Origin of the sequence: Verrucomicrobium sp. BvORR106 (assembly GCF_000739655.1) — a bacterium.
In the GTDB taxonomy this organism is placed as follows: Bacteria; Verrucomicrobiota; Verrucomicrobiia; order Verrucomicrobiales; family Verrucomicrobiaceae; genus Verrucomicrobium.
The window spans coordinates 1-43,678 of the sequence record NZ_BATR01000054.1 but is presented as its reverse complement, the minus strand read 5'-3'; the positions used below and the strand labels follow the sequence as shown (position 1 = coordinate 43,678).

General features: G+C 61.8%; 33 protein-coding genes. 9 read left to right on the top strand and 24 right to left on the bottom strand.

Features of this window, described 5'->3' with window-relative positions; all coding sequences use genetic code 11:
- Nucleotides 1-13: 13 nt before the first annotated feature.
- The 4 genes from BV106_RS08825 to BV106_RS08810 all read right to left on the bottom strand — a co-directional run bounded on the left by BV106_RS08825 (nt 14) and on the right by BV106_RS08810 (nt 3,757).
- Complete coding sequence (locus BV106_RS08825; RefSeq protein WP_038163534.1) at nt 14-448, bottom strand: DoxX family protein; 435 nt, start codon at nt 446-448, stop codon at nt 14-16.
- Between the two features lie 114 nt (nt 449-562).
- Nucleotides 563-1,105, bottom strand: a complete 543-nt coding sequence (locus BV106_RS08820; RefSeq protein WP_038163531.1) for an NAD(P)H-dependent oxidoreductase — start codon at nt 1,103-1,105, stop codon at nt 563-565.
- Between the two features lie 591 nt (nt 1,106-1,696).
- Nucleotides 1,697-2,824, bottom strand: a complete 1,128-nt coding sequence (locus BV106_RS08815) for a hypothetical protein (protein ID WP_038163530.1) — start codon at nt 2,822-2,824, stop codon at nt 1,697-1,699.
- A 9-nt stretch (nt 2,825-2,833) separates the two neighbouring features.
- A complete protein-coding gene (locus BV106_RS08810) occupies nt 2,834-3,757 on the bottom strand; it encodes a DUF2167 domain-containing protein (protein ID WP_051945455.1) in 924 nt (307 codons plus the stop codon).
- Between the two features lie 24 nt (nt 3,758-3,781).
- On the opposite strand from BV106_RS08810, the gene BV106_RS38210 reads away from it, so the two are divergent.
- Both BV106_RS38210 and BV106_RS08805 read left to right on the top strand, forming a co-directional pair.
- Nucleotides 3,782-3,952, top strand: coding sequence for a hypothetical protein (locus BV106_RS38210; RefSeq protein WP_265595465.1), 171 nt, complete (start codon nt 3,782-3,784; stop codon nt 3,950-3,952).
- A 1-nt stretch (nt 3,953) separates the two neighbouring features.
- Nucleotides 3,954-5,864, top strand: coding sequence for a hypothetical protein (locus tag BV106_RS08805; RefSeq protein WP_038163528.1), 1,911 nt, complete (start codon nt 3,954-3,956; stop codon nt 5,862-5,864).
- A gap of 668 nt (nt 5,865-6,532) precedes the next feature.
- Here BV106_RS08805 and BV106_RS08800 read toward each other — a convergent pair.
- From BV106_RS08800 to BV106_RS08780, 5 genes are all read right to left on the bottom strand, one after another.
- Nucleotides 6,533-6,967, bottom strand: a complete 435-nt coding sequence (locus tag BV106_RS08800; RefSeq protein WP_265595464.1) for a hypothetical protein — start codon at nt 6,965-6,967, stop codon at nt 6,533-6,535.
- A 55-nt stretch (nt 6,968-7,022) separates the two neighbouring features.
- On the bottom strand, nt 7,023-7,787 hold the full coding sequence (locus BV106_RS08795; RefSeq protein ID WP_265595463.1) for a hypothetical protein: 765 nt from the start codon (nt 7,785-7,787) through the stop codon (nt 7,023-7,025).
- A gap of 94 nt (nt 7,788-7,881) precedes the next feature.
- Entirely contained in the window at nt 7,882-9,552 is a 1,671-nt protein-coding gene (locus BV106_RS08790) for a family 10 glycosylhydrolase (RefSeq protein WP_265595462.1), read from the bottom strand.
- Nucleotides 9,553-9,608: 56 nt separating this feature from the next.
- Nucleotides 9,609-9,947, bottom strand: coding sequence for a hypothetical protein (locus BV106_RS08785; protein WP_038163519.1), 339 nt, complete (start codon nt 9,945-9,947; stop codon nt 9,609-9,611).
- A gap of 107 nt (nt 9,948-10,054) precedes the next feature.
- Complete coding sequence (locus BV106_RS08780; RefSeq protein ID WP_038163516.1) at nt 10,055-10,792, bottom strand: hypothetical protein; 738 nt, start codon at nt 10,790-10,792, stop codon at nt 10,055-10,057.
- Between the two features lie 193 nt (nt 10,793-10,985).
- Between BV106_RS08780 and BV106_RS08775 the strand changes: the two genes are divergently transcribed.
- Nucleotides 10,986-11,441, top strand: coding sequence for a hypothetical protein (locus BV106_RS08775; protein WP_038163515.1), 456 nt, complete (start codon nt 10,986-10,988; stop codon nt 11,439-11,441).
- 414 nt (nt 11,442-11,855) lie between these two features.
- Here BV106_RS08775 and BV106_RS08770 read toward each other — a convergent pair whose 3' ends face one another.
- A complete protein-coding gene (locus tag BV106_RS08770; RefSeq protein WP_038163513.1) occupies nt 11,856-13,457 on the bottom strand; it encodes a hypothetical protein in 1,602 nt (533 codons plus the stop codon).
- Between the two features lie 111 nt (nt 13,458-13,568).
- On the opposite strand from BV106_RS08770, the gene BV106_RS08765 reads away from it, so the two are divergent.
- Both BV106_RS08765 and BV106_RS35295 read left to right on the top strand, forming a co-directional pair.
- Entirely contained in the window at nt 13,569-14,753 is a 1,185-nt protein-coding gene (locus tag BV106_RS08765; RefSeq protein ID WP_038163510.1) for a lactonase family protein, read from the top strand.
- 33 nt (nt 14,754-14,786) lie between these two features.
- Nucleotides 14,787-15,539, top strand: coding sequence for a basic secretory protein-like protein (locus BV106_RS35295; RefSeq protein WP_051945453.1), 753 nt, complete (start codon nt 14,787-14,789; stop codon nt 15,537-15,539).
- Here the strand turns inward: BV106_RS35295 and clpX are convergent.
- Nucleotides 15,536-16,807 carry an ATP-dependent Clp protease ATP-binding subunit ClpX gene (gene clpX / locus BV106_RS08755; RefSeq protein WP_038163508.1) on the bottom strand — a complete coding sequence of 424 codons (1,272 nt, stop codon included), beginning with the start codon at nt 16,805-16,807 and terminating at the stop codon, nt 15,536-15,538. The genes BV106_RS35295 and clpX overlap by 4 nt on opposite strands.
- Before the next feature lie 239 nt (nt 16,808-17,046).
- Between clpX and BV106_RS08750 the strand changes: the two genes are divergently transcribed.
- Both BV106_RS08750 and BV106_RS08745 read left to right on the top strand, forming a co-directional pair.
- Nucleotides 17,047-18,237: a hypothetical protein gene (locus tag BV106_RS08750; protein WP_038163505.1), complete on the top strand. Its 1,191-nt coding sequence runs from the start codon at nt 17,047-17,049 to the stop codon at nt 18,235-18,237.
- A 70-nt stretch (nt 18,238-18,307) separates the two neighbouring features.
- Complete coding sequence (locus tag BV106_RS08745) at nt 18,308-19,705, top strand: Gfo/Idh/MocA family oxidoreductase (RefSeq protein ID WP_051945451.1); 1,398 nt, start codon at nt 18,308-18,310, stop codon at nt 19,703-19,705.
- A 521-nt stretch (nt 19,706-20,226) separates the two neighbouring features.
- Here BV106_RS08745 and BV106_RS08740 read toward each other — a convergent pair.
- The 5 genes from BV106_RS08740 to BV106_RS08720 form a co-directional block, all read right to left on the bottom strand.
- The gene (locus BV106_RS08740; protein ID WP_038163503.1) at nt 20,227-20,856 is read right to left on the bottom strand and encodes an alpha/beta hydrolase; all 630 of its coding nucleotides are present in this window, start codon (nt 20,854-20,856) and stop codon (nt 20,227-20,229) included.
- Nucleotides 20,857-20,898: 42 nt separating this feature from the next.
- Nucleotides 20,899-21,519, bottom strand: coding sequence for an NAD(P)H:quinone oxidoreductase (gene wrbA, locus BV106_RS08735; protein WP_038163501.1), 621 nt, complete (start codon nt 21,517-21,519; stop codon nt 20,899-20,901).
- A gap of 79 nt (nt 21,520-21,598) precedes the next feature.
- The gene (locus BV106_RS08730) at nt 21,599-22,549 is read right to left on the bottom strand and encodes a VOC family protein (RefSeq protein ID WP_038163499.1); all 951 of its coding nucleotides are present in this window, start codon (nt 22,547-22,549) and stop codon (nt 21,599-21,601) included.
- Nucleotides 22,550-22,572: 23 nt separating this feature from the next.
- Complete coding sequence (locus BV106_RS08725) at nt 22,573-22,923, bottom strand: hypothetical protein (RefSeq protein ID WP_038163496.1); 351 nt, start codon at nt 22,921-22,923, stop codon at nt 22,573-22,575.
- A 44-nt stretch (nt 22,924-22,967) separates the two neighbouring features.
- Nucleotides 22,968-24,539 carry a hypothetical protein gene (locus tag BV106_RS08720; RefSeq protein ID WP_038163493.1) on the bottom strand — a complete coding sequence of 524 codons (1,572 nt, stop codon included), beginning with the start codon at nt 24,537-24,539 and terminating at the stop codon, nt 22,968-22,970.
- A gap of 105 nt (nt 24,540-24,644) precedes the next feature.
- On the opposite strand from BV106_RS08720, the gene BV106_RS08715 reads away from it, so the two are divergent.
- Entirely contained in the window at nt 24,645-25,274 is a 630-nt protein-coding gene (locus BV106_RS08715) for a 4'-phosphopantetheinyl transferase superfamily protein (RefSeq protein WP_051945448.1), read from the top strand.
- Nucleotides 25,275-25,280: 6 nt separating this feature from the next.
- On the opposite strand, the gene BV106_RS35290 is transcribed toward BV106_RS08715, so the two are convergent.
- The 5 genes from BV106_RS35290 to BV106_RS08690 all read right to left on the bottom strand — a co-directional run bounded on the left by BV106_RS35290 (nt 25,281) and on the right by BV106_RS08690 (nt 41,620).
- The gene (locus tag BV106_RS35290) at nt 25,281-31,091 is read right to left on the bottom strand and encodes an aminotransferase class III-fold pyridoxal phosphate-dependent enzyme (protein ID WP_051945446.1); all 5,811 of its coding nucleotides are present in this window, start codon (nt 31,089-31,091) and stop codon (nt 25,281-25,283) included.
- 10 nt (nt 31,092-31,101) lie between these two features.
- Nucleotides 31,102-36,186, bottom strand: coding sequence for a non-ribosomal peptide synthetase (locus BV106_RS08705; RefSeq protein ID WP_038163491.1), 5,085 nt, complete (start codon nt 36,184-36,186; stop codon nt 31,102-31,104).
- Between the two features lie 193 nt (nt 36,187-36,379).
- Nucleotides 36,380-39,574, bottom strand: coding sequence for an efflux RND transporter permease subunit (locus tag BV106_RS08700; RefSeq protein ID WP_038163489.1), 3,195 nt, complete (start codon nt 39,572-39,574; stop codon nt 36,380-36,382).
- A gap of 137 nt (nt 39,575-39,711) precedes the next feature.
- Nucleotides 39,712-40,944 (bottom strand): efflux RND transporter periplasmic adaptor subunit, encoded by a 1,233-nt coding sequence (locus BV106_RS08695; RefSeq protein WP_038163485.1) that lies wholly within the window; start codon nt 40,942-40,944, stop codon nt 39,712-39,714.
- Nucleotides 40,945-41,005: 61 nt separating this feature from the next.
- Nucleotides 41,006-41,620, bottom strand: coding sequence for a TetR/AcrR family transcriptional regulator (locus BV106_RS08690; protein WP_038163483.1), 615 nt, complete (start codon nt 41,618-41,620; stop codon nt 41,006-41,008).
- 102 nt (nt 41,621-41,722) lie between these two features.
- Between BV106_RS08690 and BV106_RS08685 the strand changes: the two genes are divergently transcribed.
- Nucleotides 41,723-42,169, top strand: a complete 447-nt coding sequence (locus BV106_RS08685) for a thioesterase domain-containing protein (RefSeq protein ID WP_038163480.1) — start codon at nt 41,723-41,725, stop codon at nt 42,167-42,169.
- Between the two features lie 36 nt (nt 42,170-42,205).
- On the opposite strand, the gene BV106_RS08680 is transcribed toward BV106_RS08685, so the two are convergent.
- The 3 genes from BV106_RS08680 to BV106_RS08670 all read right to left on the bottom strand — a co-directional run.
- Nucleotides 42,206-42,616, bottom strand: a complete 411-nt coding sequence (locus tag BV106_RS08680) for a hypothetical protein (protein WP_038163478.1) — start codon at nt 42,614-42,616, stop codon at nt 42,206-42,208.
- Between the two features lie 72 nt (nt 42,617-42,688).
- The gene (locus BV106_RS08675) at nt 42,689-43,348 is read right to left on the bottom strand and encodes a response regulator transcription factor (RefSeq protein WP_038163477.1); all 660 of its coding nucleotides are present in this window, start codon (nt 43,346-43,348) and stop codon (nt 42,689-42,691) included.
- On the bottom strand, nt 43,345-43,678 hold a 334-nt coding region (locus BV106_RS08670; protein ID WP_038163473.1), incomplete at its 5' end, for an ATP-binding protein. The genes BV106_RS08670 and BV106_RS08675, both read right to left, overlap by 4 nt.

Sequence of the window (43,678 nt, the reverse complement as noted above, 5' to 3'; positions counted from 1 at the left end):
TGAATGAACCGGATCAGCGTGCGCCCAGCTTGGAGTCGGCGGAGAACTTGCCAGCCCCGGTGAAGAACAGGGTCACGTAGGCAGCGAGGTAGATGAAGGCCAGCTCCCCGCTCTTTTGCATAGGATCAGTGGGATGATCCACGAGACGCATCTGGTGGGCAAGGAAAAAGGCCACCGACATGGTGACGGCGAGGTTCAAGGCCGCGAACCGGGTAAACAAACCCAGAATCAGCAGGCCCGAACAGATCAGCTCAGCAAAGATGGCCAGCCCGAGGCTGAGGTTCGTAGGCAAGCCGAACAAGGGCAGGAACTTGGGGGCAAATTGATCGAACTTGAGCCATTTGACCCAGCCGTGCTGGATGGCCATGGTCAGTCCGAGCCAAACTCGGAGGATGAGAAGCCCGAGATCGGTGCTGCGGGGGATGAAGTTGAGCTGAAGGAATTTCATAGGTGGGAGTGCTTACGTGTGCGGACAATGGGTTGGCGGCCTGTTCGCAGCCCTTTGTCCAAAAAAGTTGGCCCGGCCTTGCGATCCACCGGGCCCAGCAGAACGGAGAGACGGTCAGGCCCTGAGTTTTCCGACGAAGCCGAGGAATCCCTTCGCCTGAGACTTGAGGCGGGCAACCACATCGGGATCGATCACTGTGCCGTCATCGCCGAGCAGTGAGTTCACGCCGGGCATGAAGACCCGCTCCGGAAATACGAAGGCATTGCGATAGCCAAAGATGGCCTGGAGCTGCTCCACGGGCCGCAATGCCCCCCACATACCGGCACCGAGTCCGGTGAAGGCCACCGGACGATGCTCAAAGCTCTCGGGGAACTTCAGCATGTCGATAAAATACTTCAGCACGCCCGGAACGCTGCCGTTGTACTCCGGGGTCACCACATGGAGGCCGTCACTGGCCAGCACCGCATCGCTGAAGCGGGCGAACGAGGCCGGCTTGCTGGCGTACGAGGAGGGATGGAAGATCTCCGGAGGAAGCTCGGCCAGATCGAGAATCTCCACCGGCTGACCCAGATCAGCGTAGAGGCGGGCAATTTGACTGACGACTTTTCGGGTGTTGCTGCCGGGGCGGTTCGTGCCGCTCACAAGAGTGATTTTCATAAGGCGAAAACGGAAAGGGTGACGGGGCGGTTTTCGCACAGAAGGTTGCAGTTGTCGCCGGGTTTCCCGTGCGAGGGTGGGAAACGGGAGGGAGACCAAGGAGATGCCGAGGGGGGGCAAGCTTCCCGGATCAAGCTCGGGGAGCGTACGCATCCCTGCGTGCTGTTCGCGGCATCTTGCCGCGAACAGCAGTCAGCGCATGACATCAGGTTCAACCGACGTGGAGGTGTTGATGGCGGCGGGGAGATAGAAGATGCGGTCGGCCTTCCCACCTGATCATCCTCTATGGAGGTACCCAGGGTCCCTGTCCACTTCGTGGCCTATGCCCCTGGGCTGGGCTCTGTGGGCCTTTCAGGCCCAAATCCTCTGAGGGGACTTACTGGGGGCTGAGCCAGAGTCGGTTCCTTGGCGTCCACGGGCTCAGTTGAAGTTCTTCCTCGAAGAGGATGGGGCTACAAGCCCAACGTTGACGAGCTTCCAGCGAGTCTACGTTGGGTAGGGGAGTTGGAAGTTTCTACCCCGAAGGAGTTGAAGCGGTCTGATGAACTGCGGTCCAAGATATCTTCGGCGTGGAATCCACCACTCGCCTGCTTATACCGCCGCAACCGCCTTAGGCTCAGCATCGCGTTTCACGAGAGACATGCCGCCGCAGTCACTGCAGGTATCCGCTTTATCGGCGTAAGTGGAGAGGCAGCGAGGGCAATACTTGCTGGCTCCTTCTGGAAGGGCGGGCGGAGATTCCAACTGGGATACCTCCAGGTTCACCTTGGCGAAGAACGACCGCAACGCCTGCACCTCAGGACCGTCCCATGGACGATCAGAAATGCTGCCCACGGGCCACCGGGCGAGGCGCCAGGTTTGGGCGGCCAGTTCCTCAGCCTGCTCCCGCCGGCCAAACGTGAAAGCCGCCAGCAGCGGATGGATCTCGGGACTCTTCATCGCGCAGACCCAGTCTGCCGCCCGGATGGAGGAAGGGGGGTAAAATGCCGCACCCAGAATGTGGCTCCATCGGCCGTATTTCAGGCGGGGCGCGCGACGGGAGGTAAACCAAAGAGTCATCGCCTGACTGAGCATCACAAGATACAAGGATCCTGCGGCAACCAGCGTGGGCAGAGTGTCACCAAACCGCCAGTAAGTGTACGGCAGGATACCCAAGGCCCAGACGACCAACAGGGTGCCATTCCAACGAAGGCTCCGGGTGGCGGCAGCGACTTCACTCCCCGCATCACGCAAGGGCTGCTCCTCCAGCATGGCCGCCGCTTTGGCCAGGAACTGTATCTCGCGCTCCTCTTGGGGAAGAGTTTTCCAGTTCTGGATCAGCTTGGCCCACTCTGCGGCCTGCCAGCCGTGCACGCACCTCACCAAGCGACCGGGTGAGACCCGCAGCGTGGCCTCTTCAGCAGAAGCCTCCACCTCCGACCAAGGAATATGGCTGGCGGTGCCGTTCACCTCATCCCACAGGCACAGACCCTGGGCGTGAGGCACCGCCGGCCAGCTGGCTGTGACCAAGTGTGCCCCTACGGGTGGCAACGGCGGGAGCAGGGCGAAGGCCCCACCCCGCGTGCGGAAAAGCTCCAGCGGGACGATTTTACTCCACGCCCCGGGCTCAGTGGCCCGGCCAAACAGCTTCCAGACGATTGCCCGACCGGGAACCCAGCGCAGGCACTCATACAAATAAAGCAGGGCGAAGATGAGGAGGAGGAATTGTCCGTCCGTCATGCCGTGAACTTACTGGTACTGGGAGTTCTCCCGGCCGCCGAAGAGCTTCTTGATGCCGATGAAGAGCGCCACCACACCGCCGATGATGAACTTGTAAAACTTGGCAAACACCACGCCGAGCTTGGCGAAGAGGCCGGCCTTGCCTGCGGCGAAAGCAGCCCCACCCGCTACGAGGCCCACGAGGCCATAGGTGGCCACCTTGTCCCCCTGGCGGAATTCCGCATAAGTCTCACCTTGGTTGAACTTGAACCCGGTCAACACTTTCTGGTATTCCGGCTGCACCGCTTCCAGCTCTTCAGGATTGCAGAGCAGGGTGGCTTGCATGACGCCCTTGCGGCCCAGCAGCTTGGTGTTGTGGTTGACCTGCTCGCCCGGGGTGCCTTCGAAATTGAAGCGGATGGCCCACTCCAGGTTGTTGGTGTCAGGATTGTACCGGGGAGGAAGGGTGAAGCCAAGGGTGTGCTGGGCGGAGAGTCCCGCTTCTTTACGAGCCTCGTTCACCGCAGGCTCGTTGTCCTTGAACATCTTCATCATCTTGTCCGCATTGAGCTCATCCTTGTCGTCGTCCTTCACGTAACCGACGTCATCGAACTCAAACACTACGGACCAGCCGTGCTCCTGGTTCATGATCAGCCCCTCTTCATTCCCACCGATGAGGTTTCCCCACTGCTTGAGGAGCTTCTTCGTGCCTGAGGGCCCAAAGAAAACGAAGCCTTCAGGGATCTGCACTTCCGCGCGGGACCCGATCTTGCCGGTCCCTTCGAACTGGGCTCCCAGCGCCTTCATCATGGCAGCCTCCTGCTTGGCCAGCTCTTCGGCAGAGGGTTCTGTCTCTGCTGCTGCTGGGGCGGGAGCAGGAGTTTGGGCCGGGAGAGAAGCGGGGGCGAGGACAAGACCGAAGCCGACCGCGAGCGCAGCAAACGAGAATTTCATGGTGGAGATATAAGGGACGTCCTGATGCAACAGGAGGTCACCGGGGCCGTCAAGGAGGTTCGCGTGTCGCTTTCGCCGCCCCTCGGTGAAGTGATGCACCTGCTGAAGGAATTAAGAAACATTCATACGACGGCAACTCAACTGGCGCAAGATTCCATGGCTGTTTCCCAAAAATTGTCCCTCGGCAATACCTGACATGATCGAGAACCTGAGAGCACTCCGCCGCCACACGACCGTCGCGGTGCTGACGGCCTTGATCCTTGGAGACGTGGCCCTGCTGCTCTGGGGACCGCGACCGGCGGAGCATAAGGCTGCCATCGCCACCGCGCTGGCAGCGGGGGACAAGCCTGACTGGTGGCACGATGCGGCCATGGGGATTCACTACGGAGCGTGGGTCGGACTGGTGGGATGGATCCTGCTGGTAGCCGCCCACAAAGTGTGGGCACGATCCTGGGAAAAAGCCTCTTCAGCTCAACAAGCGGCCCACCCGGCGTCCAGTCCCCGATGGTTCTGGCCGCTGGTGCTGATGGCGATGTTAGTGGGTCTGGGGCTGCGGTTGCCCATGGCAAGCCGGAGCCTCTGGTGGGATGAAGCCTGGGCCGTGCAACAGGCTTCTCATGGCAAGTGGAAGGAGGATCCCAAGAAGCCTGACGGGCTGCGCTTTCTGCCGCATGACTGGAAGCGCTGCGCCTTCTACTACCAGAAGCCGACCAATCATGTTCCTCTGTCTCTGGCCCAGAAAGCCAGCCTGACCGTCTGGCAGAAGGTCACAAAAGCGAAGCGTGAGGATTTTAACGATCTGGCGGTACGGGTGCCGGCGCTCCTTGCAGCAGCAGCGGCCATCCTGCTGACAGCATGTCTGCTCCGCACCTGGGGACATCCGGGTGCCGGCATCGCGGCCGCGCTGGTGCTGGCGGTTCATCCGTGGGCGATCCGCTATGGCGTGGACACGCGGGCCTATTCCCTGATCCTGCCACTCTGTCCGGCGGCCATGCTGGCGGCGACGGCGGTGATTCGCAGTCGTGGGAGAAGCACCGGTGGACTGGTGGCGCTGGGTGGCGTGGAGTTTCTCTGGCTCTGGGCGTTCCCCAATGCCCTTGTTGATGTGGCAGCGCTGAATCTGGTGGTGCTCATCTTCCTCCTCAGAGTTCAGGAAACCACTCGCGACCGGTGGACCGCCTGGTGGAGGCTGCTGGCCACAAATTTGTTTGCAGCACTGCTGCTGACGCAGGTCTTCCTGCCCAACGTCCTGCAGGCGCGGCGCTGGGCGGGTGCCGAGAAGGACCACCATGTGCTCAACGGCCAGCTCCTGGATCAAACCGCCTCCAACCTGCTCTCCGGCCTGGATCACTATGTGCCCACCCAATTGGTGGACGCCAATGGCATCCCCGCTCTGAGCGCCCACGAGCTGACCGCCAGCATCCTGGCGCTGGTGATCGCCGTCAGTGTGCTCTACGGAGCCGTCAGCACCTTGGTTCGAGACCGTCACCCTCGGTGGATGCTGCCGGTGACTTTCCTGGTCTCCTCCGCAGCATTCGCTGCACTCACCCAGCTGGCCGACAGCTACTTCTACCCCCGCTTCATCATCGCGGTCCTCCCCTGCCTGATCCTGATCACGGTGCAGACGATGTCCGAGCTGAGCCTCTGGCTGGGGAACAGAGCAGGCAAACTTTGGGGCAGCGTACCTGCTCTGGCCGTGGTGGCCCTCTATGGATGGGTGGTGTATCCCGGCTGGCAGCTTCTCCTCACCCACCCCATCGAGCCGCTGCATGATGTGGCGACGTTCATCCAAAAGGATGCCCGGGGTCTCAAACCCACACCCGTGATCGTCTGCTATGGCCTGGGGAAAGAGGCGATACCTCTCTACGAACCCCACTGCCTGGCAGCTGGCTCAGGTGCAGAACTTGCAGCCATCGTGGCCAAAGCAGATAAGGAGCAGCGCCCGCTCTATGCCATCTACGGCTATGCCAGTTTCAATCGCACCGTGTTGCCAGAAGGCTTCAAACAACTGGACGACAAGTCACTCTTCACAGAGGTCGCAGCCTTCCCCGGCATCGAGCCTGACTTCTATTTCCGGGTGCTAAAGCGCGTGGATGCTCCCCGGTAAAGGGTGCTGAAGCTCTATCGGGGTCTGATTCAGACCGAAGTTGATCCCAGTATGGGATCTGTAGCACAGCCCAAGGTTGGACGAGCCCTAAGCGAGTCTACCTTGGGTTGCCTCCGCAGGAGATGATCAGGTGGGAAGGCCGACAGCGTCTTCTTCCTCCCTACCGTCATCAACACCTCCATGTCAGCCCCTCAGGTTCCTTGGCAGGGCTGACTGAATCGACCATTGGGTGGATAACGTAGCGTACATCCGGCCGCTCAGCGCCCCGCTCCAGCGTATGCGTTGGCTCCTTGGTCCTGGTCTCTTCCATTGTGCCACAGATCCGGAAACTTGTGCCTGCCAAGGAACGTGGATAGTGAAGCACAGACTGACAGTCCTCAAATGGTCTGCGCCTGGGAAACGCACGCATCCTGCGTGCTGTTTGCGGCATCTTGCCGCGAACGTTAGTCAGCGCAGGCCATCAGGACCAAACGACGTGGAGGTGTAGTTCATAATGGACCGATAGTGGATGCTGTCGGCCTTCCCACCTGATCATCCTCCCTGGAGGTACCCAGGGTCTCCGTCCACTTCGTGGCCTTTGCCCCTGGGCTGGGCTCTCTGCGCCTTTCAGGCCCAAATTTTCTGAGGGGCCTTACTGAGCGCTGAGCTGGGCCCGGCCTCAGCAGCCTCTACTTCGCCTCCTTCACCGCATCGAGCAGGTGTTTGGACACCACCTCATCCGAATTTACCAAAACGGAGTGCGTCGTCGTGGGAGGCACGAGTGAGGCATCCTGGCCGCTGAAATCCAGCCCCAGCAGGCGGCCATCACTCCAGACCACGACACCCAGCCGGCGGTCTCCGACTTGCACGAACCGATTCGAGGAAACATACCCCAGCCTCTTGGTCTTGGCACCGGCGAGGAACTTCCGCAGATGCGACACGCCCCTACTGTCGAGCTTGCCCACTTTCTGCACCTTGGGATGGGAAAGCGTCGCGTCGGGTGTTTTCTCGTACACCGTCACCACATTGGTCGTGTCCAGGGAAAGCTGAGGCTTGGGGACGGCGCAGCTCACCGCTGCCAGAGCGACCACTCCACTGAGGAGGCCATGCAAGGAGGGTCTCATGAGTCCCATGTGCTAAGAGTTGATGAATATCGTGAAGGACCACTTCGCCCCTGTCCTACCGCGCCTCGACTTTGCGGGGAGCCAGTCTTACCGGGAGGGCCGCAGAGGCAAGATTGGCACCGGTGTCGGCACTTCCTGGGGCTTGCGGGGAAGGCGTGGTATTGAGACGGAGGTGAATGAAGAAGAAGGGGCGGAACTGCTCCTTCTGCCCCCGACCAACGGTCTCCCCCACCCAGATGGAGAGCTCTGAACCTTTGGGCAGGACGCCTGATTCGAAAACTTGCGTGCAGAGATCTGCCACCAACGGCTTTTCAGGACGCAGGAAAGCCCCACTCCCCAAGGCCAGTGCATTGCGAAGTTCCGCCTCAGTGAGGGGTGGTTCAGAGGTCGCGGTCAGCTCCGCACGGTAGCGCTGGTTGAAGCGGCTTGCGGCCTCTGCCAGAGTGACGGGCTCCGTCAAGACCCACGGCTCGAGGTTGCCCATTGGCGCGGTCTGGTGCTCATCCCCCCGGAGCCATGCCCCGGCCTCCCGCACGCCGTTGGCCTTGGCTTTCTCGAACCACTTGACGGCCTCCTTCCGCGAACCTGCCGAAAGTTGATAGTAGTACCCCAGTCGCATGGCCGCACCGCCGTTCCCGGAATCTGCCAGGCGGGTGAGGCTCTGCACCTCGGCAGAAGAGAGGTTGTACTCCTCTGCTGGAGTGGGTTTCGAGAGATCGGTCTTCCCGCACGAAGCTGCGAGCAACAGCCACGCGGCTGTCGAACTGAGAGCCAGCATCCGGATCCTGCCCGTCAATCGTGAGGAAGCGTTCTGTGACATGACAGGACAAAGGTAGCCCATCTGCCCCACAGGTCACTTTAATGCTTTGGCAGCAACGAATTTTTCGATCACCCCCAAAGGCCACCACAAGATCTCACGGAATGGCCAGATCCAACCCGAGAAGTTCCAGCACCACTTCATGAGGGCAGGCGATGACCACCTCATTGAGCCCCGGGCGCAAGGCGGAGACCGGCACCCGCCAGGTGAGCCATTCGCCAGACTGACCGTGCATCTGGGTATAGACGCTCGGATAAGGCTCTCCGACATCAGGCGTGATGGGCAGGGACTGTCCATTGATGTGGGCCTGCCAGCCCTCTGTGGCCGCGTAGGCAGTGCGCGCCTGCAGCCGCAACTTCCCTTCCCGCTGCCAGCCGCCGGGCGGCGGGGCGAGATCGAGGACATAACGGAGGGTTTCGCCGCCCTTGACTTTGCGTGGAAACGGGTAAGCACGACGTGGGTCATTTCGGTACATCGAGCCGACGAGATAGTGCTGCGGCAGGGTGGCCACGGACTGTGGACGTTTCAGCACCTGAAGCAGCTCGAACGGAGGTTCGGTGTAGGGCCCGTCCCCCGCCGCCTGACCGGGATCGCGATAGTCGCGGTAGTACTGGAAATTGAAGAGCGAAAGCCCGTCTGCCCCGCGGGAGTACGCGAGATGCGCGGTGGTGGTGGCAATCTCCGTAGTGGTGCGTCGGTGAGAGCGGTTCCGGGTGTCGCCATTGAAGGAGACGACATGGGTGAGTTCGAGGTAAATAGCAGCGTGGGGCACCAGACGCCGGATCTCCGTCAGGGAGGTGGTCTGCTCCACGTGATAAGAGGCGGAGAGGTTGAACATGTCCACCCCGGCGGCGGCAAAGGCCTGCACATCAATCCCCAGCGCATCATGGGCTGCGAGTTGCCCCGGGATGCGGACGCTCAGCCAGCGGGGGCGTCCCGGGCGGGCGTGATCATCCAGAGTCCGCCGGACGCGCGCCATGAATTCCGCCATGATCTGACGACGTTGCTCGCGGGTGGTCTCGCCAGCGCGGAAGTAGGCTGCGGCGCGGTAGAAGTCGAGCTCGATGCCGTCGATGTCGTAGTTCCGGCAGAGTTCCTCAATGAAACGAAACTTGAACTCCCGCACCTCCGGGATGGCCCAGTTCTGCACATGCCGGGCCCAGCTGATCTGGGTCTCGCGAGACTGCTCTCCCAGACGATACTCCGGATGATCCGTGTAAAACTGCGGCACGCTCGCAATGTGGCTGTTGCCCGGAGCATCCGCCGATTCCTTGTGGTGCACATCGTTGAGACGGAAGCTCACCAGACAGGCAGCTCCACGGGCATGGCAGCGGTCCACCGTGAGTTTCAGGAAATCGCCACCCCTGAGAACATAGTTGGTGAAGCTGGTGGAGGCATTGGGGAGGTTGAAGCGTTTCTTGAACCACTCACAGTGCTCCGCCAGTGGCAGCACCTGGCTGGGCCACCAGGGCACCCAGCCCAATCCCGGAGCGATGAGAAAGGCATCGGCACCCGCGTCCAACGCTTCATCCACCGCCTTTTCAAACATGATATCCGCCAGTGGCTCCTTGTTGGGACGCCAGGAACTGGTGCAGGTGAGGATGTGGGTGGTATCGCTATTGTAGAGCAGCTTGAACGGGGACTTGGCCCTCGACAGCGCTGGGGATGCCTCTGCCAAAGACGTGTTCGAGGCCAACCATCCGACCACGCTGCCTGACGCTCCGGCAGCCAGCAGTTGGCGACGCGACCATGAAGTTCTCTTTCCCATCTGCACTACACGCGAAGCCGCACCCGGATGTTGCGAGGGCACAGGTCTGGCGGGTCTCAGATCAGCCGCCGGGCGTTGCGCAGGCCATCCGCCGTCACCACGCTGGTGCGGGAGGCCACGAGGAAATCCAGATGATTTTGCCACTGGGTGGGGCGCAGGGCCGCTACGCCGCAGCCGGGAAGAGTGAACGCGCAGTCCGCAATCTCCCAGCCAAACTCGGAATGGCGGTTGCGGTAAGCCAGACGGTGGATCCAGGCTCCATGCTCATCCTTGCGCCAGACCGAGGGATCATTTCCCGGCACGGTGCGGGCGAACTGCCACACCCGCTCCACGACCTCGCGGTCGTAACCCCGTTCGGGCTCCATGATGGAATGATCTTCGTCGAGGAGAAACACGGCTGGCAATCTTCAAGGTTCGATCTCACTTCAAACTCGGCCACCACTGCCACGGGCAATGGTCCCAACGTGTGTTGAGACCACTCCCGGTGGTAAAGTACTCAAGCTCAGGCGAGATTCCAGAACTTCTCCCAGTCAGCGGGCGTTTCTGGAGTCTCAATGCCGTGCTCAATACGGCCTTCGTTTTCCGGCAGGAAGACGGTGCTGGTACCATAGACCATGATGAGGTCCTGGGAGCTGGCACTGCGGATGGCGTGGGCCACGCCGGCCGGGATGACCACGCCCACGTTGCTCTCACCGCGGAGGTCATCACCTTCGATGATGAAGCGCATCTTTTTGCGCGGCATGCCAGCACGCTCGTCGATGAGGAACATCTCGCAGATGCCCTGGATGAAGAACATCACATCCCACTGCTCCTTGTCGTACGGGCGGAGAGCGTAGTTGGTGGGCTCTTCCACGAAGAGGCGCTGGAACCAGGCCTCAGGTGTGGTGTCCGCCGGGATGGCTGGAGGATGGATGTGAAACCCCTTGCTGGTGCCGGAGTACATCTTGGCGGTGGCCCACTGCTTGGGCCAGAGACCGATCTTGCCCAGGAGAGCCTCCCCTTCACGGGCAAACTCGGAGAAATAACCGCGGTACCGCTGGTGGAACACACGACGATGAAACACCTCCACCCCGGGGATGCCCACTTCAGCAGGGATGCCGCCTACCAGCTCCCGGGCATCCACGCGGCCGGTCTGTTGCAAGCGCTCACCCAAAGAGCCGCCGGAATAGTCACGCGTTTGCAGGGCGGCACGGGCTACATCGCTGAGACCGCGCCAAAGATCAGGGGAGGATTCTGCCATAGAAGAGGAAATGATGGATCGAACAAAGAACAACTCAACACGAGAGGGCTTAGCCCCTCCCGGAACCGTCATCATTGGAGGAAGGTGGGCGTTTGGCAACCCCCTATTCGAAGGCCTGCTGGCAGATCCAGATTCATTTTGCTTGTCCCACAGCACCGGAAGTCCACTGTGGCGCGCGCTAACATCTCTCCATATGAAAACACTTGCCGTACTACTGCTGGCCCTGCTCGTAGGTGCCGCCACTCCCACCCGCGCCCAAGACCCGAATGCCGAGAATCCGGTGATGCACTCGTTTGGGGCCATCGGAGCCCAGGCGGTTTTCTGCAACTACATGGCCATCGCGGAACTCGCGGACCTTCATGGCAAGCAGGTGTACGACAAGACGAAGGTGGTGCAGCTGGCCAACATGTATGTCGGCCTCACCTCCGCTGCAAAAGACAGCCTCACCGATCTGGTGGACAGCGGCAAGCTGAACTCCAGTGACGACGCGGCAGTGAAGGAGATGGTCATCATCAATGATCTTCTCATCAGCACTGCCAAGGGCATCATCACCTACGTGGAGACACCCTCTGCGGAGACCCAGGCGGCCTATGAGAAAAACCGCCAGAAGTCCTGGAAGGCGATCTCCAAGTTCCTGGGCATCGAGTAAGAGCGGCCAGGGATTCTGGCGCCAAGGGCGTCAAACAAAATAGTCCCGCATGAGGGATCAGGCTAAAGGGGCGGCGGGCAACTTGCTACACCGCTGAGCAAGGCCGGACGCCCACAAGGAGCGGCGGTTTGTGCTTGCACAACCGCCGAGGGAAAACGGAGTGCTCGATCGCCAAACAGCCAACCACCATATGGGGTCTTGGCGCTGCGTTCTTACTGGGAAGCATACTTCCTCCGGCAACCACCGGCGGTTGTGCAAGCACAAACCGCCGCTCCTTGGATCCTTTGGCGTCACGACCTGGCATCGGCAGATGGGCTCATCAGACTCTTAAACCTGACGCGCCCACGCGACTGCGGGACAATTTGCATCACGCCGTTGGCGTGAAATTTCTGCCAGAGAAACAAGTGATTACCTTCACGGTTTGGCAGTGCGGTTGTAAGCCACGAACTCCACGCCGCCCTGTTCATTGCGGATGAAGGTGAGCGTCTCACGCACAACGCCGTTTTCATACTCGCCGTCGCCCTGCAGGGTGAACGTCATGATGCCGCCCTTGATGCCGAAGTCGGTGGCTTTCTTGTCAGGGATGAACTTCTTGAGCTTGCCGAAGACCTGGTTCGACTTTTCCAGTTTCTTGATGAACTCCGGACGAGAGGTGGTTTCGAAGGTGCGGTCACTCATGAGGGCCACGCCCTCTGCGAGCCGGCCAGCTTCCATGTGGTCCACAAACTTCTCTGCCACGGCGACGCACTTGTCGAGGTCGCCCTTGATGGCCTTGGCCAGCTCCGCGTCGTTCATCGCGGGTTTCTCGTCTTTCTTGGCAGCAGGGGCCCCGGCAGCAGCTCCGGCACTGGCAGCCAGGAGGGCTTCCGCCTCACCGCCGAGTTTTTTGATCTCTGCGATCCAGGAGTCGTAGTTCTTGTCCTGTTCGGCCTTGAACTTCTTCTGGGTTTCGAACGGAGGTTTGTTGCGAAGCACGAACTGGGCGCTGGCCACGCCGGCGGAGGTCTTGCGATAGTTCCAGAGGTTGAACTCCACATCGCCGTTAGTCACGAGGATGAACAGAATGGTGGCCGTGTCCGGCTTCATCTCGATCTCGTTCACGAAGCTGCTGGGGTGCTGCTTCTGCACCTGCTCCAGAGTGGCTCGCGCCAGAGTGGTGGCATCTGCGCCCTTCACATTCTGCATGCGCAGGGCCACCAGTTTGCGATAGCCGGCCCAGTCTTCGCCTGCTTGCAGGTACTCACGCAACTCGCTGGTGGCCTGACCCGGTGCGCTCTTGTTTTCCATGAGCTGGAAGGTCTGCCCGCCAAACACCACGGAACGCCCATCTGAGGCGGGTGCCTTTGCCACGGGTTCCGCGCCGTCTGCAGGCAGACTCCACGTCTCCTTGCCAGGGGAGGTCATCTGGGTGGTTCCCCATACGCCGACGATGTCGTCGCCCTTGGGGGCATACGCGGCCACGCCGAAGTACTTCTTCACGTCTCCCGATGCCGCCACCAGCACATCCCCGAGCCTCACGCCCACGCCTTCATAGCGACCTGCCTGAAGATCCCACACCACCTTGTAGAGCCCCCCTTTGCCTTGGGTAAAAGTGACGCTACCCGCCGTGCCATCTGCGAAATTGCACGTGCCCTTGAAGTCACTGCCGACCAGCGCGTAGTTCCCGGCTTCACCCGGCTTGGCCGAGGTGATCCACGTGGCCTGGATGCTCTTCCCCTTCAGCTCATACACCGCCATCGCATAGAGGGCCTCACCACCATACGCTGCGCCGATGGCCTTGTCCGTACGGATGACGATGCCGTCGGTGACCTCCTTGTTGGTCCCAGTGACCCAGCGAATCGTTCCCGAGCTCTTGCCCTGCTTGGTCAGCTCCACCGTGCCTGCGTATCCCGTTTCTCCACCGGGATTCTGGCCAGCCACCTGGAACTTCAGGACATCCTGCGAAAAGGCAGGGGATGCAACGCCAGCCAGACAAAGGGCCAGCCCGATCAACACTCGACGCAACTTCGGGAGCATGGAGGCATATATCCTCCGTCACGCGGTGACTGGTCAACTTAAGTTTCTCCATTTCCCATGAGATTTATTTGGGCTGGTAAATCACGGCGTTCCGTGTCGTTTTAGACATCCATGAAACTACCTCGCACCCTCCGACTCACCGCCCTGGCCGCGTTGCTTCCTCTCGCCAGCCTGAGCGCCGCCCACGATTATCTGGTTTACATCGGCACCTATACCGGGGCAAAAAACGCCAAGGTGGAGAGCAAGGGCATCTACGTCTTCGGGTTCGACTCCCAGTCGGGCAAACTGGAGCCGATGGGACTCGCGGGCGAAGTCAAGAGCCCAAGCTTCCTGGCCATCTCCCCTTCCAAGAAATATCTCTACTCCGTATCAGAGGCTCCCGTGGGCACCGCCGCGCCCGGCAAACCAGCCACGGGAGGGATCAGCAGTTTTTCCATCGACCCCAGCACGGGCAAGCTGACTCTGCTCAACCAGGAATCCAGCCAGGGTAGCGGCCCCTGCCACGTGAGCGTGGATCACACGGGCAAGGTGGTGCTGGTAGCCAACTACGGCAGCGGTCATGTGGCCTCACTGCCTGTGAAGTCTGATGGCTCCCTGGACAAGGCGGCCACGGTGTATCTCCATGAGCCCGCCTCCAAGGCGAACCCCAAGCGCCAGGAAGGGCCGCACGCTCACTCGATCAACGTCGATGCCGCAAACAAGTTCGCCTTTGCTGCGGACCTGGGCTGTGACCGCGTCTTCATCTACAAGCTGGACCCCGCCGCCGGCACAATCACCCCGAATGCACCCGCCTTCGGCACCGTGCCTGCCGGTGGTGGCCCCCGTCACTTTGCTTTCCATCCCAACGGCAAATACGCCTACGTCTGCAATGAGATGACCTGCACGGTGACTGCTTTTAACTATGACGCCGGTCGTGGTGCGCTGGAGGAAATCGCCACCGTCTCCACGCTGCCAGAAGGCACCGCTGTGGATCCCAAGTTTTCCACTGCCGAGACCCAGGTGCACCCCAGTGGCAAGTTTGCCTACGTCTCCAATCGCGGGCACAACACCATCGCGGTGTACAGCGTGGATGCAGGCACCGGCAAGTTGAAGCTGGTGGAGAATGCACCTTCCATCGTTGAGACGCCCCGCAACTTCGGCATCGATCCCTCCGGCAAGTGGTTGATCGCCGCCGGTCAGAGTTCCAGCAGCCTGGCGGTCTTCGCCATCGATGCCAGCAGCGGCAAGCTGACCCCCACCGGTCAGACGCTGGACGTCGGCTCCCCGGTTTGCGTAAAATTCCTGTCCGTGAAATGAGCCTTTTGCCGCGTGGGGTTGTCCAACGGCCCCATGCGCGCTCCTGCCATCCTCAGCTTTCGTTCTGCCAGCACGGCGGTTGCCCTCGCAACCGCCGTGTTTGCGTTTTCACCCCAGCTCCCGGCTCAACCCGTGCCAGCGGGCCCCAAGGTGCCGGACCTCATTCAGCCTCTGGTGAGCCGCAACTTGAAGGTAACGGTGGACACCACCGGCGCACCGGAGTGCCAGGCTTGGGCGGAGCGGGCCAAGGAGATGGTCCAAGTGTGGCACCCCGTGGTATCGGCGTATCTGGATGCGCCCCTGAATCCGGGTGAAAAGAAGGTGCACCTCGTCTTCAAAGAAATGAATGGGGTGGCGGCCACTTCCAAGGACGTGATCACCATCTCCGCAGGCTGGGTGAAATCCCATCCCGAAGATCTGGGCATGGTGCTGCATGAGCTGGTACACGTGATTCAGGACTACCCGACCACTCAATCCGTCTGGCTGATTGAGGGCATTGCCGACTACATTCGCTTCTGGATGGCGGAACCCGAGGGGCAACCCAAGCGGTTCAATCGGGCGAAGGAAAACTATCGCAACGGCTACCGGACCACCGGCGCCTTCCTGGCCTGGATCGAGAAGCAGTACCAGACACCGATCATCCGGGATGCGAATGCAGCCCTGCGGCGTGGCACCTACAAGGATGCCCTGTTTGAGGAGAAAACGGGCAAGAACCTCAACGCCCTCTGGACGGAGTTCATGGACAGCACGGAGAAGCCAGCGGCAGAGCCCAAGCGGCCCATTTAGGCCGCGCTCTTGTCCACACGTTTGCGCACCAAGGGCGGGCGGTCACCTTTGACCACCGCCTCGGTGAGCGTCACGGCGCGGACATCGCGACGGCTGGGGATGTCATACATGACGTCCAGCATGATGCGCTCCAAAATGCTGCGCAGACCACGGGCACCGGTGCCACGCTTCAGGGCCTCGCGAGCCATGGCGATCAAAGCATCGCGGTTCACCTGAAGGTCCACGCCATCCATGCCCAGCAGCTTGGAGTACTGCTTGATGAGAGCGTTCTTGGGTTCGGTGAGCACACGAACGAGCTCCTCCTCTGTGAGCTGTTGCATGGCCACCACCACGGGGAGACGGCCGATGAATTCCGGAATGAGACCAAAGCCAAGCAGATCTTCAGGCTGGACGTCCTTCGTCAGATCGGCGTCCACCTGCTCGCGATTGAGCATTTCATTGCCGAAGCCCATCACCTTCCGACCACGACGCTTGGCCATGAACTGATCCAAGCCCACAAAAGCACCCCCGCAGATGAAGAGGATGTTCTCCGTGTTCACCTGGATGTACTCCTGCTGCGGATGCTTGCGCCCACCCTGCGGTGGCACGTTGCACACGGTGCCTTCCAAAATTTTCAAGAGGGCCTGCTGCACGCCTTCACCGCTGACATCGCGGGTGATGCTGACGTTCTCGGTTTTGCGGCCGATCTTGTCGATCTCATCCACGTAGATGATGCCCATCTCCGCACGGGCCACATCATAGTCGGCGGCCTGTAGGAGGCGCAGGATGATGTTCTCCACATCCTCGCCCACGTAGCCGGCCTCGGTCAGCGTCGTGGCGTCCGCGATGCTGAAGGGCACATTGAGAATGCGGGCGAGCGTCTTGGCGAGCAGGGTCTTGCCGCAGCCCGTAGGTCCCACAAGCAGCACGTTGCTCTTCTCGATCTCCACATCGTTGTACTCGCCGATGGCCGCCGTCTTGCGGTCGGCACTGGCCTGGGCGCTGAGGATGCGCTTGTAATGGTTGTGAACCGCAACACTCAACACTTTCTTGGCATGCGCCTGGCCGATCACATGATGATCCAGCGCGGCCATGATGTCCGCAGGGCGCGGTACCACCAGAGGGGGCTGAGCATCCAGGTCATTCGTCGTCTCCTTGTCCAGGATGGTCTTGCAGACGTGAATGCAATTGTCACAAATGTACACCCCGGGCCCGGCAATAAGCTTCTTTACCTCTGCGTGGCTCTTGCCGCAGAAGGAACAAATAGTGAGGTTTGAGGCGCGGGCCATGCCTGGGAAAAAGTTGAAAAATGGAACTGTCTAAGTGGCTGAACTGTCGCATACGGCGCGCTCTCGGCGCAAGTCTTTTATCCAATCTTGATACGGGCGGAGGCTTCTGCTGGAGTCAGGTCAAACACACACTTTTTTCCTAACAATAGAGGGCTCCAAAACATTTCACGACAAGGGCCATGCACAAAGTGTTCCGCCCTGCTGGTCTGTTGGGATTTTTTTCATTCGCTTCATCTCTTATGCGCCCGCTCTCCTCTCTGAAACAAATCGCTTTTCCCCTGCTCGCTGGACTGGCCTTCGTGGGAATCGTGGAGGCGAAGAACTACCCGGCCGCCCGAAGCCTGGCCGGACACCTCTCCCCCCAGGGATTGACGCCCAATGCGGACCCAGGAGGACTGGGAAAGGCCCGCGATCAAATCCAGAAGATCCTGACCGGCATGGAGCAGTCCCAGGTGTCTGGAGGCCCCGGTGCCAACGATCTGCTGGATACGGCGTACGAGATGTTCGTGCCTCAAGTGGGGCCGGCCCACCGCAATGCGGCGGTGGGAGCCCTCACCAACATGTGGACTGAGGCTCGCGCTCTGGGGGCGTTTGACGAGCAGAACCGCTTCACGGGCAAGATCACCAAGGGGGCCGATACCGGACAGGCTGTGGTGTTTGAGTACATCGTGCCCATGAATCTGGCCCCCAAGTTCTCCCGCGACGTGGCGAATGTCCGGCTCGTGCCGCCCAGCAAGAAGCGGGCAGAGGGCACCAAGTCCACGGACCGCGAGCTCGCTTACGTCAGCACGCTCCAGGTCATCGAACGCGAGGTGAGCGGCCTGAAGAGCCTGGCCTCGATCGAGAACGGGCCCAAGATGAACGGGCTGGGGCAGACCAAGACAGAGGCCGAGCAACTCTGGAAGGAGCAGCTGAAGCAAGCGGGCGACAAAGCCCAGCAGAAGCCCAGCATCATCATCCAGAGCCGACTGGCCTCCACCCCCAGCAAGCGCAACAACTACAAATGGGTGGTGCAGGCAGAGGTGACCAACATGTCCATGTTCGCCACCGAGGTGGAGGTGGAGTGCATCTTCCTGGGGACCACGGACAAGTACCGCCAGAACTATGTGATGGGCCAACCCAAACAAAAGCTGCAGATGCGGGCTGGGCAGGCGGACAAGATCATGTTTGAAACGCCCATGAATGAAGGGGCGTACAAGGGACGGGCCGATGACTACGAAAAACTGACCAAGCCTGAGCGGGCGGGCTCCCAGGCCAGCTACCGCGGGGCCATCATCCGGGTGAATCATCCCAAGGGCACGGCGGCCACATTCGCCACAGACCCAGTCATGCTGGATCTGCTGCAGGATAACGCCGAGGTGAAGCTGGACAGTCTGCCCAAGCTGTATCTGGACGCGAAGACCTGGCCGCCTCTCAACACTGGGAAGTAGGCCCCGCCCACGCGGCGAACACCAGCGCGTGGAGCAAGAGCCGGGGGTGTCTGGACGTAAGGGTCAGATCATGCCAGACCACGCTCCCTCCCCTGCCTCTCAACCGGCCCCGACATCCTCCGGCGCTGGCGCGCTGAGCCGCCGTCGATTTGTCACCACCACTGCTGCCGCGGCCTTTGGCTTTCAAGTCGTGCCCCGGCACGTCATCGGCGGCCCAGGTTTCACACCACCCAGCGAGAAGCTCAATCTCGGCTGTATTGGCGTGGGTGGACAAGGCGCGGGCGATATCGCAGACTTGGTCAGCTCAGGTCTGGTCAACATCGTCGCCCTCTGTGATGTGGATTTGAAACAAGGTGCGAGCACGATCAGCAAGCATCCCAACGCCAAGCTACATCGCGACTACCGCCGCCTGATCGATCAGCAGAAGGACATCGATGCTGTCGTCATCGCCACGCCAGACCATGTGCACGCACCGGCCAGCATCCTGGCCCTGCGTGCTGGCAAGCATGTCTATGTTGAGAAGCCACTGGCCCACTCCATTGGTGAAGCAAGGCAGATGGCGAAGGTGGCCAAGGAAAGCAAGCTGGTGACCCAGATGGGCAACCAGGGTCACGCCAGCGAAGGCCTGCGCCTCACTCGCGAGTGGATTCAGGCTGGAGTGATTGGCAACGTGACCGAAGTTCACGTGTGGTCCGATCGTCCGGGCAAGTTCTGGGACAGCCAGGGCAAGCCCGCCCCCACGGAAACCCCAGTGGTGCCGGATACGCTGGACTGGGATCTCTGGCTGGGCCCGGTGGCCAAGCCCGTGAAGTACCACCCCGAGTACGCCCCACGCAAATGGCGCGGGTGGTGGGACTTCGGCTGCGGCGCCCTGGGCGACATGGCCGTGCACAATGCGGACCCGGCCTTCTACGCATTGGATCTCGGTTCGCCAGACTGGGTCGATGCAGAGAGCGCGCCGAACAACAACGAGTCCTTCCCCGCCTGGAACATCATCACCTACCACTTCCCTGCCCGTGGCACCATGCCAGCAGTGAAGATGGTGTGGTATGACGGCGGCAAGCTGCCGCCCAAGCCTCCGGGCATGGAGGCCGAACGCAACCTCGGCGACAACGGCATCTACTTCGTGGGCGACAAAGGAGTCATCCTGGCCGGTGGCTGGGCTGGCACGCCACGTCTGGTGCCCGAAGCGAAGATGAAGGAATTCGTGATGCCGGCCAAGTCCATCCCGCGCTGCACCGTCGGTCACCGCCGCGAGTGGATTGAGGCCGCCAAGGCTGGTAAACCCGAGGACGCGCATTCAGGCTTCCACTACTCTGCCCCGTTCACTGAAGCGCTGCTGGTGGGCCTGCTGCCCGTGCGGTTTGGCAAACGGATCGAGTGGGACGCCGCGAACCTAAAGGCCACGAACGCGCCAGAGGCGGATGCGTTCATCCACAAGGTGTACCGGGACGGGTACGGGATTTGAGGAGAGGAAGAGGAAACTTCAAGATCCAAAGTTCAAACTTCAAAGGGGGCGGCCGCGAGGTCGCCTTCTTTTATGATATCCCCACAGGCCGATGCGCCTCCAAGGAGCGGCGGTTTGTGCTTGCACAACCGCCGGAGGTGACCGGAGGAAGGTTTCGCCCCACACCGGGAAGCAGCGATGGACGCTGGGAGGATGGAGGTTACACGCGGAGTTTACGCAATAGACACTCCAGCTAGTGCCTCCTCACCGGGGCCACCAAGCCAGACCGCCAAAACTCCTTCGGAGTAAAGGATTCTTGTTCGCCCTCCCGACGTAGGCTCGCTCAAGGCTCGCCAACGTCGGGCTTGTAGCCACATCCTCTTCGAGGAAGAGCTTCGACTGGTTCATGAGCCAACGCGCAATCAACTGACGCACTGACGCACTGACGCACTGACGCACTGACGCACTGACGCACTGACGCACTGACGCACTGACGCACTGACGCACTGACGCACTGACGCACTGACGCACTGACGCACCGGCTAAACCCACGCCTTCATGCGGCCGGACACCCAATCCACCTCCTCCTGAAACACGGTGTGATCACCGCCAGGGAAGATATGAGAGGTGACATCAGCACCCATCCCTTTGAGGGTCTGCACGCTGGATTTCACGAACTCCAGGGGAATGTGGGGATCCCTCTCAGAGCATGCCACCAGGACGGGGACGGACTTCAGATCCACAGCGGGACGTTCGGTGCCTTCCGGACCGACGAGCGCACTGCTCATGCCGACGACAAAACTCAGCTGGGCAGGATGGCGAACCAGATACTCAAGAGCCAGGCAGCCTCCTTGGGAAAAACCTGCCAGACCAATGCGGTCCAGCGGCACTCCGGCCGCAGTAATTTCCTGCACCAACTCATGCAGCAGGGCCAGGCCGCTGGAGAGCCAGGGCTCGTTCATCGCCAGCGGCATGAAAAACCGCTGGGGATACCAAGTGCCCTGGGTGGCGTCCGGTGCGAAGAAGGCAATGCCTTCCTGCGGCAGCACATCCGCCAGCCCAGCGATGTCTTCCGCAGAAGCTCCGCGTCCATGCACCAGAATCACCGCGCCACGCGCCTCCTTGAGCGGGGTGCCAAAGCGGAGGGTGTTCGAGATCTGGTGAATGGACATGGTACGGGAAACTACGTCCCTGGCCCTGAGAAAGTCGAGTTCTTACTTCGCAGCCAGCTTGGCGGCGACCTGGGCTAGGTGTTTCCCCTGGAACCGGGCGATGGCCAGCTCGTTCTCGCTGGGGAGACGCTGCCCCTGGGCATCGGTGATGGTCGAGGCTCCGTAGGGAGATCCTCCCGTTATTTCCTTCATGTTCAGCAACTCCTGGGCGGCATAAGGCACGCCCACGACCACCATGCCCTGGTGGAAGAGGAAGGTCTGCAGGCTGATGAGCGTGGTCTCCTGCCCGCCATGCTGGCTGGCCGTGGAGGTGAAGACGCCGCCCGCCTTGCCCACGAGAGCGCCGGACATCCAATGGGAGCCCGTGGCATCAAAAAAGGTCTGCATCTGGGCCGTGGCGCTGCCGAAGCGGGTGCCGGTGCCGAAAAGGATGCCATCCGCCTCATTGAGCGTCTTGGGATCGGCAATCGGGATGTGGGCGAAGGCTTTCTTTGCCTCCGTGGCGCCCATCTTGGCGATGATGTCATCGGACAGCGTCTCCGCCACCTGCAACAGCTCCACCTCCGTGCCGGGCACTTCCCGGGCACCGGCGGCCACAGCCTCCGCCATGTGGTAGATGTGTCCGTAGAGGCTGTAGAAGATGACTTTGATGCGGGTAGTCATGAAGGGATGATTGAAGGGTGAAGGTTCCTATAGTCCAATGGGAAATCGCGGGAGATCGTGACAAAAAAGTCTGCCGCCCTCAAGCATATTGCCGGGGCGGCTCCAAGGGAGGAAGCGCAATCTCAATCTTCTCCCGCAACGGGACATACTGCTTGGGCAGCCTCAACTCCGTGCCGAGGGATTCAGCGGGCTCATCGACCGCAAAGCCAGGCGACTCGGTAGCGATCTCAAAAAGGATGCCCCCACGCTCACGATAGTAAATGGAGTGGAAGTAGTCGCGATCCATCACCGGGGAAACCGCGAAGCCGCTGCGGTGCAGACCGTCCTTCATACCCAGCTCCTCCTCATCGGTGGCCACTCTCCACGCGATGTGGTGGATAGTGCCGACGCCGCCCATGCCAAAAGGGCCGGTGGCATCCACTACGATGTCCGCATACCGCCCTGAACCACCGGTGCCAAATTCATAGCGGGAGCGGTTCCCCTCACGACGAACACAACGACAGCCCATGTCCTCCATCAGCAGCTTCTCGGTGGCAATGCCGCTGCGCACGGTCAACTGGGTGCTGTGCAGCCCGCGCAGGGCATGCTCCACGGGAACGCCCGACCCGGCCCAGCCCTGCCGGGAGTCTTCTGCCACCGCCACGATCTCCAGAGGGATGCCATCGGGGTCATTGAAGGCGAGTGTTTCTTCCTCAAACCGGGTCTGGCGCTCCACGGTCACGCCGTTCCGCGACAGCCGGTCTGTCCAGTAGTCCAAGGAACTTGGTGAAGCGGAGAAGGTGATGGCGGTCATCTGCCCGGCCCCCACCTGCCCCTCGGCCCCCATGCCCGGCCAGTAGAAGAAAGTGACGATGCTGCCGGGGGAACCGGATTCATCCCCGTAGTACAGGTGATAGGCGGAGGGATCGTCGAAGTTCACCGTCCGCTTCACCAGGCGCAGCCCGAGCAGGCCGGCATAGAAGTCAATGTTGCGCTGGGGATCACTGGCGATGGCCGTGACGTGGTGGATGCCGGTAACGGGATGGCTCATGGGGGCGTTCTAGAGGGGGGAGTTTAGGGGATGGGGATGAAAAGGGAGCGCCTGACACCGGGACTGAGCTGCCGCGTGCGATGGCCGCGACCCGTGACGTCTTCCAGCAACAGGATGCTGCCGCCCGAGAACTCCCGAACCTCGCCATCGCCAGTCTCGAGCGAGATGCGACCGTCCAGCATCACGAGCCACTGTTTCCGGGGAGCCGGGTGCCAGTCGTAGTCATAGGTGCCGTCGGTCTCACGGAAAATGATGCCCGAAGCAGGGAGCGTCTCCGAAAGACGGCCAATGGGGCCTCCGTCGGTCAGCGGCACCTCCACCTCGTCAAAGTGGGTGAGGCCGTCAGTTCCGGTGTAGATGCGCGTGGCTTTCATGTTCCGGGATTACGTATCGAAGCTGCCGCCACGCCAGGATGTCCTTAAGAGCCCGATTTTCTCAAGTGTTCGTAAAGGATGCGTTTGATCTCCGCCACCGACTCTTTTTTCCGGAAGGAGTTGTGACCTGCTCGCACGACCAGCTCCGACTGCGCCCCTTCCAGGTGACTGCTCTTGTAGGTGACCACGCCGTCGCTCCCCAGATCCACGGGTCCCGCGCTCTTCTGCCCGATGATGCTGTGGAACGGCACCTCCGGGGGCAGAGTGGCCAGCGTCTGGAGCGAGGGGCTGCTGGCCGAGAGTGTGCGAATGGAGCTGAACTTCCCCTGCTCATAGAGTCCCACGACAAAAGGATGAACCACCTCCCGCTGCACTTCCACCAGGTGGCCAAAGACATCGGTCACCTTGCGATCCGGCTTAAACAACGTCTGCCCCAAGTCGCCGATGAAGTTGTCCGCCCAAGTGCTACCCCGGTGAGGCACTGAGATGAAGATCACGCGCTTCACCCGAGGATCGCGGTGAAAGAGAAAGACGTCCTTGAGCTGGGTCAACGACTCGGGCGGCATCTTCACTTTGTCGGGGCGGACCTTGATGACGGCGTCCCAGAGCTTGTAGTCCGGCTCGGAGACCAGCGTGTGGGTGAGAATGCCGCCCATGCTGTGGCCGATGATGACGAGATGGTTCGTGGCGAAGTCATCCCCTTGAGGATCAATCTCCTTCAGGGTCGAGGAAACGATGCGGCGGAAGTTGGCGGCATTGAGCAGCACCGGCGTGCCGGTCTGGTAGTGGTAGTGCCAGATCTGGTAGCGCTGCCGCACCATGGGATCCGCCAGGAGGTCATTGGTCAGATTGATGAAGGCCACCGGGGTGGACTGCAGCCCGTGGACCATGAGCAGGGGGATCTTCTTCGGATCATACGGCTCCATCAGGTAGAGCTTCTCTCGGCGTTTGCTCTTCGTGGAGGAGAGCATGCCGCTGAAGCCACTGCGGGCAAGGGGCTTCGCTTTCTCCACCAACTGTGCGATGGGAGCAGAATAGTTGGCTGCCACGGTCACCGGCTTGCCCCCCACCTCCACCGTCGCGTGGTCAATGGGGTTCACAAATCGCAGCGTCCACCGCCCCTCCCCTGCCGGGAGCACCACTGCGGTGTAGGACGCGGCGAGCCCCTCGGTGGGGCGGAGATCGTCAAGGCGCTGAGTGCCGTCATTCGCCCGCCAGGCCACCACCGGCACACCCACCCCGGGGCGAGTGTGATACTGGTCCAGCAGATTCGTCCTGAACTCATCCGCCGGGGTGTACCGATGCAGCCCCTTTTCTGCGCTGGGATCAATCACCACCTGGATGCCCAGCCGCTCGCACTCAGCCGCCTTTTGATTGGCGGGCAGTGTGTCATACCACACTACGATCTCCCGGACCGCCTTGTGGTACGCCGTGAGCGTCTCCGGGGCCAACGGCAGCGGGGTCACCGGGCCATCGGCCACGGTAGTGACTTGCAAAGGCCGCACCGCCCGCGTGAGACTGGCCAGTTCAGGTCCAGTCGTGCAGGCGGCCAGCCCGGCACAGGCAAGGCCAAGCACAGCGGCGCGAGAGAAAGATACCGACGGGAGCAGTCGCATGGGTCAAGCAGCCGTTCAGCATTCGGTCGCCGCCCTGCTAGCGCAACCAAATTGTTCACACTGGCAACGATACAGGAAAGCCGCTAAGGAACTCCCTGAGAAGTCATGGACGACGCCCTGCTTTTGCGATTGAACCTGCAGCTCGCTGCCCTGCTGCCCGCCGGTGCGGTGGGCCAGATCGATCGCATCCAAGCTGCAGACGATGCCAGCCTGACGCCCCTGGAACTCGTCGGCCGGGAGCGAGCCGTGCCCGCGGTCAAACGATCCAGCGGGGCGGCCCGACGTCTTGCCAAGGCACTCTGTGCGCAATTGGGATCCCCCGCCGCAGAGATCCCTCGCGGCCCCAAGGGCATGCCTCTCTGGCCACCAGGAGTGTTGGGCTCCATGGCGCACGATGACAGTCTGGCCGTGGCAGTGGCCGCCGCCACGAACGGCACCTGCTCAGGCTTGGGGGTGGACATCGAACCCGCCGTGCCCCTGGATGACGGTTTGCTCCCCATGATCGCCAGCCAGCGGGAGCAAGCGGCGATCCAAGCTGGACAGAGCACGGGCAAGCTCTTGTTCTGCATCAAAGAGGCGGTCTTCAAGGCCGTGTATCCCACGGACAGGGTCTTCCTGGAATTCACAGAGGTAGAGATCGACTTCCGCCAGCAGACCGCCCTGACGAACTATGGGCGGACGGTCTTCTGGCGGGCCTTTGCCGAGCCCCACCATGTGGCCACAGCCTGGTGGTAGCGCCCGTCAGATGAGCTGGTTCAAGACCTTCACCGTGGGTGCACTGTCATCGCGAATGTAGGTGTGGTGATTTCCAGAAACCGCATGCAGATGAAGCCCGCCCAGGGCGAGCCACTTCCACCCTGACGCCACAGCCTCCGGATCCTTGAAACCGGTAGATAGCACCAGATGGATCTCACTGGTGACCGGACGCGGCGTCCAGGAATCCAAAAGCTGATGGTAGTGCTCCACGCGATCCGGCAGCGTTCCCTCTCGGGGGCCCCACTCATCGCCGCCCGCGGCACCGTTCACGCCGCGACGCCAGGGCAGCCATCGGCTCCAGGCAGAAGTCGGCGGAGTCGGAGCCGGACGATCCAGGAAGATCAGGCGGCCGGGCGGTTCACCTTGCGTCTCCAGGAGATTCACCAACTCCATCGCCATGGCCACCGCATTGCACTCCCCGAGCAAGTGATAGGGCCCGTGAGGCTGCACCTTGCGAATTTCTGTCAGCAGCGCTTCGGCATGGCCCCGCAGGGTGGGAGACTGTTCCCACTTGTCCTCCAGGCATCGGGAAAGCACCGCATAAACGGATCGATTGGCCGCAATACCCGGCAGCAGAGTGGCGAAAACCAGGGCCTCGTTTTCCCCGCCCCATCCGCCCGGGAGAATGAAGAGCGGTGGAACGTCTGTGCCCTCACGAAGCCGGAGCAGGAAGCCTTCTGGAGTTGGCGGCATCGCCGCCGCCGGGCTTTCAGGATCGACGAGCCGCGCCATGCCCGCCACGGTCGGATCTCCAAAGAAATCCCTCACCCGCAGGGCCACGCCGGTTTGTTCCTTCACCTTGAGCAGCAGCTTGAGCACCTTCAATGAGTGGCCGCCCAGAGCGAAGAAGCTGTCGTGCACGCTGACCGCATCCACCCCAAGCACCTCGCGCCAGCAGGCGGCGATTGTTTCCTCAATCTGGCGGCGCGGGGCCGTGAAGTCTCTGTGCCCGGGGAGAGCCACCACAGGGGCCGATACAGGAGCAGACGCCCCCTGCCAGAGCTGTTCCAACCGGACCTCCGCCTGGCTCACAAAGGCCTGCAGCATCACGCTCCATTGCTCCAGCCAGTGCTTGATGGTGGCTGCGTCAAAGAGATCCGGATTGTAGGTCCAGTCCATCCGGAAGGTGTCCTTCAGCTCTGTGGCGTTGATGCGGAGATCAAAAAAATCGTAGGGCTTCTGCGGTGAGACCATCTCAGTGGTCAGACCTGCCATGCTCAGGCCCAGGATGCCCCGGTCCAGGTTGAACGTCATGGGAACCAAGGCGGGGTGGCCTGGCTGATACGGCGGATTCAAGCGGCGGACCAACTCCCCGTAGGTGAAGTTTTGGTGCTCATAGGCAGCAAGGATCTGCTGCTTCACCGCTTGCAGCACTTCCACGAAAGTCTTCGTGGAATCACACCGCAGGCGCAAGGGCAGCAGGTTGACGCGGTCATCCACCAGCGAGCGATCTCCTTTTATGCGCAGGCCTTCGGCGGTGGCCTGCCCTGCGGCAGGGATGCCAAGGACCCAGTCTTCGGCACCGCTGAGGCGATGCAGGAAAGCAGTGATGCTGGCCACCAACCACTGAAACACCGTGGCGCTCTGCTTTGCAGCTTGGGTGCGCATGTCGGCGACATCCCCGGCGTTCAGCGTGAAGCTCGCCGTGGCGGCGCGATGGGTACGGACGGGAGGCCTCGGTCGATCCGTCGGGAGCTGCAAGGCGGGGGCGGGTGGGGTATGCAGATCCAGCCAGTACTGCAGGATCTGGCTCGATGCGGCGTCACGCCCTGTCTCCAGCAGATGACTGTAGGAGCGCGGCTGCAGGGCCGGCGGCAGATTCGTCGCCCTGCCCTGCACGATGGCAGAATAGATTTCCGCGAACTCCTGCAACAGGATGCCGAACGACCACCCGTCCATCACCAGATGATGCGCGGTGAGCAGCAGGGCATGATGCTCAGCCCCGAGCCTTATCAAGGTGGCACGGAAGAGCGGAGCCTGCTCCAGCACGAAAACCTGATCGGCATCTGCTTGAAGGATGGCCTGCAAGGCCTGGGGCCGATCTTTCCCCACCTCCTCAGCCAGTTCCACTCGCGCCAACTCCCACGGCACGCGATTCCAGATACGGCGCTCTGCTCCCTCGGCATCAAAGCTGGTCCTTAAGGCTTCATGACGAGCCACCAGTCTGCGCAACGCGCGCTCCACGGCGTCATCATGCAACACGCCGTGCAGATGGACGAGGTAGGAAAGGTTGTACCCCCGCGAAGCATCGGGACTGGTTTGAGCGGAGACCCAACTGTCCCGCTGCGCCTCCGTCATGGCGATGACCGTGTAAGGCGTCCATGCGGCGACAGGCGGTGCGGCGGGGACCACCTCCGCGAGTGCGGCGAGACTTTCCTCAAAGGCGCGTACCACCCGCGCCACATCGGCATCGGTATGCACGGTGGACAGAAAGAAAGGCCGCCCCTCCCAGAGATGCAGTCCCCGGAGTCGCAAGTGATAGAAGAGCAGCGACGCCAGGGAATCCTGCTGCGTGACCCGCAGATAGAGCACCGAGCTGAAACAGCCGAGCTGCAATGGAAGCCGGGAGGCATGCAGCAACTCGCGCAAGCGTGCGGCCAGGGCGGAGGCCTTGTCATTGAGACGGGACTGCAGAGCTGGGCCTTCCTTCTCTAGATGAGCCATGACTGCATGCGCAGCCGCCAGCGCCAGCGGATGTCGGACAAAGGTGCCTGCAAAGTAGGTGACTCCCACAGTGGGGGCGCTGTCATCGCCGAAGCGCCACGCGCCACCGTCCAGTGCATCCATGAACCGCGCCTTGCCAGCCACCACGCCCAGCGGCATGCCGCCGCCGATCACCTTGCCATAGGTGCAGATGTCTGCCTCAACATCAAACCAGGCCTGTGCTCCGCCCGGGTGACAGCGAAAACCAGTGATGATTTCATCAAAGATCAACGCCGTGCCTGCGGCCGCCGTGATCTGACGCAGGTCATGCAGGAACGCCTGCGGTTGCAGATCCGGATTGCGACTCTGCACAGGCTCGACCAACACCGCCGCCAGTTCTCCTGCATGCTTGCCGATGATTTCCAGTGCCTCCGGGGAGCCATACTCCAGCACCATGACGTGCTCCACCATCCCGGGAAGGATGCCCGGGGCCACCGGAACCGGAGTGAATCCCTTTCCTTGAACCGCCGGCGTCCTCACCAGCACTTCATCGAAGATGCCGTGATAGGAGCCCGCGAAGACCACCACCTTGTCCCGGCGTGTCACCGTGCGGGCAATCCGCAGAGCAGCCAGCACGGCTTCCGAGCCGGTATTGCAGAAGGTCGCCCGCTCGGCACCTGTCATGCGGCAGATCTGTGCCGCCACCTTTCCCGCCAGAGGGGACTGGGGTCCGATCTCCACGCCGAATCGCAACTGGCGCTCAATCACCTCCGTCACGAACGAGGGAGAGTGGCCAAAGAAGTTCACGCCAAAACCAAGCAACAGGTCGAGGTACTCGTTCCCATCCAGATCCCAGAGCCGGGTGCCCGCAGAGCGCTCCACCACTATGGGGTAAACCATCTCCTTCCACCGGGTGCGGAAGCCTGCGGCGGTGCGCGGATCTGCGAAGTGCGCCCGGTGCTCCTGCGCGTGCTCTTTGGACTTGCCGGTACGCGATACGTACGCGGAGGTCAGCTCTTGAATATGCCGTAGAGCGACATCGCTCAGCGACTCTGCTCGCGCCGGGGCAGCCACTGATTGACACGTGCCATCCGCACAGGAAGGCGCGCCCTCAGCCGTGACTTCAGCCGGTGGAACTTTGGTCGTTCCCCGGTCAGGGAGAGTCTGCACCTTCCCTGCCAGATAGACCGCCAGGGTCTGGAGATCCGCCAGATCTTCCTGAAACTGCCGGAACGAGATGGTCACCCCAAACCGACGCTCAATGGCCAGACTGGCCTGCGTGAGGAACAAGGAGTCAAACCCCAGCTCCGTGAACGTTGCCTGAGGGTCCAGATGCTCCCCTTCCAGGGCCGACAGTTCCTGAAACAGGACCACCAGATCCTCAAAGACCCGGTCTATGGAAACAACTCCATTCGTTGCCGGAGGGGCAGCCTGAGCCGTGGAGGTGGCGGCGAGAAAAGCGGGCTCAATCCAGAAGGACTCCCGCTCAAAGGGATAAGTTGGCAGAGGGATTCTTCTGCGCTCCGGAGAAGAAAGCACCTCCCGGGCAACCGACTCTCCCTGCAACCAGCGCCGGGCCATTTCCTGAACCGGCCCTGAAAACAGGCTGATGTCCCCCTGCCCTGGCTGATCACTGGCAAGCTCCTCCGCCATCCCGGCCCAGCGGATGGGCATGGCCCGTCGACCCACGCGCAGCGTATGGGCGACATCGGCCAAGGATGCTTCTGGGTGAGCCTCCAGCCAGCGCCGCAACTGATCCCTCACAGTGCGCAGCGCAGAAGGACTGCGGGCAGAGAGAAGAAGCAACTCCGGTGAGTGAGGTGAAGACGAAGCGGCGACCTGGATTGCAGGTGCCTGCTCCAGCACGACATGCGCATTGGTGCCCCCGATGCCAAACGAACTCACCCCAGCGCGACGCGGAACCCCGGCGGCAGCCCAAGGCTGCAGCGTGGCATTCACATAGAAGGGTGTGCTCGCGAAATCGATTTGCGGATTGGGAGACGTGTAGTGCAGGCTGGCTGGCAACGCCTGGTGCTCCATGGCCAGCACCGTCTTGATGAGCCCGGCCACACCGGCCGCCGCATCCAGGTGACCGATGTTGGTCTTGACCGATCCGATGGCGCAATACTGCCGCGCTTCTGTGCTGGCGCGAAAGGCCTTGGTGAGGCCCGCGATCTCAATCGGATCGCCCAAGGGGGTGGCGGTGCCGTGCGCCTCCACGTAGGTGATGGTTTCAGGAGCAACACCTGCCATGGCCTGGGCGGTCGCGATCACCTCTGCCTGCCCCTGGATGCTGGGGGCGGTGTAGCCCGCCTTGTGACCGCCGTCATTGTTCACGGCGAACCCCCGAATGACGGCGCGGATCGTGTCACCATCTGCCATCGCCTCACTGTAGCGCTTCAGCACGACCACGCCCACCCCTTCACCAGAGACCATCCCGGTGGCCTGGGCATCGAAGGCGCGGCAATGACCATCGGCACTGGTCATGCCGCCCTCTTGATACAGGGAGCCATTTTTCTGCGGGAACCGCACCGCCACGCCTCCGGCCAGCGCCATGTCGCACTGGTAGGTGAGCAGGCTCTGGCAGGCCTGGCAGATGGCGACCAGAGAGGTGGAGCACGCGGTGTTGATATTGATGGCCGGCCCCTTGAGATCGAGCTTGTAAGCCGTCCGCGTCGCCAAGTAGTCCTTCTCATTGGAGATCATCACCGGGAAGGCACCGGCGGTTTCCCGAATCTCCGGCCGCGTCTGCAGGCAGTGGTTGACGTAGGTGTTGTTCGCCATCCCGGCAAACACCCCGGTGAGCCCCGCATGTGACGGCTCGCCATAACCCGCGTCCTCGATCGCACTCCAGGCCGTCTCCAGGAAGAGGCGCTGCTGGGGATCCAGAATCTCTGCCTCGCGTGGCGTGTAGCCAAAGAACCTGGCATCGAAGAGGGCCGCATCTTCCAGGATGGCCCGTGCCCGGACAAAGTTCGGCGGCAACGCAGCGGGCTCGATCCCGGAGCTGCGTAGCTCTTCATCCGTGAAGAACTTCACCGACTCACGACTGGCACACAGGTTCTCCCAAAACGCCTTCAGGTCGGGCGCGTCAGGGAATCTCCCGGCCATGCCGACAATCGCGATGCCGTCCAGTGGGGTTTCGCCAGTCATCAGATGAGCCTCAGGGAAGGTTGGCACGCAGGCGCTGGAGAGTTTCACGTTGTTTCCTCCCCCGGTCCACGGCGGGCGTCACATTCTGTCGCGCATCAGGTCGCGCCTCCAGATGAAGGAGCAGGGCGCGGATGGTGGGGTACTGGAAAAGATCCATGAGGGGGAAGCTGCGCTGGAGCCGCGCTTGCAGGCGGTCATGCAGCCGCACCATCAGCAGGGAATGCCCTCCCAGATCAAAGAAATTGTCCTCCACCCCCACCTCTTTGAGGTTGAGACATTCTCTCCATGCAGCAGCAATCACCTGCTCCAGCTCGGACTGTGGCGGCACAAAGGCAGCCTCAATCTGCGGCCTGTTGGAATCGCCGGAGGGCAGGGCCTGCAGATCCACCTTGCCTGAAGGGAGCAAGGGCAACTCCCTCAGGAACTCCACGCTCTGGGGCAGCATGTACTCCGGCAGGGACTCGCGCAGCGCGCGGAGGACCTCCCCATGGGTCGGCGGCGGGGTGTCCCCATGGGCCACCCAGGCACCCAGCCGGCCGTCGCGCAGGATCACGGCGCAAGCCTTCACCCCAGGCACTCCCATCAGAGCCGACTCGACCTCTCCGGGTTCGATGCGATAACCACGCACCTTGAGCTGGCGATCCAGCCTTCCCAGGAAGGAGAGTATCCCCTCCGGAGTCCAGCAGGCACGATCTCCCGTGCGATACATTCTGGCACCACTCTCCGGAGCGAACGGGTCGTTCACAAAGGCCGTGCCATTCGCCGGGGCATTGACATAGCCCAGCGCCACACAAGCGCCACCGAGGTACAACTCCCCCGGCACGCCCAAAGGGACAGGCTGGAGCAAGGCATCCAGCACATATACCTTGGCATGATCCGTGGGAACGCCAATGGAGGCCTCCGCCGGCCAGACCGCGGGATCTTCCGGCAGCGTCTCTGCGGTAACGACGTGGCACTCCGTGGGACCATAGTGGTTGTGCAACCGCGCCTCGGGCAGAGCCTCGAACAGGCGTCGGATTTCAGGAGTCAATTTCAGTCGTTCCCCGGCGCAGATGACGTCCCGTACGGCGGCCCAGGTGAGGGTCGATGCCCGGCTTGACCAGGCCTCTGCCAAGGCCTGCAGGGCCACGAAGGGAAGGTAGAGCCGCTCAACGTGATGCTCCTCGATCCAGGCCAGCAGCGCCTTGGCATCCGCACGCACTTCCTCCGGCACCATCACCACCACTCCCCCGGTCGCCAGCGTGGCCACTGTATCCTGGAAAGAAACGTCAAAGGTGAAGGGCGCAAACTGCAGCGTGCGGGCAGGCTGCCCCAGACGAGGATGGTTCAGGTGCCACGTAAGAAGCCCTGCCAGGGAACGATGCGGCATGAGCACGCCTTTGGGCCGGCCGGTGGAGCCTGAGGTGAAGAGCACGTAGGCCGGGTCTTCCGGAGCAATCACGATGTCACGGAGCGTCTCCAGATCCGCCGCTGCGACGGGCGCAGAGTCAGTCACGGTGAACCGCTTCACGCCCGCGGCCAGAGGCAACTGGGAAACCAGGTGATCATCGCCCACCACGGCATGCAGGTCGCTATCGGCCAGGATGGCCGCCAGACGGAGGGAAGGCTCCGTGGGGCTGATCGGCACATAGGCCGCGCCGCTTTTGAGAATACCTAGAACCGCTACGACACCCGCAGGGGAACGCTCCACACACAGTCCCACCCGCGAACCTTGACCCAGCCCCGCCTGCCTCAGCCGTGCAGCTAGCTGATCGGACGCCGTCTCCAGTTCTGCCCGGGGCATGGACTGTTCCCCTGAGACGATGGCCAGCGATGCGGCATCTCGAGCAAGCCCGTCCTTGATCAATGGCGTCACGGTCATCTCTCCAGATGGTTCCGTGAGTGAGCCCGTCCCGAAGTGGGTCAATTGCGCACGCGCTGCCTCCGGCAGAATGCTCATCCGGCACACCGGTTCACCCGCCTCCTTGCCCAGGTGGGCCAAGAGCGTCTCGAATCCGGTGCCCAGTGTCCGTACCGCTGCCTCCGGCAGCAGACCGGCATTGAACTGCCAGCGGCAGATCAGTCCTCCATCACCTGACTCTGTGACGTCCAGGCAAAGATCGAAGGGCGTGACGGCATCCTGTCGATCCCAGGGACCGATGTTCAAGCCCTCGGCCAACACCGGGGATGGAGCCTGCTCGCGATAGATGAAGAGGCACTGAAACACCGGGGTGTGATGCAAGTGCCGCTCCGGATGAATGGCCTCCACCACCTTCTCAAACGGCAGCGCCTGGTGTTCATACGCATGGAGCGCCTTGGCACGCACCTTCCCCAGCATCTCCCTGAAGGTGGCTTCGGCCTCAAAGGGAAGACGCAGGGCCAGGGTATTGATGAAACAACCCAGCATGGACTCCGTGGCCAGCTCCGTGCGCCCGGCCACCGGGCAGCCCAGGATCACCTCCTCCTGCCCGCTGTGCCGGTGCAGCAGCACGCCCAGGGCGGCGGCCAGCACCATGAACGGAGTGACCCGCTCTTCCTTGCAAAGAGACTGCCAGGCCTGGCGCGACTCAGGAGTCAGTCTGCTCACCAGCGTGACGGCCTCTGTCTGTTGAAGCTCTCTCCTGGGCTTCGCATAGGGAAGATCCAGCACCGGAAGGGCACCCTTGAGTTCTTCCTTCCAGTAGGTCAGATCATCTGCCCAGACACCTGCGTCGGCACACTCCCGCTGCCAGGCCGCATAGTCGGCGTATTGCAGGGAGGGAGGCAGAGTTTCCTCTACCTGCCCTTCCCCAGCACCTCCGTAGGCCCTGGCCAGCTCATCCTGCACCACACCGGCGGACCAGGCATCTGCGATGGCATGGTGCATCCCCAGCAGCAGAACGTGATCCGTGTTGGAGAGTCGCACCAGGGTGGCATGAATCAACGGCCCCTGCTCCAGATCAAACAAACGATCCGCCACGGCACGTGCCAGCTCATCCAGTCTCTGTCGTTGCACCTCCTCTTCCAAGCCACCCAAGTCGTGCAACGGAAGCGGGACGGGGCCCGGCGGCAGCAACCTGGCCTGCACCACCCCGTCCACTTGAGGGAAGATGGTCCGCAACACCTCATGCCGTGCCACCACCTGATCCAGTGCCTTTTGCAAACGACCAAGATCCAGCGCTCCCGTGAGATGTAGAAACGTGGGCCGATGATAAGCGGTGGATCCGGGTTCAAGCTTCCAGAGAAACCAAAAGCGCTCCTGGGCAAAGGAGAGCGGGTACTCCTGCTGCGACAGACGGGGCCTCAACTCAGGCCGTTGTTTCTGGGGCGACGTATCGCCATGACCGTCCGCGCCCTTCGCCTTCCGCGTCTCCAGCAGGGCAGCCTGTTCTTTCAGCGTCGGTGCGCCATAGAAACTGGCCAGAGGCAGTTCCAGGCCCAGCAACTCGCGCACCCGCACCGCCACCTGAGTCACAGCGATGGAGTTGGCACCCAGATCAAACACATCATCCAACATGCCCACGGGGCTGGTGGACAGCACGTCCTGCCAGATCTCCACCAGCGCCTTCTCCAGCTCCGTGGTCGGAGCCACATGCGCGGCACGGGAAGCCTCCGCAGGTGCCACGCTCGTCATGCCCAGCACTCGGGCCAGACTCACGCGTTGGATCTTGCCGGTGGGTCCCTTGGGGATCTCCTCCAGAATCAACACACGCGCCGGCACTTTGAAATGCGCCAGCTTCGTGCCGGCAAACTTTCGAATCTCCTGCTCCGTCAACTGAGCACCGGGCTTTAGCACCACCGCTGCCGCCACCGCCTCGCCCAAGGCCGTATCCGGCACGGCAAAGGCCACCGCCTGGGCCACGCCAGGGCAGTCGAGCAGGGCTTCATCGATCTCCCGGGGGGAGAGCTTCTCACCACCGCGGTTGATAATTTCCTTGATCCTCCCGGTCAGGAACAAATAGCCTTCTTCATCGAGATGCCCCTGGTCCCCGGTACGGAACCACTGCTGCACAAAGGAGGATGTGTTGGCGGTGGGATTGTTCTCATACCCGGCCATGACATTGGCCCCGCGGATCACAATCTCTCCCGTGGCATGAGGAGGCAACAGCTCGCCAGTTGCGTTCATGATGCCCACCTCCGGGCCGGCCGCGACACCCACCGAGCCGGGCTTGCGCTGGCGGGGCGGCAGCGGATTGCTGGCCACTTGATGGGCGGATTCGGTCATGCCCAGGGCCTCGATCACGGGCACGCCGAACGATGACTCCATCTCTGCCATCAGCTTGGGGGCCAGGGCTGAAGAGCAGGAGCGGATGAAGCGCAGACGATGCGGCGGAGGGGTGGAGCCCTGACGCCGGGCCACGATGGTCTGATGCATGGTGGGCACCGCCGTGAACCAAGTGGGTGAGTGCCGCTCCAGCCAACCGGGAAACTCCAGCGGCTGGTAGCCCGGGCTGGCCACGACCTCCGCCCCCACGGAAATCGAGGAAAGCACCGCCCCCAACAAGCCATGCACATGGAACAGCGGCATGATGTTCAGACAGCGGTCACCCCTGGTGAGCGCGAGGGAGCGGGCAATGTTCTGAGCGGACTCGACAAGGTTCCGCTGGCTCAGAGGCACGATCTTGGGGCGGGCGGTGGTGCCTGAAGTGTGCAGCACCAGGGCCACATCCTCTGCCAGCGCCAGTTCCGGTGTGAGCGCAGGCTGACTGCCGCCTTTCACCTCAAACACGCCAGCTTCCCGATCGGTCGCGGGCTCAAGCCAGACCGTTTCGATCCCCAATGCATCCGCCGCCTGCACCGCCGTGGGGGCACATCCCGCCACGGTCACGAGGAGACGCGCATTCAGGTCGGAGAGGTAGAACTTGAACTCGTCCAGGGAATACGCGGGGTTCAAGGGCGCACAGGTGGCGATGGCTCCCACGGCCAGGAAGGCGACCACCATCTCAGCGCCGTTGGGCAGAACGATGGCCACCCGGTCCTGCCTTGTCACACCCCTCCCCGCCAGCAGCGTCGCGCCACGCTGCACTTCCTGACCCAGTCTGGCGTAGCTGAGCGGCTGCCGGTCAATCCCGCTCAGGGCATCCTGGTCTGGGTGGGTGGTGACAGAGCGGTTGAGGAGGTCGAACAGAGTCTGCATGCGCAAAAAGTGTGGGATCGGGGACAGCCGCCGCCCGATTGGCATAGGGTGCCTTCACCCTCAAGGCAATTTGATCGAAATTGCACCCGTCCGCCCCTGCTCCAGACCTCCCGCCAGAACACGAAAAAGGCCCCCTGGGTCAGGGGGCCTTTTGAGAGGACGGGGGAAGGCTTGTTCTACCTTTCCCAGAGGATTATGCGTGAGCAGTCGCCGAATCAGGGCCACCATGGGACGGCGTCACCGCTGGGGCAACCGCCGGCTTCTTCACGCCGAGCTTCTCCAGCACCACATAGAAAATGGGGGTGAGGAAGAGACCAAAGACGGTCACACCGATCATCCCGGCAAACACGGCCACCCCCATGGCCTGGCGCATCTCTGCACCGGCCCCGGTGGCCACCACCAGCGGGAACACCCCGGCGATGAAGGCGATGGAGGTCATCAAGATGGGGCGCAGACGCAGGCGGGAGGCTTCCAACGCGGCTTCGACGATGCCCTTGCCCTCCTCGCGAAGTTTCACGGCGAATTCCACAATGAGAATGGCGTTCTTCGCGGCGAGACCGATCAGCACGATGAGGCCGATCTGCGTGAAGATGTTGTTGTCCCCCTTCGTGAACCACACCCCGGCCATGGCCGAGAGCAACGCCATGGGCACGATGAGCAGCACGGCAAAGGGCAACCTGAAGCTCTCATACTGGGCAGCCAGCACGAGGAACACGAGGACGATACTGATAGGGAAGACCAGCATGCCGGTGTTACCCGCCAGGATCTTCTGATAGGTCAGCTCCGTCCAGTCCAGCGCCAGGCCTTTGGGCAGCGTCTCTGCGGCCAACTTCTCCATGATCGCCTCGGCCTGACCCGAACTGAAACCGGGGCCGGGCATGCCACTGATCTCCGCGGCGGGATAGCCGTTGTAGCGCATGGCCCGGTCCGGACCATAGGTCTCGGTCACCGTCACCAAAGAACCGAGGGGCACCATCTCGCCTTTGGCATTGCGGGTCTTGAGCCGCAGGATGTCATCGGCATTGGTGCGGAACTCCGCATCCGCCTGGGCCACCACCTGATAGGTGCGGCCGAACCGGTTGAAGTCATTCACATACAGCGAGCCCAAGTTGATCTGCATGGTCTCAAAGATGTTGGCCAGCGGCACACCCTGCTGCTTGGCCTTGGCGCGATCCACATCCGCCTGCAACTGGGGGTTGTTGATGGTAAAGCTGGTGAAGAGCCCTGCAAGGCCAGGGGTCTGGTTCGCCTTCGCGATGAGGGCCTGCGTGGCATTGTACAGCTCGTCATAGCCCAGACCAGCCCGGTCTTCGACGTAGAACTTGAAGCCACCGGTGGTGCCGAGCCCGTTTACGGGAGGCGGAGTGAAGATGGCAATGAAGGCCTCCTGGATCTCGCCAAACTCCTTGTTGAGCTGGGCAGCGATCTCGGTGCCGGACATGCCGGGTCCTTTGCGTTCTTCAAACGATTTCAGCGTGGTGAAGGCAATGCCGGAGTTGGGACTGTTGGTAAAGCCGTTGATCGACAGACCGGGGAAGGCCACGGAGTCAGACACACCTTCATGCTTCATGGCGATCTCCGTCATGCGGCGGATGATCTTGTCTGTGCGCTCGATCGAGGCGCCTTCCGGAAGCTGGGCAAAGGCGATGAGGTATTGCTTGTCCTGGGCTGGCACAAAGCCGGCCGGCACCTTCTGGAATAGGTTCGCGGTAAGCACCAGGAGACCGCCATACACAATGATCGCTATGGCGCTCACGCGGATGATGCGGGCCACGCCGTTGGAGTACTTCTGGGAGGCCCAGTCAAAGAAGCGGTTGAAGGGGCGGAAGAACCAGCCAAAGGCCCAGTCCATCGCCTTGGAAAGCTTGTCCTTGGGTGCGTGGTGATCCTTCAGCAAAAGGGCGCTCAGCGCAGGGGAAAGCGTGAGGGAGTTGAACGCCGAGATCACCGTGGAGATGGCGATGGTGATGGCAAACTGCTTGTAGAACTGCCCGCTCAATCCAGTGATGAAAGCAGTGGGAATGAACACAGCAGAGAGCACCAGGGCGGTGGCCACGATGGGCCCCGTCACCTCACTCATGGCCCGCTTGGTCGCCTCCACAGGCGTGAAGCCCAGAGCGATGTTGCGTTCCACGTTCTCCACCACCACGATGGCATCATCCACCACGATCCCGATGGCCAGCACGAGGCCGAAGAGCGAGAGCGCATTGATGGAGAAGCCGAGCGCACTCATGACTGCGAAGGTGCCCACCAGGGAGACGGGCACCGCAGCCAGCGGGATAATGGAAGCGCGCCAGGTCTGGAGGAACAGAATGACCACCAGCACCACCAGGATGATGGCCTCAATCAGCGTGTGCACCACGGCCTCGATGGAGTGCCGCACGAACACCGTGGGGTCATAAGCAAAGGCGTACTCCAGACCGTCGGGGAAGGTCTTCTTCAGCTCCGCCATCTTTTCCCGCACGGCATTGGACACGGCGATGGAGTTGGCTCCGGGAAGCTGGAAGACGGGGATGGCCACAGCCGCCTTGTTGTTGAGCAAAGAACGCAGCGCGTACTCGGAGGCTCCGAGTTCCATGCGGGCGATGTCCTTGAGCAGCACGCGTTCGCCCCGGGCACCGATCTTCACGACGATGTCGCCGAACTCCTCCTCCGTCACGAGGCGTCCTTTGGTGTTGATGAGCAGCTCATTGTCACCCGCATGCGGATTGGGCTGCTGGCCCACGGAACCAGCGGCCACCTGCACGTTCTGCTCCCGGATCGCCGCCACCACATCACTCGCGGTCATGCCACGGGCCGCCACCTTGTTGGGGTCCAGCCAGACGCGCATGGCATAGTCTCCTGAACCAAAGAGCTGCACCTGCCCCACCCCGGGCAGACGGGCCAGCACATCACGCACCTGTAGTGTGGCATAGTTGCGCACGAAGACCTCGTCATACCGGTTGTCGGGGGAGAAGAGGTGCACCAGCAGGGTCATGTCTGGCGAGCTCTTCACGGTGGTCACGCCGATGCGGCGCACCTCCTCCGGCAACTTGGGCTCTGCCTGGGCCACGCGGTTCTGCACCATCACCTGGGCCTTGTCCGGATCCGTGCCCAGCTTGAAGGTCACCGTGAGGGTCATGACCCCGTCCGTGGTGGCCTGGGAGAACATGTAGATGGAGTTCTCCACGCCGTTGATGGACTGCTCCAGCGGGGTGGAAACCGTCTCGGCGATGGTCTTGGGGTTGGCACCGGGATAGCGGGCGGTCACGACCACCGTGGGCGGCACCACTTCCGGGTATTCGCTCACCGGCAGCAGCCATAGGGCAATGGCGCCCACCAGCAGGGTGATGATGGACAAGACACCCGCAAAGATGGGGCGCTTGATGAAGAAGTCTGAGAAGTTCATGACAGGGCAGGTTGGCAGTTCAGGACGGAGGCAAAGCGGCGGCTGATCCCGGCATCAGAGGCCGGATCTCGAAGGAAGTTGGGAATGGGGTGAGGAAGGCCGCCCCGAGGGGGACAGGGGCGGCGCGAATGATTGGGTTATTTCATCGCCACAGCGGCAGACTCAGGGCTCACGGTCATGCCGGCCGCCACACGCTGGGTGCCGTTGACGATCACGCGGTCACCGGGCTGGAGGCCTTCGCGGACCACACGCTTGCCTTCCACCAGGGAGCCCAGCTTCACGGACTTGAGCGCGACCACGTTCTCGGGGTTCACGGTAAGCACGAACTTCTGGCTCTGGTTGGTACCGATGGCACGCTCGCTGATCACCAGGGCCGGTGAAGGGGCGCTCACAGGCACCCGCACACGGGCAGAGAGACCGGGCACCAGCTTGCCATCCGGGTTGGCAAAGATCATGCGCAGCACCAGGCTGCCGGTGCCAGGATCCAGGCGGTTGTCGGCGGATTCAATCACGCCGCGATTCGGATAGCCCGTCTCGCCGGTGAGCTGCATATCCACCGGCACGCGCCCGTTTTCCGAGGCAAGCCGGTTCTCCCTGCAGAGCTGGTTGATGACCAGGTAGGAGGCTTCATCCACATCGGCGTACACATAGACTTCGCCTTCAGAGACGATGGTGGTCAGCAGAGTGGCCCCACCGGGAGCGCCGGAGACCAGATTGCCCGCCGTGACGTAAGCCCGGCTCACGCGACCGCTGATGGGCGCGCGCACCTGGGTGTAGTCAAGGTCCAGCTTGGCGGTATCCAGCGAGGCCTGAGCAGCCAGCAGTTCCGCTTTGGCTTCCTCCAGGGTGGAGGAACGGGTGTCCGCCTCCTCGACGGAGATGGCGCGGCTCGCGAGAAGCTCCGTGGAGCGCTTGGCATCACGCTCGGTGATGCGGACTCTCACGCGCGCCTTCTCCACACCGGCCTTCGCCAGATCGAACTGGGCCTGATGCCAGCGGGGATCGATGGTGAAGAGCACATCCCCTTTCTTCACGGACTGGCCCGCCTGGAGGAGCACGTTTTCAATGTGTCCCGACACGCGGGGGCGAATCTCCACACTCTCGATGGGTTCCACGCGACCGAGAAGCTCACGGTGATCGGTGATGGTTCGCTCCTCGACCGTCGCGACAGTCACCTTGGGCGGAGGGGGAGCACCGGGGGCAAGAGCGGCCGCATTCTCACCAGCCGTCGCGGTGCGGGTGCCGAAATAGGCGGCCCCACCCACGCCGAGGAGCGTAACGAGGGATAGCCAGGCGAAGGCGCGCAGGCGGGATTTTTGAGGTGCAGGGGCCGCAGGGGTTTCGATGGGGCCGAGGTCGGTCGAGTTCATGGATTGAGCTTTGTAGTTGACTGTATAGTAAACAATTTTCCGCGAAAAAAAGGCAGCGGGGCTAGGCCGCGACCTTGAGGGAACGAGCACCCAGGATGTCCAGGGAAGCATCGGGAAGCGTGCGCAGAAAATCGAGATCGTTCTGAATGCGGGCCTGGGCCAGACTGCCCTCGAACAACGCAAAGAGGCATTTGGCCTTGGCCGCCGCATCTCCGGGAGGGACAGAACCCTCTGCCTGCGCGTCGCGAATGGCCGATTCAAAGTAGCGGATCTGGCTCTGCAGGATCTCCTGAGCCTTGGCCCGGATCACTTCATCCTGCGTACTGGTCTCAGATCCAATGGAAAAGCAGGGGCAACCAAGCACTTTGCCGTGCTCCTTTTGCACTTTCACCTGCCCATCGTAAACCGACTGCATGAACCCGCGAATGCGCTCCAGCGGCGGCAGGGAAGCTGAGAACAGGGCATCCCACTTGGCCTTGCCATCCTGGATCCAGTTCTCATTGAGCGCCGCCACCGCGAGGGTGGACTTGGAGTCGAAGAAGTAGTAGAAACTCCCCTTCTTCACCCCGGCCTTTTCGCAGATAGCGTCAATCGTCACCACCCCGTAACTGCGCTCCCAAATAAGATCGAGCGCAGCCTCAAGAAGGCGTTCTTTGGCGTCACTGGTACGGCCCATGGCTGACCAATAATAGTTTACTAGATAGTCAAATACAAGTCGAAATTCGAAAATTCTCGACTTCGGTCTGGATTCACCGTACCCCACCCCTTCCAGTTTGCCATGCCTGCCGACGAGCTTCTCAAAGAAACTGAACGCTTTCTGCATGCGCAGATCCCGTTGACCAAGGCCATGCAGGTGCATGTGGCATCCTTCGACGAAGCCCGGCTGGTCCTGACCGCCCCCTTGGAGGCGAATCACAATCACCTGGGGACTGCCTTCGGCGGCAGCCTCGCCACCTTGGCGACGCTGGCGGGCTACAGCATGCTCTGGCTCCTGCTGGAAGACCGGGAGGCCCACATCGTGATCAAGGACAGCAAGATCCGCTACCTGGCACCCGTCAGGGGTGAACTGCATGCCGCCTGCAAGCGGCCGGATGCCAAAGCCGTGACGAAGTTCAAGAAGCTCTTCGCGAAATCCGACAAAGCCCGCATCACGCTGAAGGTCGTGGTGGAGGAGGGAGACCGCGTCTGCGTGGAGTTCGAGGGAACGTTTGTGGCGTTGAAGTAGGACTGGAAGGAGCGGCCCAAGACATCTCGCACGGATTCAGGCACAATCTTCGAACTCCGACTGAAGCCGAAGAAATGCGGCATTTTCCTCCGTGGGATCAAATCCCAGGACTTGCTCTCTTGTCACAAACAGATAGCACCCCTCAGAAAGACACACCATCCAGCTTTGCCTTAATCCCGCCAGAAGGCCTTGCAACCCGCGAACGAAATCCGCATGAAGGTAGCTTTCAACTTCAAAGGCAACCTCAATGAAACGTGATCGATTGAAACACTCGTGGAGGTGATAGTCACCGGGCCCCAGTCGCCGGGCAAGGTACTTCCCCACCATTGACAAAGTGACAAGGCACTCCTCTTCGAAACCATCATTCCCACCAGGTGCAGCGTGATCACGCAAACTGTAGAACCTTTCGAATTCCCGTTCTGTCAGTGAGAGGAAGCGCTTCATCATGGAAAATCGGGGAGGCTGCACCGTTTGCGGTGGACACTGTGCACCACGAGCAATTCCTGAACTAGCAAGTTCTCACCCCTTGTCTCGCCAACCACGAGACTTAGCGGCAGCGACCAGATCCGTCAGGTTGCCTGCCTGAAGTTTGGTCATGACGTTGGCGCGATGAAATTCCACCGTCCGGACGCTCAGCCCCATCAGTTCGGCGATCTCACGGTTGGTCTTTTGGTCCAGCACAAAGCCCAGGACCTGCTGTTCTCGACGGGAGAGGATCTTGCCGACGCTTTCGGCATTGGCCCCTTCGCGGGCAATGGTTTCATGAAACTTCCCTGAATAGAACCGCTGGCCAGAAACCACCGCACCGAGAGCCTCAGCCAGAAGCTCTGGGGTGGCGTCCTTCTCCACATAACCTTCCACGCCAGATTCACGAATGCGGGTAAGGGCCAGAGGATCTGTCAAAGTGGAGACCACCAGGGCGCGCAACTGCGGCCGGATCTGCCTCGCGAGCTTCACAAACTCAAGGCCGTCCATGCCAGGAAGCTGGTAGTCCACCAGCATGACATCCGGCGTGGCGATGCCCACGAAAGTGAGCGCTTCTTCTCCGGTCCGGGCAGAGGCCGCCACGGCAAAGCCGGGCAGCTCCGCCACCCATCGCTCAAAGAACGCTCTTACCATGCCCTGATCTTCCACGATCAGCACCCGGTGCCTGGAAAGAAGTGTGTCACCTGTGTTCATACCATCTCGTCACCAACCACTGCGACTGACGCAGCCTTCTTCAATAGGAATGAGAACTGCGTACCGCCGTCGGCACCCGCCGCCGCCACCAGTTGCAAGCCCAGCGCCCGGCAGATTTCCCGGCAGAGCCGCAGCCCCATGCCCGAAGTGGCCGTGACCGGCTCATCCGCATCCGCCGCCAGCCGGGCAGCCACTTCAGGGGCGAGGGTGGGACCGTCATTGCCCACGATGAAGCGGACGCCGTCCGGTGTTTCCTCATACCGCAGCACCACCCGGGTACGGGCAAACTTCAGAGCGTTGGCGAGGAGGTTGCGTACCAGGGTTTGAGTC

Bases quoted from the DNA above. Each gene is read 5' to 3' on its own strand.
- BV106_RS08825 (WP_038163534.1), bottom strand. From the start codon at position 448: ATGAAATTCCTTCAGCTCAACTTCATCCCCCGCAGCACCGATCTCGGG.
- BV106_RS08820 (WP_038163531.1), bottom strand. From the start codon at position 1,105: ATGAAAATCACTCTTGTGAGCGGCACGAACCGCCCCGGCAGCAACACC.
- BV106_RS08815 (WP_038163530.1), bottom strand. From the start codon at position 2,824: ATGACGGACGGACAATTCCTCCTCCTCATCTTCGCCCTGCTTTATTTG.
- BV106_RS08810 (WP_051945455.1), bottom strand. From the start codon at position 3,757: ATGAAATTCTCGTTTGCTGCGCTCGCGGTCGGCTTCGGTCTTGTCCTC.
- BV106_RS38210 (WP_265595465.1), top strand. From the start codon at position 3,782: ATGCAACAGGAGGTCACCGGGGCCGTCAAGGAGGTTCGCGTGTCGCTT.
- BV106_RS08805 (WP_038163528.1), top strand. From the start codon at position 3,954: ATGATCGAGAACCTGAGAGCACTCCGCCGCCACACGACCGTCGCGGTG.
- BV106_RS08800 (WP_265595464.1), bottom strand. From the start codon at position 6,967: ATGAGACCCTCCTTGCATGGCCTCCTCAGTGGAGTGGTCGCTCTGGCA.
- BV106_RS08795 (WP_265595463.1), bottom strand. From the start codon at position 7,787: ATGTCACAGAACGCTTCCTCACGATTGACGGGCAGGATCCGGATGCTG.
- BV106_RS08790 (WP_265595462.1), bottom strand. From the start codon at position 9,552: ATGGGAAAGAGAACTTCATGGTCGCGTCGCCAACTGCTGGCTGCCGGA.
- BV106_RS08780 (WP_038163516.1), bottom strand. From the start codon at position 10,792: ATGGCAGAATCCTCCCCTGATCTTTGGCGCGGTCTCAGCGATGTAGCC.
- BV106_RS08775 (WP_038163515.1), top strand. From the start codon at position 10,986: ATGAAAACACTTGCCGTACTACTGCTGGCCCTGCTCGTAGGTGCCGCC.
- BV106_RS08770 (WP_038163513.1), bottom strand. From the start codon at position 13,457: ATGCTCCCGAAGTTGCGTCGAGTGTTGATCGGGCTGGCCCTTTGTCTG.
- BV106_RS08765 (WP_038163510.1), top strand. From the start codon at position 13,569: ATGAAACTACCTCGCACCCTCCGACTCACCGCCCTGGCCGCGTTGCTT.
- BV106_RS35295 (WP_051945453.1), top strand. From the start codon at position 14,787: ATGCGCGCTCCTGCCATCCTCAGCTTTCGTTCTGCCAGCACGGCGGTT.
- clpX (WP_038163508.1), bottom strand. From the start codon at position 16,807: ATGGCCCGCGCCTCAAACCTCACTATTTGTTCCTTCTGCGGCAAGAGC.
- BV106_RS08750 (WP_038163505.1), top strand. From the start codon at position 17,047: ATGCGCCCGCTCTCCTCTCTGAAACAAATCGCTTTTCCCCTGCTCGCT.
- BV106_RS08745 (WP_051945451.1), top strand. From the start codon at position 18,308: ATGCCAGACCACGCTCCCTCCCCTGCCTCTCAACCGGCCCCGACATCC.
- BV106_RS08740 (WP_038163503.1), bottom strand. From the start codon at position 20,856: ATGTCCATTCACCAGATCTCGAACACCCTCCGCTTTGGCACCCCGCTC.
- wrbA (WP_038163501.1), bottom strand. From the start codon at position 21,519: ATGACTACCCGCATCAAAGTCATCTTCTACAGCCTCTACGGACACATC.
- BV106_RS08730 (WP_038163499.1), bottom strand. From the start codon at position 22,549: ATGAGCCATCCCGTTACCGGCATCCACCACGTCACGGCCATCGCCAGT.
- BV106_RS08725 (WP_038163496.1), bottom strand. From the start codon at position 22,923: ATGAAAGCCACGCGCATCTACACCGGAACTGACGGCCTCACCCACTTT.
- BV106_RS08720 (WP_038163493.1), bottom strand. From the start codon at position 24,539: ATGCGACTGCTCCCGTCGGTATCTTTCTCTCGCGCCGCTGTGCTTGGC.
- BV106_RS08715 (WP_051945448.1), top strand. From the start codon at position 24,645: ATGGACGACGCCCTGCTTTTGCGATTGAACCTGCAGCTCGCTGCCCTG.
- BV106_RS35290 (WP_051945446.1), bottom strand. From the start codon at position 31,091: ATGACTGGCGAAACCCCACTGGACGGCATCGCGATTGTCGGCATGGCC.
- BV106_RS08705 (WP_038163491.1), bottom strand. From the start codon at position 36,186: ATGCAGACTCTGTTCGACCTCCTCAACCGCTCTGTCACCACCCACCCA.
- BV106_RS08700 (WP_038163489.1), bottom strand. From the start codon at position 39,574: ATGAACTTCTCAGACTTCTTCATCAAGCGCCCCATCTTTGCGGGTGTC.
- BV106_RS08695 (WP_038163485.1), bottom strand. From the start codon at position 40,944: ATGAACTCGACCGACCTCGGCCCCATCGAAACCCCTGCGGCCCCTGCA.
- BV106_RS08690 (WP_038163483.1), bottom strand. From the start codon at position 41,620: ATGGGCCGTACCAGTGACGCCAAAGAACGCCTTCTTGAGGCTGCGCTC.
- BV106_RS08685 (WP_038163480.1), top strand. From the start codon at position 41,723: ATGCCTGCCGACGAGCTTCTCAAAGAAACTGAACGCTTTCTGCATGCG.
- BV106_RS08680 (WP_038163478.1), bottom strand. From the start codon at position 42,616: ATGATGAAGCGCTTCCTCTCACTGACAGAACGGGAATTCGAAAGGTTC.
- BV106_RS08675 (WP_038163477.1), bottom strand. From the start codon at position 43,348: ATGAACACAGGTGACACACTTCTTTCCAGGCACCGGGTGCTGATCGTG.